Source organism: Peptacetobacter hominis (assembly GCF_006861675.1).
GTDB classification, from domain to species: domain Bacteria; phylum Bacillota; class Clostridia; order Peptostreptococcales; family Peptostreptococcaceae; genus Peptacetobacter; species Peptacetobacter hominis.
Map to the genome: position 1 here is coordinate 1 of NZ_SGJB01000011.1, position 57,671 is coordinate 57,671.

General features: G+C 31.9%; 52 protein-coding genes and 1 pseudogene. 8 read left to right on the forward strand and 45 right to left on the reverse strand.

Annotation, left to right across the window (positions count from 1 at the left end; all coding sequences use genetic code 11):
- Positions 1-81: 81 nt before the first annotated feature.
- Together EXD82_RS06760 and EXD82_RS06765 are read right to left on the reverse strand one after the other, a co-directional pair.
- Positions 82-594, reverse strand: a complete 513-nt coding sequence (locus tag EXD82_RS06760; protein ID WP_142536160.1) for a YcxB family protein — start codon at positions 592-594, stop codon at positions 82-84.
- A gap of 15 nt (positions 595-609) precedes the next feature.
- Positions 610-1,110, reverse strand: a complete 501-nt coding sequence (locus EXD82_RS06765) for a YcxB family protein (protein ID WP_142536161.1) — start codon at positions 1,108-1,110, stop codon at positions 610-612.
- Between the two features lie 153 nt (positions 1,111-1,263).
- Here EXD82_RS06765 and EXD82_RS06770 point away from each other — a divergent pair, with 153 nt between their 5' ends.
- A complete protein-coding gene (locus EXD82_RS06770; RefSeq protein WP_142536162.1) occupies positions 1,264-2,166 on the forward strand; it encodes a DMT family transporter in 903 nt (300 codons plus the stop codon).
- A 69-nt stretch (positions 2,167-2,235) separates the two neighbouring features.
- Here EXD82_RS06770 and EXD82_RS06775 read toward each other — a convergent pair whose 3' ends face one another.
- From EXD82_RS06775 to EXD82_RS06790, 4 genes are all read right to left on the reverse strand, one after another.
- Complete coding sequence (locus EXD82_RS06775) at positions 2,236-3,912, reverse strand: formate--tetrahydrofolate ligase (protein WP_142536163.1); 1,677 nt, start codon at positions 3,910-3,912, stop codon at positions 2,236-2,238.
- 113 nt (positions 3,913-4,025) lie between these two features.
- Entirely contained in the window at positions 4,026-4,940 is a 915-nt protein-coding gene (locus EXD82_RS06780) for a bifunctional enoyl-CoA hydratase/phosphate acetyltransferase (protein WP_142536164.1), read from the reverse strand.
- 77 nt (positions 4,941-5,017) lie between these two features.
- A complete protein-coding gene (locus tag EXD82_RS06785) occupies positions 5,018-6,163 on the reverse strand; it encodes a tetratricopeptide repeat protein (RefSeq protein ID WP_142536165.1) in 1,146 nt (381 codons plus the stop codon).
- Positions 6,164-6,183: 20 nt separating this feature from the next.
- Positions 6,184-7,932, reverse strand: a complete 1,749-nt coding sequence (locus EXD82_RS06790) for a B12-binding domain-containing radical SAM protein (RefSeq protein ID WP_142536166.1) — start codon at positions 7,930-7,932, stop codon at positions 6,184-6,186.
- A gap of 120 nt (positions 7,933-8,052) precedes the next feature.
- On the opposite strand from EXD82_RS06790, the gene EXD82_RS06795 reads away from it, so the two are divergent.
- Positions 8,053-8,262: a hypothetical protein gene (locus EXD82_RS06795; RefSeq protein WP_142536167.1), complete on the forward strand. Its 210-nt coding sequence runs from the start codon at positions 8,053-8,055 to the stop codon at positions 8,260-8,262.
- A gap of 41 nt (positions 8,263-8,303) precedes the next feature.
- Here EXD82_RS06795 and EXD82_RS06800 read toward each other — a convergent pair whose 3' ends face one another.
- From EXD82_RS06800 to EXD82_RS06815, 4 genes are all read right to left on the reverse strand, one after another.
- On the reverse strand, positions 8,304-9,221 hold the full coding sequence (locus EXD82_RS06800; RefSeq protein WP_142536168.1) for a hypothetical protein: 918 nt from the start codon (positions 9,219-9,221) through the stop codon (positions 8,304-8,306).
- A gap of 70 nt (positions 9,222-9,291) precedes the next feature.
- On the reverse strand, positions 9,292-10,989 hold the full coding sequence (gene argS / locus EXD82_RS06805) for an arginine--tRNA ligase (protein ID WP_142536169.1): 1,698 nt from the start codon (positions 10,987-10,989) through the stop codon (positions 9,292-9,294).
- A 150-nt stretch (positions 10,990-11,139) separates the two neighbouring features.
- Positions 11,140-11,583, reverse strand: coding sequence for a DUF523 domain-containing protein (locus tag EXD82_RS06810; RefSeq protein WP_142536170.1), 444 nt, complete (start codon positions 11,581-11,583; stop codon positions 11,140-11,142).
- Between the two features lie 123 nt (positions 11,584-11,706).
- A complete protein-coding gene (locus tag EXD82_RS06815) occupies positions 11,707-14,088 on the reverse strand; it encodes an endonuclease MutS2 (protein ID WP_142536171.1) in 2,382 nt (793 codons plus the stop codon).
- Positions 14,089-14,380: 292 nt separating this feature from the next.
- Here EXD82_RS06815 and EXD82_RS06820 point away from each other — a divergent pair, with 292 nt between their 5' ends.
- Positions 14,381-15,835, forward strand: coding sequence for an aminoacyl-histidine dipeptidase (locus tag EXD82_RS06820; protein ID WP_142536172.1), 1,455 nt, complete (start codon positions 14,381-14,383; stop codon positions 15,833-15,835).
- Between the two features lie 784 nt (positions 15,836-16,619).
- On the opposite strand, the gene EXD82_RS06825 is transcribed toward EXD82_RS06820, so the two are convergent.
- The 5 genes from EXD82_RS06825 to queG all read right to left on the reverse strand — a co-directional run bounded on the left by EXD82_RS06825 (position 16,620) and on the right by queG (position 20,633).
- Entirely contained in the window at positions 16,620-17,594 is a 975-nt protein-coding gene (locus EXD82_RS06825) for a BMP family ABC transporter substrate-binding protein (RefSeq protein WP_142536173.1), read from the reverse strand.
- A gap of 23 nt (positions 17,595-17,617) precedes the next feature.
- The gene (locus EXD82_RS06830; RefSeq protein WP_142536174.1) at positions 17,618-18,466 is read right to left on the reverse strand and encodes a DegV family protein; all 849 of its coding nucleotides are present in this window, start codon (positions 18,464-18,466) and stop codon (positions 17,618-17,620) included.
- Between the two features lie 22 nt (positions 18,467-18,488).
- A complete protein-coding gene (locus EXD82_RS06835; RefSeq protein ID WP_142536175.1) occupies positions 18,489-18,959 on the reverse strand; it encodes a tRNA (cytidine(34)-2'-O)-methyltransferase in 471 nt (156 codons plus the stop codon).
- Between the two features lie 84 nt (positions 18,960-19,043).
- On the reverse strand, positions 19,044-19,685 hold the full coding sequence (gene nth / locus EXD82_RS06840; protein WP_142536176.1) for an endonuclease III: 642 nt from the start codon (positions 19,683-19,685) through the stop codon (positions 19,044-19,046).
- 6 nt (positions 19,686-19,691) lie between these two features.
- Positions 19,692-20,633 carry a tRNA epoxyqueuosine(34) reductase QueG gene (gene queG / locus EXD82_RS06845; RefSeq protein WP_246082022.1) on the reverse strand — a complete coding sequence of 314 codons (942 nt, stop codon included), beginning with the start codon at positions 20,631-20,633 and terminating at the stop codon, positions 19,692-19,694.
- Between the two features lie 88 nt (positions 20,634-20,721).
- Between queG and EXD82_RS06850 the strand changes: the two genes are divergently transcribed.
- Complete coding sequence (locus tag EXD82_RS06850) at positions 20,722-21,132, forward strand: RusA family crossover junction endodeoxyribonuclease (protein WP_142536177.1); 411 nt, start codon at positions 20,722-20,724, stop codon at positions 21,130-21,132.
- A 6-nt stretch (positions 21,133-21,138) separates the two neighbouring features.
- Here EXD82_RS06850 and EXD82_RS06855 read toward each other — a convergent pair whose 3' ends face one another.
- From EXD82_RS06855 to EXD82_RS06895, 9 genes are all read right to left on the reverse strand, one after another.
- Positions 21,139-21,978: a deoxyribonuclease IV gene (locus EXD82_RS06855; RefSeq protein ID WP_142536178.1), complete on the reverse strand. Its 840-nt coding sequence runs from the start codon at positions 21,976-21,978 to the stop codon at positions 21,139-21,141.
- 73 nt (positions 21,979-22,051) lie between these two features.
- Positions 22,052-22,594, reverse strand: a complete 543-nt coding sequence (locus tag EXD82_RS06860) for a helix-turn-helix domain-containing protein (RefSeq protein ID WP_142536179.1) — start codon at positions 22,592-22,594, stop codon at positions 22,052-22,054.
- A 130-nt stretch (positions 22,595-22,724) separates the two neighbouring features.
- Complete coding sequence (locus EXD82_RS06865; protein ID WP_142536180.1) at positions 22,725-24,383, reverse strand: nucleoside kinase; 1,659 nt, start codon at positions 24,381-24,383, stop codon at positions 22,725-22,727.
- Positions 24,384-24,403: 20 nt separating this feature from the next.
- Positions 24,404-25,045, reverse strand: a complete 642-nt coding sequence (gene lepB, locus EXD82_RS06870; RefSeq protein ID WP_174919184.1) for a signal peptidase I — start codon at positions 25,043-25,045, stop codon at positions 24,404-24,406.
- A 44-nt stretch (positions 25,046-25,089) separates the two neighbouring features.
- Positions 25,090-26,406, reverse strand: coding sequence for an RsmF rRNA methyltransferase first C-terminal domain-containing protein (locus tag EXD82_RS06875; RefSeq protein ID WP_142536230.1), 1,317 nt, complete (start codon positions 26,404-26,406; stop codon positions 25,090-25,092).
- Positions 26,407-26,509: 103 nt separating this feature from the next.
- A complete protein-coding gene (locus EXD82_RS06880) occupies positions 26,510-27,493 on the reverse strand; it encodes an ornithine cyclodeaminase family protein (protein WP_142536181.1) in 984 nt (327 codons plus the stop codon).
- Between the two features lie 66 nt (positions 27,494-27,559).
- Positions 27,560-28,555, reverse strand: a complete 996-nt coding sequence (locus tag EXD82_RS06885; RefSeq protein WP_142536182.1) for a DUF4118 domain-containing protein — start codon at positions 28,553-28,555, stop codon at positions 27,560-27,562.
- A gap of 93 nt (positions 28,556-28,648) precedes the next feature.
- Positions 28,649-29,119, reverse strand: coding sequence for a threonine/serine exporter family protein (locus EXD82_RS06890; protein WP_142536183.1), 471 nt, complete (start codon positions 29,117-29,119; stop codon positions 28,649-28,651).
- On the reverse strand, positions 29,119-29,910 hold the full coding sequence (locus EXD82_RS06895) for a threonine/serine exporter family protein (RefSeq protein ID WP_142536184.1): 792 nt from the start codon (positions 29,908-29,910) through the stop codon (positions 29,119-29,121). Before EXD82_RS06895 ends, EXD82_RS06890 begins: the two co-directional genes overlap by 1 nt.
- Before the next feature lie 237 nt (positions 29,911-30,147).
- On the opposite strand from EXD82_RS06895, the gene EXD82_RS06900 reads away from it, so the two are divergent.
- Complete coding sequence (locus EXD82_RS06900; RefSeq protein WP_142536185.1) at positions 30,148-30,972, forward strand: carbon-nitrogen hydrolase family protein; 825 nt, start codon at positions 30,148-30,150, stop codon at positions 30,970-30,972.
- A 62-nt stretch (positions 30,973-31,034) separates the two neighbouring features.
- Here the strand turns inward: EXD82_RS06900 and EXD82_RS06905 are convergent, their stop codons facing one another.
- From EXD82_RS06905 to serC, 10 genes are all read right to left on the reverse strand, one after another.
- Complete coding sequence (locus EXD82_RS06905) at positions 31,035-31,745, reverse strand: phosphatase (RefSeq protein WP_142536186.1); 711 nt, start codon at positions 31,743-31,745, stop codon at positions 31,035-31,037.
- The gene (locus tag EXD82_RS06910) at positions 31,746-32,774 is read right to left on the reverse strand and encodes an ABC transporter ATP-binding protein (protein WP_142536187.1); all 1,029 of its coding nucleotides are present in this window, start codon (positions 32,772-32,774) and stop codon (positions 31,746-31,748) included. It lies immediately after the preceding gene.
- 2 nt (positions 32,775-32,776) lie between these two features.
- Complete coding sequence (locus tag EXD82_RS06915) at positions 32,777-34,447, reverse strand: ABC transporter permease (RefSeq protein WP_206668152.1); 1,671 nt, start codon at positions 34,445-34,447, stop codon at positions 32,777-32,779.
- 2 nt (positions 34,448-34,449) lie between these two features.
- Complete coding sequence (locus EXD82_RS06920; RefSeq protein WP_246082023.1) at positions 34,450-35,481, reverse strand: ABC transporter substrate-binding protein; 1,032 nt, start codon at positions 35,479-35,481, stop codon at positions 34,450-34,452.
- Positions 35,478-36,254 carry a sugar phosphate isomerase/epimerase family protein gene (locus EXD82_RS06925; protein ID WP_142536188.1) on the reverse strand — a complete coding sequence of 259 codons (777 nt, stop codon included), beginning with the start codon at positions 36,252-36,254 and terminating at the stop codon, positions 35,478-35,480. The genes EXD82_RS06920 and EXD82_RS06925 overlap by 4 nt, the downstream gene beginning before the upstream one ends.
- 260 nt (positions 36,255-36,514) lie before the next feature.
- On the reverse strand, positions 36,515-37,006 hold the full coding sequence (locus EXD82_RS06930) for a methylated-DNA--[protein]-cysteine S-methyltransferase (protein ID WP_142536189.1): 492 nt from the start codon (positions 37,004-37,006) through the stop codon (positions 36,515-36,517).
- Positions 36,999-37,658, reverse strand: coding sequence for a B3/B4 domain-containing protein (locus EXD82_RS06935; protein ID WP_246082024.1), 660 nt, complete (start codon positions 37,656-37,658; stop codon positions 36,999-37,001). The genes EXD82_RS06930 and EXD82_RS06935 overlap by 8 nt, the downstream gene beginning before the upstream one ends.
- Before the next feature lies 1 nt (position 37,659).
- Positions 37,660-38,157 (reverse strand): DNA-deoxyinosine glycosylase, encoded by a 498-nt coding sequence (locus EXD82_RS06940; RefSeq protein ID WP_142536191.1) that lies wholly within the window; start codon positions 38,155-38,157, stop codon positions 37,660-37,662.
- Positions 38,158-38,297: 140 nt separating this feature from the next.
- Entirely contained in the window at positions 38,298-39,455 is a 1,158-nt protein-coding gene (locus EXD82_RS06945) for a 3-phosphoglycerate dehydrogenase family protein (protein ID WP_142536192.1), read from the reverse strand.
- A complete protein-coding gene (gene serC / locus EXD82_RS06950) occupies positions 39,448-40,548 on the reverse strand; it encodes a 3-phosphoserine/phosphohydroxythreonine transaminase (RefSeq protein ID WP_142536193.1) in 1,101 nt (366 codons plus the stop codon). The genes EXD82_RS06945 and serC overlap by 8 nt, the downstream gene beginning before the upstream one ends.
- Positions 40,549-40,862: 314 nt before the next feature.
- Between serC and EXD82_RS06955 the strand changes: the two genes are divergently transcribed.
- A complete protein-coding gene (locus tag EXD82_RS06955) occupies positions 40,863-41,642 on the forward strand; it encodes a PHP domain-containing protein (protein WP_142536194.1) in 780 nt (259 codons plus the stop codon).
- 634 nt (positions 41,643-42,276) lie between these two features.
- Here EXD82_RS06955 and EXD82_RS10315 read toward each other — a convergent pair.
- The 5 genes and pseudogenes from EXD82_RS10315 to EXD82_RS06975 all read right to left on the reverse strand — a co-directional run bounded on the left by EXD82_RS10315 (position 42,277) and on the right by EXD82_RS06975 (position 47,673).
- On the reverse strand, positions 42,277-42,441 hold the full coding sequence (locus tag EXD82_RS10315) for a hypothetical protein (protein WP_174919185.1): 165 nt from the start codon (positions 42,439-42,441) through the stop codon (positions 42,277-42,279).
- A gap of 306 nt (positions 42,442-42,747) precedes the next feature.
- Positions 42,748-44,001, reverse strand: coding sequence for a GTPase HflX (hflX, locus tag EXD82_RS06960; protein WP_330573754.1), 1,254 nt, complete (start codon positions 43,999-44,001; stop codon positions 42,748-42,750).
- A gap of 174 nt (positions 44,002-44,175) precedes the next feature.
- Positions 44,176-44,946: a 23S ribosomal RNA methyltransferase Erm gene (gene erm, locus EXD82_RS06965; RefSeq protein ID WP_142536196.1), complete on the reverse strand. Its 771-nt coding sequence runs from the start codon at positions 44,944-44,946 to the stop codon at positions 44,176-44,178.
- A 1,159-nt stretch (positions 44,947-46,105) separates the two neighbouring features.
- Positions 46,106-46,519, reverse strand: a pseudogene (gene tnpA / locus EXD82_RS06970) (IS200/IS605 family transposase).
- Positions 46,520-46,692: 173 nt separating this feature from the next.
- On the reverse strand, positions 46,693-47,673 hold the full coding sequence (locus tag EXD82_RS06975; RefSeq protein ID WP_142536197.1) for a DUF2806 domain-containing protein: 981 nt from the start codon (positions 47,671-47,673) through the stop codon (positions 46,693-46,695).
- 903 nt (positions 47,674-48,576) lie between these two features.
- Between EXD82_RS06975 and EXD82_RS06980 the strand changes: the two genes are divergently transcribed.
- Complete coding sequence (locus EXD82_RS06980) at positions 48,577-49,008, forward strand: SDR family oxidoreductase (protein ID WP_330573755.1); 432 nt, start codon at positions 48,577-48,579, stop codon at positions 49,006-49,008.
- A gap of 66 nt (positions 49,009-49,074) precedes the next feature.
- Here the strand turns inward: EXD82_RS06980 and EXD82_RS06985 are convergent, their stop codons facing one another.
- On the reverse strand, positions 49,075-50,436 hold the full coding sequence (locus tag EXD82_RS06985) for an MATE family efflux transporter (RefSeq protein ID WP_142536198.1): 1,362 nt from the start codon (positions 50,434-50,436) through the stop codon (positions 49,075-49,077).
- Between the two features lie 312 nt (positions 50,437-50,748).
- Here EXD82_RS06985 and EXD82_RS06990 point away from each other — a divergent pair, with 312 nt between their 5' ends.
- A complete protein-coding gene (locus EXD82_RS06990; RefSeq protein ID WP_142536199.1) occupies positions 50,749-51,051 on the forward strand; it encodes a sugar-binding domain-containing protein in 303 nt (100 codons plus the stop codon).
- A 77-nt stretch (positions 51,052-51,128) separates the two neighbouring features.
- Here the strand turns inward: EXD82_RS06990 and EXD82_RS06995 are convergent, their stop codons facing one another.
- From EXD82_RS06995 to EXD82_RS07015, 5 genes are all read right to left on the reverse strand, one after another.
- Positions 51,129-51,923 (reverse strand): PIG-L family deacetylase, encoded by a 795-nt coding sequence (locus tag EXD82_RS06995; RefSeq protein ID WP_142536200.1) that lies wholly within the window; start codon positions 51,921-51,923, stop codon positions 51,129-51,131.
- 286 nt (positions 51,924-52,209) lie between these two features.
- Positions 52,210-52,719: a GNAT family N-acetyltransferase gene (locus EXD82_RS07000; RefSeq protein ID WP_142536201.1), complete on the reverse strand. Its 510-nt coding sequence runs from the start codon at positions 52,717-52,719 to the stop codon at positions 52,210-52,212.
- A gap of 25 nt (positions 52,720-52,744) precedes the next feature.
- Positions 52,745-53,959 carry an amidohydrolase family protein gene (locus EXD82_RS07005; RefSeq protein WP_142536202.1) on the reverse strand — a complete coding sequence of 405 codons (1,215 nt, stop codon included), beginning with the start codon at positions 53,957-53,959 and terminating at the stop codon, positions 52,745-52,747.
- 438 nt (positions 53,960-54,397) lie between these two features.
- Positions 54,398-55,792, reverse strand: a complete 1,395-nt coding sequence (locus EXD82_RS07010) for an aminopeptidase (RefSeq protein ID WP_142536203.1) — start codon at positions 55,790-55,792, stop codon at positions 54,398-54,400.
- Between the two features lie 115 nt (positions 55,793-55,907).
- Positions 55,908-57,302, reverse strand: coding sequence for a peptide MFS transporter (locus EXD82_RS07015; RefSeq protein WP_142536204.1), 1,395 nt, complete (start codon positions 57,300-57,302; stop codon positions 55,908-55,910).
- Positions 57,303-57,671: the final 369 nt, after the last annotated feature.

Genomic DNA, 57,671 nt, shown 5'->3' on the forward strand with positions numbered 1-57,671 from the left:
TAGAAGGTGATTTTTTATTATATTTTTTCAAAAAAATAAGGGCTATCGCACTAATAAAATATTAATGCGACAGCCCCATTTTTATCTTTCTCTCGCTTTTTCTATTACTGCTTCCACATCTTCAAAACTTCCGAAAGTAAATGAATCTTTTTTAAATGTAACCGCAAGTTCATCACTGAATATAAGTATTACAACATTATTTCCTTTTCCCACTCTTTTTATCTTTTTATATTTAAGAGAAGTTTTTCCACTTGCATTTTTCATCTCAAGATGGTCTTTATAGAAATCAACTTTTATAGTTATTTCTTTTCCTCCATTTACTTCAAGAGCCTTTTTATAACTTTTACCCCCTATTACCGGATAAGATATAAAAAGTTCCCATGCTATCATTACAACTCCAAAAGCTGCAAATAACCATCCAAGCATAACTGTATTCGTTACTTCTCCATATATCCCAAGGAAAAGTATTATTATACTTAAAATTACACATCTGTTCTTTTTCTTTCTATCTGTAGAAAGTTTTACTGATTCAATATAATCTTCTTTTGTTATTATGCTAGTATTTCTAGCTTTTATTATTTCTGCTTTTCCCATTGCATTTCTCCTTGCCTATTTATTTTCTACAAAAGGTGTAAGTCTTTCCCATAAGTCATCTAATGTACCCTCGATAAATCCATTTTTCTTTACCATCATGACAACATTTCTTCCAAATATTATTAATACTAAATCCTTTGTTTCTTTTATCATTTTTATATCAGAATACTTTAACTTTATCATCTGAGAATTACTGCTTATAAGTTCCGCATGATTATTAAAGAAATTAAGATTCTGAACCATCGGCTTATCACCTATCATCGCTTTTTTATTAGCGTACTGTTTTTTTCCTGCTTTTTCAGGCATGAATTTGTATCTCCACCGAAGTATAATCGCCGCAATTATTATACCTATTACTCCTGAAGAAATATCACCATTTTTAAGTCCTGATATTCCGAATATAGCACACATGAATGCAAGAAAATCACATACTATTGTATATATCCTTGGTATACCTATTTTCATAGCTTCAATCATATCTTTTTCAGTTATTTCATTTCTTGTCTTAATTGTCATAATTCCACTCCCCTTTAAATATACTAAATATTATAACATGATGTTGAGTATATTTGATATTTATTTTAGAAGATATTCTATTTTTATTTATCGACTCTCTCCTGTAATATATAATATTGATATAAATATAATGCTATATAAGGAGGGAATTCTATGAAATCATTATTCAAAGAAAAATTAAGTATTGAGTCTATTGGAAGAATTGAAATTATAATTGCCATGACTCTATTCGGTACAACAGGTCTGTTTGCAAAAAGAATTTCTCTCCCCTCTGCAGAAATAGCATGTTTCAGAGCTATTCTTGCACTATGTTCAATGTCTGTTGTTATTTTCCTTACAGGACGAAAAAAATATATTAAGCATTCAATCCCTAAACTTCACTGGCTTTTTCTATCAGGTGCAGCTCTTGCATTCAACTGGATTTTCTTCTTTGAGGCATATAAATATACAAGTGTTGCACTTACTACACTCTGTGAATATTTTGCTCCTACACTTGTAGTTGCTGCAAGCAGTATTTTTCTGAAAGAGAAACTTACCATTAAGCATATTATATGTTTTATAGCATCAACTGCAGGACTTCTTATGATTGTAGGTGTAAGTGGAGGACGGAAAAGTTCTGATTTTATAGGAATAATGTTCGGTATTGGAGCTGCATGTTTCTACGCAATAAATGTTATGATAAACAAGATCACAGGTGAAATAGAAAATACAGTAAAAACAGCAATACAATTTTTGTCTGCTGCTGTAGTTCTCATACCATATGTTTCATTTACATGTGGATTCAGCATTTTAACTATAGATAAAACCGGACTTATATCGCTTATGATACTTGGATTTATAAATACAGGAATAACCTATTATTTTCATTTTTCTTCTCTTTCAAAACTAAGAGGTCAACAGGCGGCTATTTTAAGTTATATAGATCCACTTGTTGCAGTTTTGGTTTCTGTATTTGTACTTGGAGAATCGGTTACATTATATCAGCTTATTGGTGGAGGTATTATTCTTATGTTTGCTTTTATAAATGAAATTGATTTTGAAAAAATATTTAATTAGATATACAAAAAGGGACATTACATCAGTTCAATGATATAATATCCCTTTAATTTTATACTTTTGATTTTACTAGAATAATCCTGATATTACTCCATTTTCATCTACATCTATTCTCTCAGCTGCAGGTGCTTTTGGAAGTCCAGGCATCTTCATTATAGCTCCAGTAAGCGCAACTATAAATCCGGCTCCTGCTGAAACAGTAAGATCTCTTACAGTTATTGTGAATCCTTCAGGTCTTCCAAGTATTGTCTGATCATCAGTAAGTGAATACTGAGTTTTTGCCATACATATTGGAAGATTTCCAAATCCAAGTCTTTCAAGTCTTGCTATTTCCTTGTCTGCTTCTTTTGTATAGTTTACTCCATCAGCTCCATATACTTTTGTAGCTATTGCGTTTATTTTTTCTTTTATTGAAAGCTCTTCATCGTAGCAGTATTTGAAGTTATTTTCTTCTTCATCTATAAGTCTAAGAACTTCTTTTGCTACTTCGATTCCACCTTCTCCACCTTTTGCCCATACTTCTGATAATGCTACATTTACACCAAGCTCTTTGCACTTATCTTCAACAAGTTTAAGCTCAGCTTCAGTGTCAAATGGGAATCTGTTTATTGCAACAACTGCAGGTAATCCGAATACCTGAGTTATATTTTCTACATGTTTAAGAAGGTTTGGAAGTCCTTTTTCAAGAGCTTCAAGATTTTCTTCGTTTAATGCGTCTTTTGCAACTCCACCGTTGTATTTAAGCGCTCTTACAGTTGCAACTATTATTACTGCATCTGGTTTTATTCCAGCTTTTCTGCATTTTATATCTATGAATTTTTCTGCTCCAAGGTCAGCTCCGAATCCTGCTTCTGTTATTACATAATCGGCAAAGTGCATTGCCATTTTTGTAGCTATTACAGAGTTACATCCATGAGCTATATTTGCAAATGGTCCACCATGAACAAATGCAGGTGTTCCTTCTAATGTCTGCACAAGGTTTGGTTTTAGAGCATCTTTTAAAAGTGCTGCCATAGCTCCGTTTGCCTTAAGTTCTCTTGCTGTTACAGGATTACCTTCCATGTTATATGCAACAACTATGTCTCCTAATCTTTCCTTAAGATCAGCTATATCATTTGCAAGGCAGAAAGCAGCCATTACTTCTGATGCAACTGTTATATCAAATCCGTCTTCTCTTGTCACACCGTCTACTCTTCTTCCAAGACCGTCTACTATATTTCTAAGCTGTCTGTCGTTCATGTCGACACATCTTCTCCAAGTTATGCTTCTTATGTCTATATTAAGAGCATTTCCCTGATGTATATGGTTGTCAAGCATTGCAGCAAGAAGGTTGTTTGCTGCTCCTATTGCATGGAAATCTCCTGTAAAATGAAGGTTTATATCCTCCATAGGAACAACCTGTGCATATCCTCCACCGGCAGCTCCACCTTTTATACCAAATACAGGTCCAAGTGATGGCTCTCTAAGTGCAACAAGTGCATTTTTACCAAGTCTTGAAAATGCATCTGCAACCCCTATTGTTGTAGTTGTTTTTCCTTCACCTGCTGGTGTAGGGTTTATTGCAGTTGCAAGTATAAGTTTTGCTTTCTTACCTGTATCCTTTTTAAGAAGGTTGTAGTCTACTTTTGCTTTATATTTACCATAAAGCTCTATATCGTCTTCAGATAGACCTGCTTTTTTTGCTACCTCTCTTATATCAAGTGGTTTTGCTTCCTGTGCTATTTCGATATCAGATTTAAATCCCATTACAATCTCCTCCAGACTCTTATTTTTAATATATTAATATAAATTTTTTTATATCCTTAATTAAATTATATCCAAAAACACGAATGATTTCAATATTTTTCGTAAAAACATTCTTATTTGTTCATTTTTGATATAAGCGCTCCATAAGCTATTGAGTAAAGTTTAGATTCATGAGTATCTGCTCTGGATACTAGAACAACTGGTGCTTTAGCTCCCATTATTATACCGGCAGACTTTGCATTTCCCATATATGTAAATGACTTACCGATTCCATTACCTGTTTCTATGTTCGGAACAAGAAGTATATCCGCATCTCCACCTACTTCACTTTTGTAACCCTTTATTCTACATGCATCTTCAGATACTGCAAGGTCAAATGCTATTGGACCTTCTACTATCGCACCTTCACCGAATCCACCCTCTTCAGAGAACTTTTTAAGCATATCCGCATCTACAGTAGCAGGCATTTTTTCATTCACTTTTTCTTTTGCTGCGAGACATGCAACTTTTACTTTTTCTATTCCAAGTGATTTTGCTGCCTCTATACTATTTCTTATTATCTTTTTCTTCTGTTCAAAATCCGGATTTATATTCATACCGCCATCAGTAAGTATAAGAAGTTTTTTATAAGAAGGAAGTTCATAAATCATAACATGACTTAAAAGGCTGTCTGTTCTAAGTCCGTATTCTTTGTTTAACACTTCTTTTAGAATTATAGAAGTATCCAGTATTCCCTTCATTACAAAATCAGCTTTGCCATCAGCTACCATTTTTACAGCTTCCTCAGCTGCATCCTTCAGTTCTGTTTTGTTTATTATTTCGACATTGTCTATACAGAATCCTATATTAGAGGCTATTTTTCTTATTTTTTCCTCATCACCTATAAGAACCGGCTTTATTATATTCTTTTCATAAGCATCTTTTACAGCCGTCATAACTTCTTCATCCTGTGCTGCTGCCACTGTAAGAACAACAGGATTTTCAGATTTTTTAAGCTCTTCAATAATATCGTCAAGTCTTTTTATCAAAGAATCCACCCCCATAAAACATATATATATTCAAAAACAGCAATATATATTATTATACTGCTGTTTTATTTGTGTCTCTATCTGTATTTGTTCACTTCTCTAAGGCATGCATTTGTTATTTCATCCATTGGATCTATTTCGTATGCTCTTTCTATATAATAACCTGCATCATCTATATTGCCATTGTTAAGATATGCCATTCCAAGATTGCATAGTATTTCAGGATCATCTTTTCTTATTTTAGCAGCCTTCTCAAAATACTCTATAGCACCTTCAAGATTAAAGTTTTCTGCTTCAAGAAGTCCCATCTCTACAAGTGTATCAACCTGTGTAGGTCTTATTATAAGTATTTTTTCAAAATACTTTCTTGCGGTTTCATTGTCTGCCATCTGTTTATATCCAAGTGCTATCATAAACAGAAGATTCCACCAGTCAGGGTACTCCTCTTCAAGTGGAAGAAGTTTTTCTACCCCCTGTTCAGCTTTTCCTGAAAGAACAAGAGTATACCCCTCTTCATACTGAACCTTGTAATCCATTTTACCTATATTATCCTGAACTTCAGCCATTATATCCTCATCAAGTCCAAGTTTCATAGCTTCTTCCCATGTAAGTTTTGCCTTTATAAACTGTCCCTGATTGTAGTAATGATATCCCAGCTGATAGTATGCAGGTGCAAAACCTGGATCAAGTTCTACCGCTTTTTCCAGTTTTTCAAGTGCATCAAGCAAAAATTCATTTACACCTTTTGAATCCTCATCCTTTTTATACTGCTCTGCTATCTGCTGACATATTATCGCATAGTGATAAAGTCCATTTACATCATCCGGATATCTACTTATAAGAGCTTTCATATATATAAGAGCATCTGTATATTCACCTATATCAAAATACTTGTTTGACATATATCCCATATATGATTTCAAATCAAGTTTAAGATTTTTAGAAAGTGCATCTATAAATTTATTATATTCTTCTCCATATCTGAATGTAGAATCTATACCGTTTATATAAATCATTGCATCGGCTATAGACATTGAGTTCAGACCATCCTGAGCTGTTTTTTCTTTTATTCCTTTTACAAGAACTTCATTCTTTATAGGTACGTCAAGTCCGCCTTCAGGAATTGTATATCCCTCTATTTTAAATTCTCCATCTGATTTAAGCTTTATAAATGCAAGCTCGTCAGTTTTTTTAAGAAGATATTTTTCTATTCTATATTTCATCTCAAATCTCCTTTCAAAATTTATATCTCAACCTTAAATGAATGAGATTTCTCAAATATCTTTGAAATATTATAATCAAACATATATACACATTCATTTTCAAGAGGTTCTTCATTTAAATTATAATTTTTAACATCATATCTGAATGGTTCAAACCGAACATTTTTTATTATATTTTTGGCAGGTATACCTTCATACTTAGGTATATATTTTTTTACATTTTCATCTTCCTGAAGGAATATATGACATCTGTTTTTGAAGTCATCCGGATAATTTCTCACCATAAAAGAAGGAACATTTGATGTCTTTCCAGTAGATACATAATCAAATTTAAGCATATCTCTGAAAAGTTCTACATTCATTCCAATTTTTTCTTCATAGAATTCAAGAAGTATCCTGTAGTTTTCATTTCTTCCCTGAGATACAGAAAAATATCCTCTGGAATTATAAAACTCAGAGAATTCCTCATAAAATCTGAACGGTGAATCCATATAGAATTTTTCCACCAGATATTTTATTGAAAGTGAAAAATTACCTGAGTTGTAGTATCTCTCCACCATTTCCTCTATATCTTTAAGCTTCAATATTTCATCGTATGATATATATCTATTTGATAGTACTTCATATGGAGGATAATTCTTATATCTAAAGTCATGCATATCTGCTGTTTTTCTTATTCCCGTTCCTTTTATCATCTTCAGAAATCCAAGCTGAAGCTGCTCTATTCCAAGCCTGTACACATCATTGAATGATTTTTCAAATCCTCTATAATTTTCATATGGAAGTCCAGCTATAAGATCCAGATGCTGATGTATATTTTTGTATGATTCTATCTGCTTTACAACATTTGATAGTCTTTCAAAGTTGTCCTTTCTACCACATGCTTCAAGCACAAATGGATCGGTAGACTGAACACCTATTTCAAACTGGAAAAGCCCCGGTTTACAATTTTTCAGGAATTCAAGCATTTCATCATCTATAAGATGGGCTGTAACCTCAAAATGATATGTCGTAAATCCATTGTCATTTTCCATTAGAAAACTCATTATCTCCATAGCAGTTTTTTTCTTTGCGTTGAATGTTCTATCTATGAATTTTATCTGCGCAACTTCTGCTTCAATAAGATTTTTCAAATCTTTTTTTATTCTTTCAATACTGAAATATCTCAGCCCTTTTATAGCTGAAGAAAGACAGTACTGACAGTTAAATGGACATCCTCTTGAAGATTCATAATACACTATTCTATTTTTATATTCTTCAGGATTCATATTATCATATGGACTAGGTATTATATCCAGATTTTCTATAAGAGGTCTTTCATCATTTACATGTATATTTTCGCCGTCTCTATATACTATACCTTTTATATCTTTTATATCTTTTTCATTTCTGAACATCATACACAGTTCTCTGAATGTAATCTCACCTTCACCATACATAATGTAATCTATAAAAGGATATTTTTTCATAAGTTTTTCACTGTCATAACTTACTTCAGGTCCACCAAGACCTATTATCATATCTGGTTTTACTGATTTAAGATTTCTGCATAGTCTTAGGATATCTTCAACATTCCAGATATATACAGAGAAAAATACAGCATCATATCCTCCTCTGTATATTTCCTTTAATATAAAATCCATCTGGTTATTTATTGTATATTCCTTAAGCTCTATATCCCGTATATCTTTTGAACATTCTTTTATGTATCTTATAGCCAGGTTTGTATGTATAAACTTTGAATTAAGAGTTGTTAAAAGTATTTTCAAGTTATCACTCCCCTATGACTTGTATTTTTTGTACTGTTTTATTATTATATTATTGTAAATATAATTTTTTGAAATTTTTAAATTTATCTACAAAATAATGATTTCGGAAAGGACTTATTCATGGAAAGATTCGACTCTGTATCACTCGATTCCCTGTCTGTACAGGATCTTCTTGTTATAATAAAAGCACTTGAGTATACACACGAACATACTCAATTAGATGTTTTTAAAAATCTCAGAAACAATATTGTAAACGAACTATGCTTTTTAGCGGAGGTTTCTGAGGAGGAATTCATTGAATATATAGAATCATATATTGAAAAGCTTTAAAATCTTTACATCCAGCGGCGGACAAATATGTCTGCCGTTTTTTATGCTTTCTTCATAAATCTGAAATTATATTCTCCTGACTTTGATCCAATTTTTATATTAAGTATACTACCATCCATTGTCTTTGAAAGAATTCTTATCCTATTGAGGATAGGATCATTGAATTCCTCTCCTTCACTAAGATTTATAAGTCCCAATGGATTTGCTTCCATTCCATAAAACTTCTTATTCAGTTTATAATTTTTTATTTTTATAAGGTAGTCTCCCATAGACTCAATAAATCCATCATTATTTTCATATTCTTCAGTATCAAGAATGGACATAATAGTATTTTTTATGGATTTCATACCATCATCACAGCATTCTCTTTCTTCTACATATATATCGTAAAGCACATTGAATAAGTCAATAACAGGATCTCTTTTTTCATCGGTTTCGCCTTTTATGTAGTTATCAATAGAAGAAATAATTCCTATTCTATACATCTGAAATTTTACAGTTTCGCTTTTATCCACAGATGGATTGAATTCTATAATTTTACTTTTAATTATAGAAAAAATATCCTCATAACTTATCCCCTTATCCTCAATTATTGCGTGTATAACTTCATTATAAATAACAGCTGCTAATCCATACCGATATGCACCACATTTCATAAAAGATGCATATTTAAACATAAGATTATAAACATTATCTGTACTTTTTTCTATACTGTTATTTGAAAGTATAAGAGGTATTGATGCATTCAAAAAATTTGTGTTTCTGTCCATATTTCCATAATATTTGTAGTATCTTAGTTCATCTCTGAATCTGTTTTCATCTATATATACATATCTCTGTTTTCCGTCATCAACAAGACATTTTGTAGTTATCGTAATAAAGTACTTAAGCATACTGTTTTCTATTTTATATGATTTTATATATGCTTTTTTTATTATCTCATCTTTTAAAGACATCATATCACCCTGTTAATAGATTTTTATCAAAAAAGGAGAGGTGTAAATAAAACCTCTCCTGGAATTACCTGTACTACATCTTCTGTGGAGCGTGCATTCCAAGAAGTCTCAGTCCGTTTTCTATAGACTGTCTTGTAGCTTCAACAAGTGCAAGTCTTGCTTTTCTAAGCTCTGCATCATCTACAAGTATTGGGTTGTCATGATAGAATTTATTGAATGCCTGAGCAAGGTCAAGAACAAATCTTGTAACAATATGTGGCTCGTTCTTTTTCATAGAAGCAAGTATACATTTGTTGAATGATTCTATAACCTTTATAACCTCTGCACTATCCTCATCTGATATAAGGTTGAAATCTATATCTGAAGTAACTTCTTCTCCTGCTTTTCTAAGAACTGCACAACATCTTGCATGAGTGTACTGTACATATGGTCCAGTTTCTCCATCAAAACTTAAAGTCTTGTCCCAAGAGAATGTGTAGTCTTTTATTCTACTGTTTGATAGTTCCTGGAATACTACAGCACCTACTCCAACCTGTTTTGCTATCTCATCTACATTCTGTGCATCAGGATTTTTAGAAAGTATTATTTCTTTTGTTTTTTCTATAGCCTGTCTTAAAACATCCTCAAGGAAGACTACTCTACCTTTTCTTGTAGACATTGTTCCACTTTCAAGTGCAACCATACCAAATGGAACGTGTACAAGATCTTTCGCCCAATCAAATCCCATAAGTTCAAGTACTTTGAACAGCTGCTGGAAGTGAAGTGCCTGCTGTGATCCAACTACATATATACATTTATCAAAATTATATGTTTCTTTTCTGTATATAGCTGCAGCAAGGTCTCTTGTCATATAAAGAGTTGAACCGTCTTTCTTAGTTATAAGGGCAGGTGTAAGGTTGAATTTTTCAAGGTTTACTATATTAGTTCCTTCAGACTCTTCAAGAAGACCTTTTTCTTTTATCATATCTATTACTCTGTCCATCTTATCTGAGTAGAAACTTTCTCCCGCATATGAATCAAATTCTATATCAAGAAGATCGTAAACTCTTGAGAATTCCTTAAGGCTCTCATCTCTGAACCACTGCCATAAAGCCTTTGCTTCTTCGTCTCCGCTTTCAAGTTTTGTAAACCACATTCTTGCTTCATCTTCCATTTCAGGTTTTTCTTCAGCCTCTTCATGGAATCTTACATAAAGTTTAAGAAGTTCCGGTATAGGATTTGCCTCTACAGCTTCCTTGCTTCCCCATAACTTAAATGCAACTATTAATTTCCCGAACTGAGTTCCATAGTCACCAAGGTGGTTTATTCTTACAGTATCATATCCCTGTGAATCGTATATTTTATAAAGAGCATTACCTATAACTGTTGTTCTTATATGTCCTATATGGAATGGTTTTGCTATATTAGGAGAAGAGAAGTCTATTACTACAGTCTTGTCTTTTCCAAGATCGCTTCTTCCGTAATTTTCCTTTTCTTCAAGAACTCTTTTTATTACAACCTCTGCAAACTGAGATTTATTTACAAAAAAGTTTACGTATCCCCCAAGCTGAACAACTTTAGATATAGCTCCTGATGGTTCTATCTGTGATGCTATATCTTCAGCTATCATATTAGGAGCCTTTCTGAACACCTTTGCAAGTTTAAAGCAAGGGAACGCATAATCCCCCATTTCCTTGTTAGGTGGTATTTCTATAAGACCCTGTATTTCTTCAAGCGAAAGGTCTTCAATTTTTTCTTTTAACGCTGATGCAACTTCTAATTTAAAGTCCATTTTTCAGTCCTCCGTTCATAATTTTTTAACTTTAATTTATTTTATGACATAATTCACGATTTTATATCATCTATACTAACACTATCCTTTAATGTTAACCCAAAACGGAGCATTTTTCAAGATATTTAAGGTATTTATGAATTTTTTATTTTATATATCATCTTCGCTTATAACTTTTATTCCATTTTTCCTGAAAAGAGCTGTTGTTACCCCTTCTCCGGATATTTTTACACCAGAAAAAGATCCATCATATATTCTACTGCTTCCACATGATGGGCTTCCATTCTTTAGTATTGCCATATCAACTCCTGATAATTCAGCAAGTTTAAACGATTCTACTGCTCCTTTTACAAAATTCTCCGTTACATCTGAACCTGTATTTGATATTACAGTAGCTTTTTTATCAAGTACATCTTCTCCTCTTCCACCTTTTATCTCAGATGGATTTCTTGGTGTACAAAGACCTCCCATCTGTTCCGGGCATATTGCTATAAACGGTTTATCCTTTACAAATTCAATCACCTTTTCATTTCTGTTATTTCCGCCACTGTATTTACAGTCTATACCAAGTAAACATGCTGATACTGCTATCATATAACTCACTCCTTTTTAATCTATATGTTTTTTATATTATATTCATTTATTCATAATAAAGCGAAGAAGTAAAAACCTCTTCGCCTTAATTTTTCATTTTCTATTTTTAATCGCAGTAGTTTTTTATTTAAGAGTAACTATTGTAACTCCAACTCCACCTTCTCCATATCCTCCTGGACGTTTTTTCTTGACATGTCTGTTTCTTTTTAGAACTTCCTGTATTCCTGCCTTAAGTACGCCGGTACCTATACCATGTATAATAGTGACCTGCTCAAGACCTGCAACAGTTGCATCATCAAGATACTTTTCAACCTCAAGTGTAGCTTCCTCAAGATTCATACCTCTCAGATCCACTTCACTTTTTACTCTTCCTGATTTTGATTTTATTACACTTCTTGTTTTCTTAGTTACAGTACTATGTGTATTTCCTTTTGCCTTCTGAAGTGATTTGAACGGAAGTGTCATTTTCATAATACCAATCTGTACAACTGCTTCTTTTTTTCTGTTATCTGCAGAAACTACAGTCCCTTCCTGATTAAGCGTTATAACTCTTACCTCATCGCCAGGTTTAAGGCTTTTTATTTCTTTTGATGCAACTTTTGGTACAATCATACTTTTTACTGTAGGCTGAAGACTTCCCATAGAATCTGTAAGTTCTTTTCTCAGCTGCTCTATCTGCATGTTCTTTTCTTTTGAAGCTCTCTGAGTTTCAAGTCTTCTAAGCTCTTTTATTATGCTGTCTACTTCCTCTTTTGCCTGTCTTGTTATTGAGAACGCCTCAGATCTTGCTCTTTCAAGCATTTTTTCTCTCTGATTTGTAAGTTTTTCAAGTTTCTCCTGATGTTCTTTTTTAAGTTCTTCTATTTCAGCTCTAAGTTTTTCTGCTTCTTCTCTATCTTCCTGAGCTTTAAGTCTGTTTTTCTCAACATTCTGAAGTACATCTTCAAGCTCTATATTGTCAGTATCTATAAATTCTTTTGCTCTATCAATTATATAATCTGAAAGTCCAAGTTTTCTTGATATTTCAAACGCATTTGATTTTCCCGGAACTCCTATCAGAAGCTTATATGTAGGACTAAGAGTATTTATATCAAACTCAACTGCCGCATTTTCAACTCTATCTTTTGTCAGTGCATAATTTTTAAGCTCACTATAGTGAGTTGTAGCTATACATTTTGCACCTGCCATTTTTATATCTTCAAGTATCGCAATTGCAAGTGCAGCACCTTCTACCGGATCTGTACCAGCTCCAAGTTCGTCAAATATTACAAGAGAGTTTTCCGTTACATCCTTAAGTATAGATACTATTCTCGTCATATGAGATGAGAATGTAGAGAGACTCTGCTCTATACTCTGTTCATCTCCTATATCTGCAAAAATATTATCGTATACACACATACTACTTCCATAATCTGCCGGTATATGAAGACCACTCTGAGTCATAAGTGCAAATAGCCCTACAGTTTTTATTGTAACTGTCTTACCACCAGTATTTGGACCTGTTATTACAAGTGTATCAAATTCATCTCCAAGATATATTGTGTTTGCAACAACAGTTTTTCTGTCAAGAAGTGGATGTCTTCCATTTTTTATGACAAATTTTCTATCCTCATTCAGTTTAGGATCTATTCCTCTCATATCTATTGAAAGTTTTCCTTTTGCAAACGCAAAATCTATCTTTTTAAGTATTTCCTGATTGGAGATAAGTTCTCTTGCAACTTCGCCGACCATTTTTGAAAGTTCTGCAAGTATTCTCTCTATTTCTTCCTGTTCATCAAGCTTAAGTTTTCTAAGTTCATTGTTCATCTCAACTATACTCATAGGCTCTATGAAAAGTGTAGCTCCTGATGACGACTGATCGTGTACTATACCCGATACAACAGATCTGTATTCTGCTTTTACTGGTACTACAAATCTATCACCTCTCATAGATATTATTGCATCCTGAAGATATTTTTGATATGTAGCTGAAGATATTATAGAATTCAGTTTTGATCTTATAGACTGGTTTTTCTGAACAATCCTTCTTCTTATATCTCTAAGAGTCGGCGATGCATTATCTGATATTTCAAGTTCGCTTATTATAGCATTGTATATTGCATCCTCTATATCTCTATAGGTATAAAGAGATGTCGCCAGAGACTGTATTATCGGATAGTTGAAATCCTCCTCTTCTCCATCTCCAGAAAGACTGTTTGAAAGTATTCTCGCTGCTCTTATAGTATCCGCTATCATAATAAGACTTCCGGGATCAAGTGAAGCTCCGATATCCGCTCTTTTGACCTTATCCTCTATGTCGTGTATACCACCCATACTTACAGATCCTCTTTTTATAAGTATTGATTGAGCTTCTGTTGTTTCCTGCAATCTATATTTTACTTCTTCATAATCACCACTTGGTTCAAGTTTTTTTATCATTTCAATCCCAAGAGACGAAGATGCTTTATCTTTTAAAAGTTCTATTATTTTATCAAATTCAAGAACATTAAATGATTTTTTATCCATTATAGTCCTCCTTGTTAATTTATATTATCTTTATTTTCAATTTATTTGCATTTATAAAAAAATACTATTGATTCCTGCATTTATTATAACTGTTGAAACTGCTTATATCCTGGAAAAACCGATTTCTTTTTTATGAATTTTTGCTATTTTTTATAGAATTTGACTGTTTTTTTTTTAATTTTGTATTATACTGTAACTATAGCTATAATTATTATACATAAATATAGATTATTTGTATAATATAGCCGCAATTTTATTTTATCATAATTTATTATTCAGGAGGCGTAATAAAATGTCAAATGTATTAGGACACTTAGAACCAAAAAGAGTCTTCGAATATTTCGAAGCAATGAACCAGATACCAAGAGGATCTTACAACGAGGCTGCTGTAAGTAACTGGCTTAAAGAATGTGGTGAGAAACTTGGGCTTGAAACTATACAGGATAAGGTTGGAAATATAATAATCAAGAAACCTGCAAGCGAAGGTTATGAAGATTGTCCAGCTGTTATACTTCAGGGACATATGGATATGGTTTGTGTTAAAGGTAAAGGTTCTAACCATGACTTTACAAAAGACCCTATCGAAATGAAAATAGTTGACGATATGATATATGCAAACAACACTACTTTAGGGGCAGATGACGGTATAGCAATAGCAATGAGTTTAGCTATATTAGAAGATGATAATTTAAAACACCCTGCTTTAGAGGCTGTTTTCACTATAAATGAAGAAAGTGGAATGGATGGAGCATATGCTCTTGATACTACTTTATTAACTGGTAAATATCTATTAAATATAGACTCTGAAGAAGAAGGTTTCTTCACTATAGGATGCGCAGGAGGAAGAACTCCACTTCTTACTTTAGATAAAGAATATAAAGATGCTTGCAGCTGCAAAAAAGCTCTTAAAGTTGTTGTTACTGACCTTCTTGGAGGGCATTCAGGACAGGAAATACAGCTTCAGAGAGCAAACGCAACTAAAGTTGTTGTAAGAATGCTTAATGCACTTTCTTGTGAATATGACCTTGCTGACTTAACTGGTGGTACAATGCATAATGCTATACCAAACCACGCTGAAGCAGTTATAATGGTTGAAGATGTTGAAGCTGCAAAAGCTGAATTAAATGAAACTTTCGATGCTATAAGAAGAGAATTCTCAGTTTCTGAACCAAACATGAAAGTTTTATTCGAAGATGCATGTGTTGAAAAAGTTTATTCAGACTGCTTCAAAGAAAGATTCCTTACTCTATTAACAGTACTTCCTCACGGAGTAAACTCTTACACAGTGAGAGAAGATGGAAGCCTTGATACTTCTCTTCCAGAAAGCTCTACTAACATGGCAGCTGTTCACAATGATGGAGATCAGGTTAAATTAACATTCTCTATAAGAAGTGCAAGAGAATCTATAAAAGAAGAAATAGCTAAGAGAGTTGAACTTCTTACAAAAGCTCTTGGATTCAAATATGAAGTTATAGCAGGATATCCAGCATGGGAAGTTATACCAAATTCTAGAATAGAACAGATATGTTCTGCTGCATACGAAAAAGTTTCTGGTAAAAAACCTGAAATAATAGCTATACATGCAGGTCTTGAGTGTGGATTACTTCTTGATAAAATGGATGGAGTTGAAGCTATATCAATAGGTCCTGATATGTATGACGTTCACTCTGAAAATGAACATTTAAATATACCATCAACTGAAAGAACTTACAAATTACTTATAGATATACTTGAATCTATGAAGTAATAATTAAACAAAAAATAACAGGGGACGATTTATTCGTCTCCTTTTTTTATACTTTTATATACAAAAAAATTTAAAGGCACCATCTCTACTTTTGTTAGTAATTGAGATGGTGCCTATAGCATATCACCGTTTTTCTTTACCATTTTTTATGGATTCCTTTCTCAGATATCTATATTATTAATCTATTTGAATTAATTTAATTTATAAATCTGTTATTTTGTTATTATATATCATCCTTTTTCTATTTATTTTTATACCCATATTATATAAATTTTAGATGATATAAATCTATATTATTAATTTTTATTAGTATTCTAACGAATCCCTTTCGGATCCACTTGCTTTAACCTTTAGTTTTAACTGCTTTGGAATATTTTTCAGATACACTTGTAATACTGATATTTGGTTTTTATATTTATCGTTTGTTCAGTGGGTATTTGTGGATTATATACTCTTTTGGTATTTTTTAATCTTTTTCTTTTTAGCTATATCTCTATTTAAATCTTACTCTTCTACTTTATTATATGATATATATCCTATTTGATATTATCCGTTTCCCTATATTACTAGTTTTAAATATTTAATATAGCTTTGTTAATTAGTCATTGGACTCACCTCTTTCTGTTTTTATTTATCAGTATCTTTTTTCTTTTATTTTTGTTTTGTATCTTTTATTTAACTTAATTATAGCACCGGTTTTTTTATCTGTCAATAACTTTTCAGAATATTTTTGCACTTTATTTTATAAAAATAGCAGACCGCCATAAGACAGTCCGCTTTAATTTTATTTGTATTCTTCTTTAAGAGCTTTATCAAGCCGCATAATGACATCCGGTGGCACTGTATTTTCTGTTGAAGAAGAAAGTGCTATTCCACCGTCCTTTGCACTATAGAAAATATTTTGTCCACCTTTGAAGTCTTCTTCATTATATGCCATTACAGATACATTATATACAGCTTTTTTATAACTTTTAATTATTGATGCTATTACTTTTTCCTTTGAATATGTATACTGATCTGTATTTACTGCTATAATTTTTGTAGAATTATCTACTCGGTCTATCACTGATTTTGAATCATCCGGTAATGGCGCAAATATAACATCCGCACCGTAATAGGTTACATCATTTGCGGCATTTTTTGATGCCTCCGGATCTGACATAGGATCTGCATTTCTTGTAAGTATTTCTTCTATTTTATCGTTTGCAGTCTTCGCTCCTTTTTCAAAGCCTGAAATATATTCATTTGTGTCTGAGCCTATACATGCAATTTTATTTTTTGATGTCATTTTTCCTGCTATAAATCCAGCCATAAAACCGGCTCTTTCGTCATCAAAAGATATATAAACCACATTTTCATGAGGCTTTGAAGTTTTATCCGCATCTATTACAGCAAATTTCTGTTTCGGATATTTTGCAGCTTCCACTGATATAACTTCTTCAAATCTTTCGCCTGCTCCTATTATAAGATCTGTTTTTCCTGCTTTTACAAGTATATCTATATTACTTTTCATATCTTCTGTATCTGAACATTTGATATTTCTTCCCTCTATTCCGAGTTCCGCCTCTGCATCTTCAAGACCAAGTCTTGCAGTCTCATTCAATTCACTTTCCACACCATTTCCGGCATCAGTCATAAGCGTTACTGACACAGCTGATGTCTCCTCTTCATTGCTTCCAGTTATTTTATCACAGCCTGAAATCATTCCACATACAGAAATTACAATAGCTATTGTTATAAAAATAGATTTTAATTTCATATTATAATTCACCAGCCAAGTTTTTATTTATTTTTTAGACATATTATACCTGCTGCTCCAGGTCCTGAATGTGTTACTATTCCTGTTCCGATTTTGAAGAATTTTATATCTGCAGGTTTAAGACTTTCTCTTACTGCCTCTGCAAGCTTATCTCTGTCTTCTTCTCTATCTGTATATCCTATGTATATTGTCTGATCTGAAAAGTCTGTTCCACACTCAGAATTTACAAGCTCTATCATTTTTGAAACAAGATTTTTCTTTCCTCTAACCTGAGCCAGCTGAGATACAAGACCATCTTTTATATAAAGTATAGGTTTTATATTAAGTATATTTCCTATTGCCGCTTTTGTAGAAGAAATTCTTCCACCTTTCTGAAGGTATTCAAGAGTATCAACATAGAACATTACACTTACTCTATCTTTCATATCTTCCATAGCCTTCATTATTTCATCAACAGATTTTCCTTCTTCTCTCATTTTTGCAGCAAGATGTATAAATGTAGCTATACCATAGCATACCTGCTGAGAATCAAATACATGTATATCACCGTCAACGTCATTTTTTGCCATAACAGCACTCTGGCATGTTCCTGTAGCAGTAGAAGATGCAGCTATATAAAGTATCTGCTTTCCTTCTTTTGCATACTTTTCAAATACCTCTCTAAACTGTCCATATGTAGCCTGAGATGTTTTTGGATATACATCTCCCTCTCTAAGCATACTATAAAAATCATCTTTTGATATGTCTATTCCATCTTTGTATTCTTTGTCATTTATTATAACTGTTATAGGCACTACTTCTAAATCATATTTTTCAACATCTTCAATACCTATATCACATAAACTGTCACATATTATTTTTATATCACTCATAAATTTTCTCCTTTTTGTAATATTATCTCATTTCCGGATATCCAAGCTGGCGAAGAGCCTCATATGTCATTACTGCAACCGCATTTGATAAGTTCAGACATCTTGCTCTCTCAAGATCAAGCATAGGTATTCTCGCACAGTCTTCTATATGTCTTTCTATTATCTCTTTAGAAAGTCCTCTTGTCTCACTTCCGAATACCAGAAAACATCTATCCTTATATTCTACATCTGTATGTGCTCTCTTTACTTTGCTAGTTGCAAGCACATACTGTGCATCCGGATACATTTCCTCAAGTTCTTCAAAGTTTTCATATATCTTTACATCTGCAATATCCCAGTAATCAAGTCCACATCTTTTCAGATGCTTGTCTGAAAGCTCAAAACCAAGAGGTTTTATAAGATGAAGCTTTGCACCTGTTACTGCACATGTTCTTATTATATTTCCTGTATTATGTGGTATTTCAGGTTCTACCAGAACTATATTAAGTGCCATGTTATACCTCCTCAATTTATTATCCATAATTATATAAGAGGATAGACATATCTATCCTCCTTTTTTTAAACTCTTCTCAGTCTTCTATTTTACTATTTCTGAATAGTAATTACAATGTTTTTCGACCGGGCAGCCGGTACATTCCGGTTTTCTTGCGTTACATCTTCTTCTTCCGTGGAATATAAAAAGATGATGTGCCTTTGACCATCTCTCTTTTGGAAGAACCTTCATAAGTTCAAATTCCGTTTTTTCAGGAGTAGATGTGTTTACTATTCCAAGTCTATTCACTATTCTGAACACATGTGTATCCACAGGTATTGCAGGCCACCCAAAAGCATTGCTCAAAACAACGCCTGCAGTTTTTCTGCCGACACCCGGAAGCTTTATAAGTTCTTCAAGACTCTCAGGAACTTCTCCACCAAACTCTGACACAAGTATTTCTGACGTCTCTTTTATCTTCTTTGCCTTGCTTTTAAAAAGTCCACATGTTCTTATCATTTCCTCTATTTCTGCTATATCCAAATTTGCAAACTGCTCTGGAGTATTGTATTTTTTGAACATCTCTCCTGTAACTTTATTCACCCTTATATCTGTGCACTGAGCTGAAAGTATAGTGGCTACAAGTAATTCAAAAGGAGTTGTATAATTAAGTTCACACTCCGCATCAGGATATGTTTCTTCAAGTATATCAAGTATTTCCTTTATTTCAGCGCTGCTTTTTCCCATTAAATATCACACACCTTTTTCGTTATTTTCTTCTATTAAATCCAGGTTTCTTTTTATTATCCCTTTACCTCTCCAGCTGAATGCTCTATCTCCATATTTTCTTTTGAACTCCCTGTTTGAAAGATTATCTATGTCATTTTTTTCAAGATTATATATTTTGTCCTCCATAAACTCTTTTATATCCGTATATTCTATATTTTCATTGTGAGGACATACTTTCTGACATACATCACATCCGAATACAGTTTTTTCTTTTATTATGAGTTCTTTTTCCTGCTCAGAAAACTCTCCTTTTTTCTGGGTTATATATGAAAGGCATCTTTTCGCGTCCATTTTATAATCTTCTTTAAGAGCTTTTCCGGGGCACATTTCTATACATTTTCCACATTTTATACATTCTCTGTCCATCGGCTCACTTTTCTCTATATTTAAATTGGTAATTATATACCCTATAAATACATAGGATCCGTATTTTTCAGTTATTATATTGTTATTAAGCCCAAAAAATCCTATGCCGGACATATATGCTATATATCTATCTACAAGAGGAGATGTATCAACACATATTTCAAACCTGAAATTTTCTTTTTCATTATCATTTAAACTGTCTCTTATATCACTGCATACTTTATTTAATATACCCTCTATTACTGTATGATAATCTTTGCCGCTGCAATAAATTGAAATATTTGAATCTGTATTATATCCTGTATAGTATGGAAAAGCCGCTGTTATTATACTATTTGCATCCTCCATAACACTATATACATCGGTCCTTTTTGATATATCTGATTCCTCCATACCGCTTAGGCCTTTTTCTTTTTCTCTTTTGTATAAATATTTTTTTAGATTTTCATCCATATCTGAAGAACATACTCCCGATACATCTATCCCGTGTCTTTTTAATATTTTTTTTATTTCTGTCAGGGACATTACTCTATTTTTCAAAATAAAATCCTCCTGAATGAATATTTGCCATAATTGCTTTTAATAAGTATAATCAATAATATCATAACACTATGAAAGGAATATATAAATGATAAAACTCACTATACCAGGAAGACCAATAAGTAAATCTAATTTTAAACTTCATAACGTTCATGGACAGGCATGGATGCCTTCAAAAGGGAAATATTCAAAATATATAGCCTATGAAAATATGATTGCCGGCTATGTCAATAAACAGTACTTTGGTGAACAGCTTACCTGTGACCTCATAACTGTTATGAAACTTTATTTTCCTGACAAAAGAATGGGCGATCTTCACAATTATCCTAAAAGTATATGCGATGGGCTCGAAAAAAGCGGTATTATAAAAAATGACCGCCAGCTTAAACCTGTTCTTTTATTTGATTTTATAGACAAAGAAAATCCAAGAGTTGAAATAGAACTTTATCCATCTGATGAATATTCTCTTTCATATTTAATAGAAAAAATCTCTGAGTAGAATTTTCTACTCAGATATAACCAATTTTTTTATTTCTTTTATCTCTCTTGCATGCCCATTGTCGTCATAAGGTGTTTCCAGAAAAAGTGGTATTCCTTTGATTTCAGGTCTGTTTATAAATTCCGTCAAGGCTGCCATTCCTATTTCACCTTCACCGAATCCTGCATGTCTATCCTTGTTCGCTCCAAATGGCATCATACTGTCGTTAAGATGTATTGTTTTCAGTCTTTCAAGACCTATTACACTATCAAACTCCTTCAAAACATCTTCCGGTGAATTAACTATATCATACCCTGCAGAAAATATATGACATGTATCAAGACATACTCCTATTCTTTCACTGTGTTTTACACCGTCGATTATTCTTTTTATTTCCTCAAAGCTTCTCCCTATCTCAGTTCCTTTTCCCGACATTGTCTCAAGAAGCACTGTAATATTTTCATTTCCTGTTATAGCTTCGTTTAACCCTTCAATTATTTTTTCTATACCTGAATCCACTCCGCCGCCTACATGACTTCCCGGATGAAAACATATATATTCTATACCTATACTATCCATTCTTTTTACGTCTTCTTTTATAACTTTTTTTGCAAATTCATAGGTATCATCTTTTGCCGCAGCAAGATTCATAGTATATGGTGCATGTGCAAGTAATGCACCAAAATTGTTTTCTTTTCTTATCCTCTGAAATTCTGCTATATCTTTTTCATCAAATTCCTTTGCATTTCCGCCTCTTGGATTTCTACTGAAAAACTGAAATGTATTTGCATCCATCTCCACTGTTGTCTGAGCAGCTTTTTTAAATCCTTTTGCTATTGATATATGTGATCCTATAGTCAGTCCCATAACTTTTCTCCTCTCTTACTCTGATTTTATATATTAAAAAGAAGGATGAAAAATCCATCCTTCTGAATCGGTTTTATTCCGGTATAGATACCAGTGCGACCTCGTAGTATACACCTGTATCTTCTCTATTTTCTCTTGAAGCTATTTCCTCTATTTTTTTCTGAAGAGTCTCCTTCAGTTCCTCAGCCTCCCGCTCTGAAAGCCTTATATTGTGATAATCTTCAACACTTGAACTACTTAGTCTTCCTGCTTCTGCAGCATTAAAAAATGCCTCACTCATATCCTCAAATATAGAAACATATTCTCCATTTGCATCACTTTCTATTCCAAGTGAAAAATCAAGAACACTTTTTGCAACTTCTATATTTTTAGCTGTAGGATAATAGTATTTTTCAACTATACCCGATTTTATTTTTTCCTCTACAAGTTCGAGAATCCCCGCCTTATAAAGCATTTTTATATGATAGTTTATTTTCGCATGAGGCTCTCCAAGCAGCTCGGAAAGCTGTTTTGCAGACAAAGGTTGTTCTTTGAACTGTTTAAGTATATCTATTCTCTTTGGATGCGCTACTGCCTTGATGCATTCCAGACTTCTTAATACCAGTACCTCTTTCATTATTTATATCTCTCCTAAAAATTCAATATAATTGCTATTCCTATTATATATTAATAAATAAGATATTGTCAAAAAATATTAATATGTATCTAAAAAATTTATACAAATAAATTATGGAATACTGCAATTATTACAAAATCCTGCTTCCACCTATAAATTCTCTTATTATAGCTGTCGGTGGAATGTCAGCTGTATCCTCAAGCGAATCAAAATACTGCATAAAACTTATAAGTCTTACCGCCTCTATATGCTCATCAGTATCCTCTCCAACAGCTTTTAGAAGTGGATATGCATATTTTTTCAAAACCGAAAGCTCGTATACACAGGCTGAATTGAACATTACATCCGCCTCCTCCTGGTATGGGAATATATTTTTCTTTTCTCCTCTTCTTACACTCTTCCAGTTTTTTATTGTATCAGAGGCACTATAACCTCTGAAATTGCTGTCTCTTACGATTCTTCTTATCAGTCTTAGATCTGTTGTAGGAATTCTATTCAGTGAATCAAGATTTATCTGAGTAAGAGCACTTATATATATTCTGAATTTCTTTTCCCGATCTATATATTTTGTAAGTTCCGGGTTAAGACCATGTATTCCCTCTATTATTAGAACCTGATCTTTTTTAAGAGATATTTTCTCTCCTGTATATACTCTTTTTCCTGTTAAAAAGTCAAATTTTATACCTTCTATTTCCTCTCCATTTAAGAGCATATTTATATCTTTATTGAATTTTACTATATCAACCGCATTTACTGATTCATAATCGTGTTTTCCATCCTCATCTAGTGGTGTATGTTCTCTGTCAACAAAGTAGTCATCTATACCTATAGCCTTTGATGTAAGACCACTTACTTTAAGCTGTATTGACAGTCTATGTGCGAAACTTGTTTTTCCTGAAGATGATGGAGCCGCTATAAGTACAACCCTGCTTCCTCTCTCTTTTATAATATCCGCTATCTGAGATATTTTCTTTTCCTGAAGAGCTTCAACTGTCCTTATAAGTTCTCCATACTCACCATCGTTTATTATATTATTAAGGTCATTTACATTTTTTACACCGAGTGTATCTGACCATGATTCATATTCATTGTATATCTGTGAAAGTTTAGGCTGGTCACTGAACTGCTCTGCTGTCTCTCTATTATCATCTGATGGTCCCATAAGGACAACACCCTCTTTATACCCGATAACATCAAAAGTCTTAATATATCCTGTTGATGGAAGCATCATTCCATAAAAATGACTTATATATCCATCACATTCGTATATTTTGGCTTTATCAGAGTCCCTTTTTTCTATTATCTCTGCCTTTTCTTCCTGACCAAGCACTCTGAATAAAGACCGGGCCTCACCTTTTGAAAGTTCTTTTTCCTTTATTTCACAGTTTTTTTCAATTATTTTTGACATTTTTGTCTTTATGGCCTTTATGTCATTTTTATTTAGTTTTCTGCCTATATCTATTGTGTAATATATGCCGTCTGAAAGTGAATGCTGTGCAGAAAGAACAACATTTTCATAAAGTTTTCTACAGGCTATTACGAATACAAATGAAAGTACTCTCGAATATATCCTTTTTCCATCTTCAGTACATGTATCTATAAATTCTACTTTGTCGTCTTCTTTTACAGTCTCATTTAAAGACATAAGTTTGTTTCCAACTTTAGCTGCCATAGGATAGCCTTTATATATGTCTTCTGAATTTCTAAGAACATCCTCCAGTCTGACTTCTTCATTTTCTGACATAATTTCCCTTATTTTTCCCTCTACACTAACTTTTATCAGAGTCATATATTTTCACTCCTTTGTTTCTATTTTACAGTACCGATAGAAGATACAGGAAGTAATCTGAACATCACTTCTCCCATTATCTTATCTTTGCTTATAAATCCTACCTCTGCATATCTACTGTCAAGACTTACAGTTCTATTATCTCCCATTACAAAGAATGTATTTTCAGGAACTATTACATCTATTTCTCCCTCTGTAGTCATACCCGGATCCAGATAAGGCTCTTCTATAAGCTCTTCATTTACCCATACTTTTCCATCGGATATCTGCACTCTGTCTCCGCCTTCAGCTATAACTCTTTTTACAAGGTCCTTTGTTCTGCTGTCATCACCTAGAACAAAATCAATACCTTTCTTTAATATATTTCTACTGTCTGTTGACATATCCATAGCCGGATCAAGAGGCGTATCTGTATCGAATATTATTATATCTCCTTTTTCAGGCTCACTGAATCTGTATTTCATAGTATTTATTATAAGATAGTCGTTATTTTCAAGAGTTGAATACATTGAATCCCCGTCAACTCTTGTAGGTCTTATAAACTGTACCACCACAGCTGCTATTATAACTGCAGTAACAATAACGCCAATCCATTCTTTTATACTTTGTGCAGTAGTTTTTTCCGTATCCTCATGTTTTCTGTTTCTATCTTTTTTATTCAAGTCAATCTCTCCTTTTATAAATGATAATTTGTCTTATCTTTTTATTATAACATATTGCCTGGTAAATAAACCCTTCTCAAACCTTTTGGATAGTGATTTTTTATTATTCCACCATTTTCTTTTCCCCATCCAAGAGGAACACCATTTACAGAAACTATTATCCATCCTCTGCTTTTACCTGTATTTATAGTATCACCTTTTAGATACGATGCTATTTCTTCAGATTTTGAATCAAAGTCCTCATAGCCTTTTACATCCTCTATTTTCAGATAATGTGAAAGTGCATGTGAAGGCTCAAATCTGTTTTTCTTCATTACACCAAGATGAAGACCATATCTAAGAAGTTTTATTTTTCCGGTATCCGGAGCATTTTCCGGCATAAGGTACAGATTTTCTCCTCTTAGTACAAAATTTCCTTCCAGAGATATATTCATAAATTTCTTTTCGAAATCTCTATAGAATTTAATCTCCTTTGGTTCTTTTACACGGGATAAATCCTTTGTTTTGCATTTTTCTGTTTCATTTTTTATTATCTTTGCCGCAAAATGACCTTCTCCCTCTATCTTATGAGGCCATAATCTATGCATCTGTATAAGTTCTGCTCCATCACATTCTTCTACAAATCCATTTATTATATCCTCATTTTCCTCTTTTGAAAAAGTACATGTCGAATATACAAGTACTCCACCTTCTTTTAACATATCATATCCATCTTTTATTATCTCTTTCTGTATAGAGCTGCATTCAAGAACTTTTGCATAACTCCAGTCCTCTATTGCAACCTCATCTTTTCTGAACATTCCTTCTCCTGAACATGGAGCATCTATTACAACCCTATCAAAATATCCTTTAAATACCTTTTTTAAAGATGCCGAGTCTGTATTGGTTATTATACAGTTTGAGGCTCCAAATCTCTCCATATTTTCTCCCAGAGCCTTTATTCTCTGCTTATTTATTTCATTTGACACAAGTATACCTGTGTTTTCAAGTTTTGATAATATATATGTAGATTTTCCACCTGGGGCAGCACACATATCAAGTACTTTCTGACCCGGTTTTATATCTGCAAGAGGTATAACACTCATGGCTGACGGTTCCTGAAGATAATATGCTCCTGCATCGTGAAGAGGATTTCTTCCCGGCCTTATTTCTTCTTCATTATAATAAAAACCTTCTTTGGCCCATTCAACTTCCCTGAATGAATACTCAAGCTCCTTTGATATTTCTGTTATATCAGATTTCATTGTATTTACTCTTAGAGCCGTAGTCTTTGGCATATCATAACTTTTTATAAATTCATCATACTCATCCTTTAGTATCTCTTTTACATCATTCAAAAAACGTTCTGGTAATTTCAATATTTTTCTCCTTCCGCATGATAACATTTAATCCTATTATACAAAAAAAACGGGCTGTTCTAAAGTAGTTTTTACTAACTCAAACCAGCCCGATATATTTATTTTATTATTTCCATTCTGTTCCTATATTTTTTTCAACAGCTTTGTCGTATATTCTCTTGGCTGTCACAACATCCTGAACACCTATTCCAACACTTTTGAAAACTATTATTTCATCGTCTGATTCTCTTCCAGCTTTTGTCCCCATGACAACTTCTCCTATATCTCCGCTGAAATCAGATTCTGAAATAACTCCTTTTTTAAGTGGCGTTATTATACATCCTGCCTCTGCCAGAACTGCATCCTTTGAATCAAAGAATATTTTTGATGCTTTTTTTAGAGTTTTTTCATCTATTTCATGCATATTAGGCATATATGAACCAACACCGCTTACTAAAGCTCCTTTTTTGACAAGATCTCCGTTTATTACCGGAGTCTCTGATGTAGTCGCAAGAAGTATAACATCCGCATCTGTTATGGCTTCATCAGATGATTCTACAGCTTTTATTACTGCTCCATATGATTTAAGCTCTTCATTCATCTCCTGAGCAAATTTTTCTCTTTTTTCTTTGTTTCTGCTATAAACTCTCACTTCTTTAAGTTTTCTTGCTGCAAGCATAGCCTCAAGCTGAGCCGGTGCCTGTCCGCCAGTTCCTATAAGAGCTCCTATTTCAGCATTTTCAACTGCAAGAAGATCAACTGCTGCTCCTGATGCAGCTCCTGTTCTTACCCGTGTTATATACGTACCATCAAGTATAGATACAACTTCCCCTGTAGAATCATCCATAAGAAGTACTGTAGCAGGTGTAACAGGTTTGCCTATTTTTGCATTATCAGGAAATACTGATACTATTTTCATTCCTGCACATCCAAGCTCAGATACATATCCTGGCATGAAAAGCATGCTTCCATTTTTTTCTGAAGCCATATTTGTTCTAAGAGGAACTTCCGCTTTTCCTTCGCTGAATATTCTATATGCTTCCTTGTCCGCTTCTATAGCATCCTTCATTGTAAATACTTTTTTTATATCATCTTTATTTAACAGTAACATAGAAAAACCTCCATAACTTTTATTCTATACTTCTATTATATTGCGGTTTCTATATTATTTCACTAATTATTTACCGCTGTTTACAGGACTGTTATCGTAAAGAAAATCGTCAAGAGTAACGTAATCTCCACCTGTAACTCTTCTTATTTTCTCTACTAATCTTTCCTCTTCTCCTTCTATATTTGCAAGGTGTCTTCTTTCAAATATATTCTCTCTTTCTATTGCTACAGACACCTGCTCTGCAACAACTTTAAGAATTTTCACTTCATCTTCTGAAAGTATTTCCTTTTTAAAGCATGCAACCCCTATAACTCCAAGTGTAGAATAGTTTCCTTTTATCGGCTCATAGTGTGCATTACTACTTCCATAAAATTTTGTTCCCACTCCAACAGAACAGCCTCTTCTGAAACACTCTTTTATAATTTCTCTTTCTGTTATAGTTCTGAATATATTTTCGCTTCCATTACTGTTACATATATATACATGAGGTTCCATAAGATTTCTATTCTCATCAAGAAGTGTTATAAGAATTGTTTTTCCAAGTATATTAACAAGATTTTCTCCGGAACTTTCCATTATCTGTTCCTTATTTCTGGCTCTTAGAAGCATCTTGTCTGTTTTATAAAGCATTTCCATTTTTCTTGCTTTAAGTTTCTGAGACTCTATCTCAAGCTTAAGCTTTGATACTATTGCAGTAGATATACAGGAAAAAATAAACATTCCGATAAACATTATAGTATAATTTCTATCCCATCCTGAAAATCCATAAAGCGGCTCCATAAATATAAAATCAAATAAAAATACAGATGCGACCGCTGATACAACGCCAAAAATAACACCGTCTGTCATAGTTGCTGTCATTATAGGTATCATCATAAATATAAGTATTATTACACTTATATCGACATTCATACTATTTATAAAAACTGATAACCCACATAAAACAGCTGTTATAATCATCAGTTTGATACTGTTGTCTATAAAGTATGCTTTTGGCTGTATCGAGTCCATATTATTATAAAGCTTGGTTCTCTCATCTTTATAAAAAGTTCTCTCCTTCATAAAACCCTCTCCTTTCTATCCTCGGATATATATCATTATCCTATCGAACTTTTCAATAACCCTATTGTATATTCTATTGTACTATTTATTATCTTATTTTACATCATTTTTCTCAAACTTTGATGATATGATTCTTCTTATATTTACGTTTCTGAAAATAGAGGTTACAAATATTACAGAAAGTGCCAGTGCACCTGCTGCAGCAAGTGTTTCTGTAAACAGATTTCCTGCTGTTATATATTTTTCCATTATGAACTCATATATAGTTTTGTATACTCCAAATCCAGGTACCAAAACTATCAGCGCACACGCACTAAGTATTGTTGTGGGAAGAAGAAATATTCTGGCACACATTTCACAATATACACTGAATGAAACACCTGCTAGGAAAAGAGCCGCAGGATCTGCTATTGATGTGTATGTTATTAGAACCTTATATACAAACCATCCTATAGCCCCACCTATTCCTGCTATTTTTAAAGTATCTCCTTTTATATTGAAAACAAGTCCAAATCCATATGCGGCATAGAAAGCTGCTATAGTTTCAATTATTATTCTTATCATTAAAAAATGCCTCCTTTCAGATACCAGTTAAGTACTATATACATCCCGACAGCTATAGATGTTCCTATAAACAGAACCTCTGACAGTTTTGCAGTACCTGCAACAAGCTGCCCATCAAGTATATCTCTTATTGCATTTGTAAGTGCAAATCCTGGTACAAGAAGCATTATTACCCCCGCAGTTATATAATCCATTGTATTTACAAATCCTAATTCATATGAAAATATCGACACTCCCGCTATAAATGCGGCACCGATTATATTTACGAAAAATTCATTAAGACTTTTTTCCTCCAGAAAATCCACAAGTATTTTAGTGAACATTCCTGCTATAAACGATATAATAAGATCAATTGCTCCACCACCAAAAAGTATAGAAAAAGCTCCTGCAATTATTCCACCTGATGCTATCCTCTTAAGTTTTGAATACTCATCCTTTGAAGATATATCATCAAGAATTTTTTCGCATTCCTCTATACTTCTTTTCTTGTATGAAAGACTTCTTGAAAGTCCATTTATTTTTTTCATCATATCAAGATCCGTACTTCTGTTGTTTATTCTTTTTACTACAGAATATATTTTCCCATTTCTATATACAGATGCTAAAAGTGCTGTAGGTGTAGCAAACACTTCAACATCATCAATCCCGAAAGATATGCATATTCTTTCTATGGTTTCCTCAACTCTGTATATTTCTCCACCGCATCTAAGCATCACTCTTCCCGCTTCAGCAGCAAAATTAAGTATTCTATCTATTTCAGTTTCATTTTTTATATCAGATTCATTTAACATATTTTATATCATCATCTCCTTATTCTGTGCATAGCATCTCTATTTTAGTACATCACCAGGAAAAATAAAACATATTTTTTGTAAATAAATCGATTGTTTTTTTATATACAAAGTATAGATTTCTATATATATTGTAAAAGTTTTTAAGTAAAGGTATATTTTTACTTCATATTATTATCTGAATATTCCATACATTATGGTATAATATCTTATATACGATATGGAGGAGGATTTTATATGAATAGCTATAAACTTGCACTTTGTCAAATGAACGTATCTGAAGATAAGAATAAAAATATAGAACATGCATGTGAAATGATAAAAAAAGCAGCATCTGAAAATGCTGATATCATTGTTCTTCCGGAAATGTTCAACTGCCCTTATCAAAATGACTGTTTTCCTGTATATGCTGAAGAATATCCGGGAAAAACAACCACTGCATTAAGTCAGGTTGCAAAAGAAAACAATGTCTATATAATCGGCGGAAGTATTCCTGAACTTTTTGACGGAAATATTTTTAACACTTCATATGCTTTTGATAGAGAGGGTAACCTTATTGCAAAACATCAGAAGATGCATCTTTTTGATATAAATGTAGAAGGTGGAGTATATTTTATGGAATCAGATACGCTAAGTCCCGGAAATCAGGTTACTGTTTTTGATACAGAGTTTGGAAAAATAGGACTTGCAATATGTTATGATATAAGATTCCCTGAGCTTTCAAGACTTATGTCTCTTGAGGGAGCAGAACTTATAATACTTCCCGCAGCATTCAATATGACTACAGGACCTGCTCACTGGGAACTTTCCATAAGAATGAGAGCTCTCGACAACCAGGTTTATTTCGCTGCAGCTGCACCTGCCAGAAATACTGATGCTTCATATGTTGCCTATGGACATTCTATGGTTTCCGATCCATGGGGAAAAATAGTCGCTTCTACGGATGAAAAGGAAAGTATCATTTATGCTGATATAGATAAAGATGTCATAAAATCTGTAAGAGAACAGCTCCCTCTTCTTAAGCACAGACGTACTGATATATATGATATTAATAAATTCTAATTTTCTATTACCAAAAATAAGATATGGCATTTGCCATATCTTATTTTCGTATATAGTATTTATTATTTTTCAAGAATGTATGAAATTCTGTCTGTATCAAAGTTTATTATCTGTTCTTCAGGAAAATCAACTTTTTCAAGCAATTTTAAAGATGCTTCAAAATCTCCTACTTCATAACATATATGGCTATCAGTTCCCATTATTACCATTGTTCCATATTTTTTACATGCTTCAAGCATTTTTTCTATGTTTGCCGCTCCATTTTTTCTTGTCGATTTAGGGTTTAGAGAACCATTATTCATTTCAAGTGCTGTTTTGTTTTCATATGCAGCTTTTGCCACTTTATCTATATCAAGAGGATATCTGTCATCATCTGGATGCCCTATTATTTTTACATTAGGATTTTTTATTGCATTTATTACTGCCTCTGTATTTTTTTCTATACCCTGATCCTCAAAAGTTGTAGAATGAAGACTTGCTATTATATAATCAAGTTTCTGATATAGTTTTTCGTCTACATCTATATCCCCATTTATATTATATATATTAGCCTCTATACCGTTTAGTATTCTCACTCCATCAATTTCATCTGGAACAACCTTGAAGTTTGTAAAGTATATCTCATGAGTTGTACCAGGCATCATTTTTGCATGTTCACTAGAACCGTATATAAGTATTCCTCTTTTTTTTGCCATTTCTATATTTTCTTTAAGTGTACTATATGCATGTCCACTTACTATTGTATGCGTATGTAAATCTATTAAAGGTTTCATTTATATTGCCTCCCTATATTTTAAGTATACTTTATCTCCAGTATGATATTCTGTATCTGATGAGTATATTTTATAGTCTACATCCCCAGCTTTTACTGTATAATGATTTTCTCTTCCATTATACTGTCTGTTAACAACTACTCCCTCTGTACCATCAGTATCTTTTGTAATAATTATCTCATCAGGTCTTACAGGGCATATATTTCTATTTTTAAAGTATTCATCTACTTTTTTGTTTTCTACAATAAATTTGCCATCTTTACTGTGGAATATATCATTCTCCCACTCACCTTCCATAAGATTAGACTTACTTACAAATGTGGCAACAAACTCTGTCTTAGGATTCTGATATATCTCCTCTGGAGTTCCCATCTGCTCTATTTCTCCGTCTTTCATTATTATAATTTTGTCGGCTAAAGCCAATGCTTCACTCTGATCATGAGTTATATATACAATTGTAGCATTTGTAAGTCTATGTATATCCTGTATTTCTCTTCTCATACTCATTTTAAGTTCTGCATCAAGAGCACTCAAAGGCTCGTCCATAAGAAGAATCTGTGGTTTTTCAACTATTGCTCTTGCAAGTGCCACACGCTGTCTTTGTCCACCTGAAAGCTGTCCTGGATATCTATCCTGCATAGATGTTAATCTCATTGCCTCTATAGCTTCATCTGCTGCCTTTTTCTTTTCTTCTTGATTCATTTTACATCTTTTGCTTTTCAGCGGAAATTCCACATGCTCACGGACAGTCATATGTGGCCATAATGCAAATGACTGAAATACCATTCCAAGACTTCTTTTTTCTACAGGAACTGTATTATCTTTTGATGTAAGAACCTGATTATCATACGATACTGTACCATCTGTAGTCTTTTCAAATCCTGCTATTATTCTAAGCATTGTTGTTTTTCCACATCCACTAGGACCAAGTATCGCAAGAAATTCCCCTTTGTTTATAGAGAAATTTATATTATTTATCGCTGTAAAATCGCCGAATTTTTTAGTTAAATTTTCTATTTTTAAACCCATAGCTATACCTTTTTCACCTTTCTTTCCATTTTTAAAAAGTTTGATGCAGCATACGCAACTATTACAAATATAACTATGACAGATGACATAGCTGCCGCAAGATTGTAGTCTCCACTCTGCTTCAGATTGAATATAGTAAGACCTATTGTCTTTGTTCCCGCAGATGCAAGTATAGACGATAGTGTAAGCTCACTACATGAAGATACAAATATAAGGAAAGAACTCGCAAGAACGGGCTTTGCTATAAGCGGTACTATTACCCTTCTCCATGTATTAAACATATTACTTCCACTTATCTGGGCTGCCTCTTCAAGTGAAGATTCAACTGATAAAAGTGCTGTGCTGCTTCCCTTTATCTGAAGCACCATATATCTTGTAATATATGCAATTACAAGTATTTTCACACTTCCATATACTCCATTGAATTTACCCCAGTGGAATATCATTGCAAGTGCAAGTACTATTCCTGGTAGAGCATATGTAAGCGCTGCCGATGACTCAAAGAAAGATGCAAGTTTTGAATTTTTTCTTACTTTCATATATGCTATTGCTGTACCTACAATTATACATATCACGCATGTTATAAGAGCCAAGAATACACTATTTGATGCAGCTTTTGCCACTCCACTATTTGTTAATACAAACTGATAATTCTCAAGTGTAAGGTTTGAAAGATCAAATATGCTTCCATAGTTTCCATAAAATGATGATATTATCATACATAAAAGAGGAACTATATTTACAATTACAAGTACTCCCATAAGCACTACATTGATTATCTTTACATTTCTTTCTGAGAAAAATACTCTTACAGAGTAATCTTCTTTTACACTTTCCATCTGCGATCCTTTTGCAACAAATTTTATCTGTACAAAAGATCCAGCAAGGGCTATTATCGATAAAATAACTGATAATGCAGCTGCTATATTAAAAGAAGAAGGCCCAAAACTTATTGCCTTTTCATATATATATGTACTCAGAACCGATATTCCCGATGATATTCCTAGAAACGCTGGAATACTAAAATTATCTATTGCTGCAAGAAATGCAAGTATACCTCCACTTGCAATTGCTGGTGATACCTGTTTAATAGTTATTTTTCTAAGAACATCTACAATCCCGTATCCAGATGTTCTGGCCGCAAGTTCCATATCCTTAGGTATTTTTCTAAGCATATTTACTACCATAAGATATACAACTGGTATATTACAGATTCCCATAACTATAACTATTCCTCCTACAGAATATATATTTATTATAGGAAGTCCCATTTTTTCTATTATACCGTTTATAAAACCTTTCTCTGAAAGTATATTACTCCATGAAAGTGTTATTATATATGAAGGTATAATATATGGAGACAGTACTAGTATCTCAACAATTTTTTTGTTTGATATATTTGTATATGCTACAAGAAAAGCTATAAGACTTCCAAATACAATCGCTATTATAGTTGATAAAACCGATATTACAATTGTGTTTACTATCGCCTTATTAGTTCTTGGATCAGCAAAAATTGTAGCATAGTTCGCAAGTGTAATTCCTTCTTCTCCAGTTATACTCATTTTTAAAAGAGTAAGTACTGGAATTATAAAAACAAACCCTACAACCAAAATGAATATAGCGAATTTCGCTATATCCATTGGTTTAAATCTATTCAGAAAGCTATTCATTTCTATTCCCCAAATATTGTTGCAAATTTTACTTTATCGTCTTCTTTTGTTGACATTAGCTGATCCATTGGTACTGAAAGATTTGTTATTTCAGATGCTGCTTTAAATCCTTCTGGTGCAGCTATTCCATCTTTTATAGGAGTATATCCTATTTCTGCTGTTTTTTCCTGTCCATCTTCTGATAATATGTAATCTATGAATGCTTTTGCAAGCTCTTCTGAGTCAGTTCCTTTTACCATTCCTATTGGTTCAGTTATTACAAGTGATCCTTCTTCAGGATATATGAAATCTACATTAGCTCCTTCATCTTTTGCACGTAATGCCATGTAGTCTACTATCATACCAAACCCTTTTTCTCCTGCTGTTACAGCCTCAAGTACTGTTCCATTACCCTGATCAACTTTTATGTTGTTGGCTTTTAGAGCCTCATAGAACTCCCATCCTATTCCATCTGTATTTGTTAGAACACTTAGGTTGTATGAAGCTGCTCCTGAATAAAGTGGACTTGGCATAACAGCGTTATCTTTTGCTGTTTCTGATGTTAAATCAGCAAATCCTTTTACTTCATCTTTTACAACGTCTCTATTTACTACTATTCCTGTAGTTATTATTTTTGTTCCTGTATAAGTATGTTCTTCATCATAGTATCCTGAATCTATTCCTTCAAGTTCTGGCGATTCATAAGATTCTAGAAGATCTTCTTTTTTTAATGATTCAAATGTTGTTGCATCTGATACAAGAAGTACATCTGCCTGTACATTACCTATTTCATTTTCTGCAAGAACTTTACTTACAACCTCTTCTGTACCACTTCTGAATATCTCAACATTTATATCCGGGTATACCGTATTGAAATCTTCAACTAAAGCCTGTATATCTTCTTCAGGCTGAGATGTATATATCGTAAGATCTCCTGATAAATCTGAAGTAGATCCCTCATCTGTAGTTGAACCACCATTTGAACAACCTGTTGTTGCAAGCATGAACCCAACAACCACTAAACTTATCGCTTTTTTCATTTTGCTAAATTTCATATTGCCTCCACTTTCTTAAGATACTCTGTCTCTGCTTTGATTCGTTCATAATATCTTCCCGATTCAAATCCTTCGACAACCATCTTAACACCATTAACCATTAATTTTTTTATTATTTTTTCTATATCAAAATCGCCTTTTTCACTTATCGGTGTGTGCAATTTTGTACCCCTTTTATTAGTTATATGTATCTTTGAAACATTATCAAGTGAGTTTATATTGTTCCAGAACTCATCTTCATTTAGACAGTGAGCCAAATCAACTGTATACGATACATTATCGAAATCCATATTTAATCTGAATAGATTAAGTGATTCAATATCAGTTACAATTTCCTTTTTTATATGCTCCATTATCTCAAATGATATTCCTATTCCTTTTTTGTCTGCATAATTCTTTATCTCCGAGAAACTCTCCTGACCTATTTTTAGATTTTCATCACTGGCCATTAGAGTATACCTCGGTGGATGTATTGTAACTTCTTCAGCTCCACACATATAAGCAGTGTCTATAGATGATTTAATCTCTTTTATAGATGCTTCTCTGATACCTCTGTTTAGCGATGCGAAATTAAGATCCCAGCTTTTGGCATGCACAACTGTTTTTACCCCGTATGTCGTACATAATTCTCTGTATCTTTCTATATCATAATTTCTAAATTCCGCATGTTGTGCCCAGAGTTCTATTCCATCATAACCATTCTCCGACGCATATTTTACAATTTCTTCTTCACTCGCATCCCACATTAGTGTTGATGAAAAATATACTTCCATTTTTTCCACCCCCTTGCTACAGAAATTATTATAATTTAGCAATGTAAAGTTTATATTTTGTAAATGTTAACTTTTTTAAATTTTTTTGTAAATAAATTTGATTTAAATATGTTTTCCTTTAAAAATGTTAAATTAGTATAAATGTTGTTTTACATATTTTTAATATTTTTTTACTAATTCCCTCTATTTTTATTTAATTTTCCATTGTTTTCGTAGTTATTTTATAAAAAAAAGGCTGCAGAAAATTTCTGCAGCTTTTTTTATAAGCATCTCTTTTTTATGTTTATTTTCTCTATCTCAAGAAGTTTTTTCTTTTTATCAAGTCCACCCGCATATCCTACAAGTTTTCCATCTTTGCTAATCACCCTATGACATGGAATCAGTATCATTATTCTGTTTTTATTATTTGCATTTCCCACAGCTCTAGATGCATTTGGATTTCCTATTTTTTCCGCTATATATTTGTATGATACGGCCTTTCCATATGGAATTTCCATAAGTGCATTCCATACTTTTTTCTGAAATTCTGTGCCTCTTATAAGTATTTTAATATCAAATTCCTGTCTTTTACCCTCGAAATACTCTTCAAGCTGCAAAAATACATTTTCTATAGTTTCTGTATTCTTTTTCAGATATATTTCATCTGATATCTCTGAAAAATCTCCAAAATATATACCGCTTATATATTCATCTATTTCCTCTACAGTTATTTTCCCAATAGAAGTATCTTTTGTAAAATAATAATTATTCATATATTCCTACCTTTATATTTTTAGCTGATGCATATTTTTCAAGAAGATTGCACGCTTCGTCAGATGCCTCTTTAAGTCCCTCAGTTCCACTGAACGAATATATACACATAATTATATTTTCAGCATCATCGTCTATAAGCGCTCTTTTTGAATCACTTGTAGGACTTCCGAATTTTCCATCATCATCCATAAGTACAGGCATATTTTCTATGTTTATATCTCCTTTTCCGATTCCCTGATAACATTCGCCTTCTTTTCCTACTGTAAGTACAATATCTCCATGTATTTTATCGGTATTGTATGATCCTATCGAAAATCCCGATTTCATAGAAACAACATTATTTATATCCACTATATTGTTAACAAAGTATATACCCTTGCCCTGCACAATTCTTCTCAGAAGTGCTTCTGATGATGTTCTGTATCTTGATGGATTTTTTCCACATGCTTTATATGCAGTTCTGTTTGCTTTTATCACATCGTTACTGGCTATGTCTTCCGTAGTCATTTCTTTTTCTATTTTTTCGCATTCAGCTTTTATATATTCAATAAGTTCTTCTGAACTTTCTTCAACCTTTATAGATGCCTCTATACAACATACTGATGCATTTTGAACTTTTTCTTTTATCATATTGTCTATTTTTATTTCCACTTTAAACATCCCTTTCTGATACTATTTTTTCTTTCCATATTTCAATAAGCCTATCCAGTGAAAAAACTGCATTTGCAGGGCTAGTCGAAGGAAGCTTTTCATCTTCTATTCCTGTATTTTCAAGGCAGTATTTTACATATAGTCTATGAGCCTTATCTCCATTTGTATAGACCTTCTTTATATTGCTGTCGTTTATTATTTTTTCAATTTCATTTGGAATTACATCCTTTATACTGCTGTCACTCGATCCCTTTATAGTACATGATTTTATTACATCCCATATTGCTATATTGTTTTCAAGTAACATCCTTCTTTTTTCTTCTATACTCTCTGGAACAGGATAATCTGTTATCGAAGCTATTACCTTCCAGAATCTGTTCTGCTTATGACCGTAGTAAAAATTCAACTCCCTTGATTTTACAGATGGAAAACTTCCAAGTATAAGTATCTCTGAATTTTTATCGTACACTGGTTCAAAAGTATGCTCTTCTCTTTTCATATATACACCTCTGTTTCTGTCACTACATTAATTATACCACCTGATTATGTATTTTCTTTCATATTTATATTATATAACTTACATAAAAATATCCCACAGTTTTACCGCGGGATACTTTTAGGATGGTTTTGGTGTGTGTTTTATAAATAAACCTGCACTCTTATCATTTCGTCGATTTCCTTGAGCTCCTCTACTGCTCCATTTAATCCGTCACTGTCAAGGTCAATAAGAGTATAGGCATATTCTCCTCTTGATTTATTTATAAGGTTTGTTATATTGAGTTTTCTCTTTGTAAGTATGTCAGATATTTTTGATATCATACCTACGACATTTTTATGGAAACATCCTATTCTTATCTTCCCACTTCTCTCCATGTATGCATTCGGCATATTTACAGAGTTTATTATATTTCCATTTTCAAGATATTCCATGAGTTCCTTTGCTGCCATAACAGCACATTTTTCTTCTGATTCAAAAGTAGATGCTCCAAGATGAGGTATATTATACACCCTGTTGACACCCGCAAGCTTCTTGTTTGGAAAATCTGTAACATAACTTCCGACTTTTCCACCGACATTTTCTATTATTGCATCGTCGTCTACAAGTCCACCTCTTGCAAAATTGAGTATATGAACTCCATCTTTCATCTGTGATATCGTATCGTTATTTATTATATGCTTTGTATTTTCGTTTAGTGGAAGGTGAAGAGTTATATAGTCGCTGTTTTTCAGAAGTTCATTTATATCTGTAGCTCTTTTTATATTTCTTGAAAGATTCCATGCTGCATCCACTGATATAAATGGATCGTATCCATATACGTTCATTCCAAATTCAAGTGCAAGGTTTGCAACCTTTATTCCTATAGCTCCAAGCCCTATTACACCTATATTTCTTCCTTCTAGCTCATGACCTTTGAATTTCTTCTTTTCTCTTTCGACAACTTCTTCTATATCGTCTCTTCCATCAAGTGTAGATGTCCATTTAAGTGCTTCATATAGTGGTCTTGCACTCATCAGAAGTCCGACCATTACAAGCTCTTTTACTGCATTTGCATTTGCACCTGGAGTGTTAAATACAGCTATTCCTTTTTCAGTGCATTTTTCTATTGGAATATTATTTGTACCCGCTCCAGCCCTTGCAATTGCCTTTAGATTGTCTTCTAGAACCATACTGTGAAGATTTGAACTTCTAACAAGTATCGCATCTTCCTCTGTTTCATCCTCAACTATATTATATTTTTCACTGAACTGTTTTATTCCGTTCTTTGCTATACTGTTATAAAGTCTTATATTATACATTGCCTAATACCCCTTTCTCAAATTCCTTCATACATTCAACAAGTTTTTCAACCGCTTCATACGGCATGGCATTGTATATGGAAGCCCTCATCCCTCCTACAGAACGGTGTCCTTTTATATTTACAAATCCTTTTTTCTTTGCAAAATCTATAAACTCGGCGTCAAGATTCTTATCTCCTGTAACAAATGGAACATTCATAAGTGATCTGTCCTCTTTTGCTGCTGTTCCTTTGAATACCTTTGAGTTATCCAGATAATCGTATAGAAGATCTGCTTTTTTTCTGTTTATCTCGCCAAGTTTTTCAAGTGTTCCAAATTCTTTTTCTATCCATTCAAGTACAAGTCCCATTACATATATAGAAAATGTCGGCGGTGTATTGTACATAGATTCCTTGTCTGCATGGACATAATAACTCAGCATTGCAGGTATTCTATCGTCTTTTTTGATAAGGTCTTCTCTTATTATTACAACTGTAAGTCCTGCAATTCCCATATTTTTCTGTGCCCCTGCAAATATAAGAGCATAATCTGAAACATTTACCGGTTCACTCAGTATACAAGAAGATAAATCCGCAACCAGTTTTACTCCCTTTGTATCCGGAAGTTTTTTGTATTTTGTTCCGTATATTGTATTATTTTCACATATATACAGATAGTCTATTCCTTCAGGTATATCGAAATCCTTTGGTATATAGCTGAAATTATCCTCCTCACTTGATGCTGCTATTACACATGTTTCATGTCCATAAATCCACTCAAGCCTTTTCAGTTCTGCTGCAGCTTTTTTACTCCAAGCTCCAGTATTTACAACAGCAGCTTTTTTATTCTCTCCAAAGAGGTTTACAGGTATCATTGTAAACTGAAGAGATCCTCCCCCCTGAAGAAATAATACCTTGTAGTTATCAGGTATATTCATAAGCTTTCTAAGTCTTTTTTCTGTTTTCTCGATGATTCCTTTGAATTCCTGCGAGCGATGACTCATCTCCATTACTGACTGCCCGCATTTTTCGTAATCCATCATCTGGTCTTTAATTTTTTCCAATACATACTCAGGTAGCTGAGATGGTCCTGCACTAAAGTTTAAAACTCGCATATTCAAATCATCCTTTCTTAAATATTTACCGACTATCTTATCACAGAGAATTTTCTTTTGCAATATACAAATTTTTAAATTCATTTTTCTCAGTTTTTTGAATTCAGATATATTGGTATATTAGTAAATATTATTATTACTATACCTTTATTGAATATTTATTTTTGCATGTTATATCTATTTTTATGTTTATTATTTATTTTTTTGTATACACAATTTTCTGTACAATTCCTATAATTTTCAAAATAATGCTTGATTGTATATTTTCTCTGTTATATAATCTTGATTAAAACTTTTATACAGGAGGTAGCCGTATGATAGATGCTCATATACACATCGAAAAAAGTCCATATACAATAGATTGGATAAATGAATACGTCAGGTATGCACAGGAGAGAGGTCTTTCGGAAATAAATCTGCTTGAACATACACACAGATTTACGGAATGGATGCCTCTTTATGAAGCTTCGAGAAAAAAGGATCCTCTTGCTGCAAAGTGGGTAGATGATCATATAACAATCCCTATACAGGATTATTACGACTTTATACAGAAGGCCAGAGAATATAATTTTCCAATAAAGGTTAATTTCGGTCTTGAAGTATGCTATTTTCCAGATAAGAATGAATTTATAAAAGATATGCTCAATGAATTTGATTTCGATTTTGTAGTCGGAAGTGTTCATTATGCATTTGATGTTCCATATGATATAAAAGGATTGTCTGAAAAAATTCTATGGGATAAATATCCCGTAGATGATATATATGAGGATTATTTTGATAGATGCATGAAATGTGTAGAGTCAGGTCTTTTCTGCCAGCTTGGCCATCCTGATACAATCAAGATGTTTGACAGTTACAAACCTTCTATAGACACAGCACCTCTATACGAAAAACTTGCTGACTCTCTGCACAGAAACAATGTAATGGCTGAAAACAATGTTGGATGCTATTATAGGTATGGTCATCCGGATATGGGGCTTTCTGATGATGTTTTTAATATTTTCAGGGATAAGGGAGTTAAAATAATCACTGCTTCTGATGCTCATAAACCGGAACATGTAGGAATGTATATAAAAGAAATAACAAATAAATAATTACCCAAAAATAAAAATCAGCGTTTATATTTCATATTTACGCTGATTTTTATTTAACTATCTTTTGTAATATTTTTATATTATGGTCATTAATATATACATAAATACATTAATTTTATCATTAGTAATGAATATATTTTTTCTACAGAATCATTAACTTGTAAATTTCTTAATATCTCATGTAATGATTTTCCTAACTGTTTAGTATTACATGGTATATTATGTCCTTTAAATAATACTTCTTTTTTTAATCTATTCTATAGGGACATATATTACCATTCCAAATTTTTTGTATATTCATAAAATCCTCTTGTTACAATAACACCTATAATTTCTTTAAAAGTTCCAATATATTTATCACCCGAAACCCTTCCACCAGATACTTTTATACTAGAATCTGATTTCATTCTTTAACAAAAAATTAAAATATCTCCCTTTTTTATCTGCATAAACTTAGATAGTCCTCTAATTCTTCTCCTATTCTTCTCTAGTGATCCATATCTCATTATCCAATACTATATCAAAATTACTTTTAGTTGTAATATAAAATAAATATATTTGATATTCATTAGATTTCTTTACTGATTTATCAATTCCTTGAGGATTTTCTAGAGATAATTTCTCTGAATTTTGCTTAAATCATCCTACTTAAACCCTCTTTTTTTACTTCTATTTGTTCAACAAGAAATCCTAAATTTTGCTTATATACAACTAAAAATCCTTCATTATTTCTTAATTCCTTTATATCATGTCTATATTTATCAAAGTTTTTTGTAAGCCACTCTATTTCTATTGGCACTACTCTTCCATTACTTAAGAATTTTGACTAGTATCCGTATATCCACCAAATCTAGGATTTCTTTTTTCTGAATCTATCTCAGTTCTATCCTTTAATTTATATGTTACATCTATCTTTCCAATATTTAATTAATATTATTTCATTAACTATTTTTCGATTTTTATTCATTTGATATTAATCTATTTAGCTTGCTTCCTATAATTTTATCTTTAAAATCTTTATCAGATTTAATCCCATCTTTCTAAGTATTATAAAATAGTCTATCACTTGAATGATTTTTAATTGATATGTGATATCATCTTTCATTTAATCATTGTTTATTATATATGGTTGGTATTTAACATAATCTTCTTTACTACATTCTATACTAAATAAAGTTCCTTCATTAGTATATTCAATTTCTAGAACAGTCGAACTATTCATTATATAAGATATCATTTTCCCATCTTCATAAGGAACCATCACCTTACATTTTATATAATCTATAAATATATTTTTACATATAGAGTTCAATAATTTTTCTATACCTATATGTTTTTTAGCTGAAACCATTATCCCTTCTATATTGAATGTATCTAATTCCACTAAATCAACTTTATTATATACATAAATCACAGGAATATTATCCGCCCCTATTTGATTTAATGTTTCATTTGTTACATTTATATGATTTTCATAATTAGGATTAGATATATCAATCACATGAAGTAATAAGTCCGCATCACAAACTTCTTCTAGAGTAGACCTAAAAGCTTTTACTAAACTATGAGGTAAATCCCCAACAAATCCCACTGTATCTGATAATAAAAAAGATTTATTATTATCTAATTTTATATTTCTAACATAAGTTTCTAAAGTTGCAAATAGCATATTTTTTTCAAATACTTTTTTATCTTCATCATTTATAAACTTCTCTACTAAAGCATTCATAACAGATGACTTACCAGCATTTGTATATCCTACTAAAGCTACATTAGGAATATTAGATTTTTTCCTTTTACTTTTTTGTACTTCTCTTTGATTTTTTAATACTTCAAGCTCTTTATTTAAATTAGCAATTTTATCTTCTATTCTTCTACGGTCTAATTCTAATTTTGTTTCTCCTGCGCCTCTGTTTTTAGTCCCTACTCCACCACTTTGACGACCTAAATCTTCATTTGAACCAACTAATCTTGGTAATTCATATTGGAGCTTCGCAACCTCTACTTGTAATTTAGATTCTCTTGTTTTTGCTCTATTTGCAAAGATATCTAATATTAACGCAGTTCTATCTATGACATTACAATTTATTTCTTCTTCAATATTTTTAACTTGTGACGCTGATAATTCATTATTAAATATAACTATATCTGCATTGTTTTCTTCTACTAAATTTTTTAATTCATCTATCTTCCCACTACCCATATAAAAAGTAGAGTTAACTTTCTTTGAATTCTGCTTAATTTGACCAACAGTTTCTATTTTGCAAGCTAAGCATAAATTTTTTAATTCTTCCATAGATTCATCAAAATTATTTTTATTATTTATATTAATTCCTACAATTATTCCTTTTTTTATCATCTTCATAATCTCCTGTAATTTTATATTTAAATATTAACTTTAAATATCACGGGATTATGACTCTTTATTAAATTAAGATAATAGCCACAACCCGTGACTTATCCTCTTAATCTTATTGACGCTATTCCACCATTCATAATCATTTTAACACCTCCTAATTTAAATCTACTATTACTAATCTATCTTTTGTTTATATCTAAATAACTGTATCCAATCATTATAAGAAACTTCACTAATATTATTAAGATTTATACCTAGGTATTTAATTACTGCATGAATTTGATTTTTTGTAAATACATCTCTTAAGTTATTAATAGACTTAGATATAAAACTTGTATATTCATTCCATTCATCTTTAGATATATCATATTTATATTTTCTTTTAAAATATACTAAGACGCAATCTACACTAGGCATTGGATGGAAGTCTTCTCTTTTAAAATAGTGTACTATCTTAATATCAAATTTAGTTTTTAAAAGTAATGATAATTTATTCTCTCTAGGTATTCCCATGAATCTTTTAGCTGCACCTTTCTCCATAACTAACCACATCTCAGTTGGTGGGTTTAACTCTTCTAAAAATCTCTTAATGATCTTTGTTGTTATATAAAAAGGAATATTAGAGAATACCTTATATTCTCTTTTTTTAGGTAATTTACAATTTAAAAAATCTTTATTAATAAGAGTAACATTATTTTTGCTTTTAAATTTATTTACTAAATTTTCATATAAATTTCTATCTAATTCTATAGCTGTAACCCAATAACTTTTTTCACATAAAACTTCTGTTATATGACCTTTTCCTGGTCCAATTTCAATAATAAAATCATTTTTGGATATATTTGTTTTTTTTATTAATTTATATATAGTATTTTTACTAGTAATAAAATTTTGCGATACACTAATATCAACTTTTCCTCTATAATTATTACTTTTAGCTTTCATTCATAATCTCCTTAATTCACTATTTTTACTCTTTAAATAGCACGGAGTTATGACATTATATTAAATTTGTTTAACGATAGCCACAACTCGTGCGCTATCTTCTTAATCTCATTGACGCTATTCCACCATTCATAATCATTTTATTTCCTCCTATTTTTCATATAATAAGCTTTAAATATTTGTTTATAATTTTTGCATCTTTATTAAGTAGTTATTTTCAACTGAAGATATTTTTAAATTATTTCATTATTATTTCTATCCTAACTATTAATATTAAATAGCGTAGAACTATAACATTATAAAAATCCCCTAGAATATAAATCACTATTCCAGGGGATTTGTATATTAAACACATGCTATCTAATTTATAATATACCCAGGAGTAATATATATTTTTTTTAATTTACTAAGCATTATACATAAATTTTTCATAAATACAACTCCTTTCATATTTTTTACATATCAATAATACCATAAACTATATTTGCAGTAAAGCGCTAGATTTACTTCTATAAAAATCATACTTTATAGACAAAATAAAGAATAATAGCTATACTCCTATTCTTTTACTTCATAAGATATAATAATTCTTCTTATCATAATAATATTGATCCAACTTAATTTGCAAATTTTATTTAAATTTTTATTTTTTACTTTTTTAAATGTATTGTAATCACTTTAATATATATACGTATATCATTAAATCACCTTTATACTTATATGCAAAGTAATATTATTCTCACTTTCTAACTTTTACTATTTTTCCATCATAAGTTAGTATACATCTATGTCTATTCCTATTTAGTTATATTCAATTTCCCTATAATTTAGTTGAAAATATAAAATTTATTTTCTTACTAGTTACTCTACTTTTTCATAACTTATTCTTTTGATATGTTTTTAAGAAAGATTATCCTCATTATTTTTAATACTACTTTATTTTCTGTTTATAATTTAAATTCTTCCTAAGAAATTTTTTATGATTTCTACTGAGAACTTGTATAATGGACATAAAAAGGACTCCCTCAGTAAAACTGGGGGTTCTTCATTTGACGCCTATAAGACTCATCTTACAGCTACGCTTCAAAGCGTATGTCGGTCCGCCACTTGCTAACTATTTCTGGTTACCCGTAAACGGGTCTACAACGTCAAGCGTTAGCTATTCACTTATCATATCTTCTCTCAGTTGATTTTCTATATATTCCTCTATTCTTTTTATATCTTTTCCTGTTGTATCAACATAATATCCTCTACACCAGAACTATCTGTTTCTATATTTATACTTCATGTTCCCCCATCTTTCATATATCATTAAACTGCTTTTTCCCTCCAGAAATCCCATAAATCCTGATACCGACATTTTAGGTAGTATTTCTACAAGTATATGTATATGATCTGGACAGGCTTCTGCACTAAGCAAATTTACACCTTTCCATCGACATAATTCTCTCAGTATTCCTCCTATTTCCATTCTTTTTTCTCCGTAGAATACTTTTCTTCTATATTTTGGTGCAAAAACTATATGATATTTGCAGTTCCATTTTGCATGTGATAAACTATGTATGTCGTTCATTTTACGACCTATTTTTGATAATTTTTTGCAGTTGGCTGACCGCAATTATATATTATCAAAAGGAGTTTCTTTTGTTAAAGACTCAAAACTAAAAGCTTTACTGGACCCCCAGTATAACTGGGGGTTTTCTATATACAAAAAGACTAGTAATTAAACTAGTCTTTTTTATTGAATTATAACTTTATTTTCTTCTCTACATAAGAATTAATATCATCCCTCCATATAACATCTACATATTCTACATTAACATCATTTCTGTTAGTAGTACATTTTGATTTTATTACTTTTCCTATATTTTCAAGAATAGAAGTTTTATAATCCTTTTCAATCAAATTATATATTTCAGATCCTATTCTTGTTAAGGTTATTATATTAAATGATAACTTATTTTGACTTCTATTATTTATAAACATCACTTTATCAGCATAAGGGATTTCTATTTTTCCACCTGAAAAAATAGAATAATTTAAATCTGTATTTATTAAATTTAATTCCTTTAACAAATTTATATCATGTAAAGATATACCATTTTCATTTAAATATTCTTTGTCGTTTACAACCATAAAAGTTCCACTTAATTTAATCGATAGGTTAACAAATTTACTAAATAATTTAGCCTCATTAGAAGATATATTTCTTAGAGTTTCTAGTGTCCTAATAGAATAAGAATTAGGCTTTACAACTTCGTCCGATAGTATTTTAGACCATAAAATTTGCATTTCTTCATTAGATACATCTTGAGATATATTAATAAATCTTGTCATCCAGTCAGTATCAACAGTTTCTTCTGTTACAGTTGAATTTTTTTCAATAAACTCGATTGATTTACTTATTATACTGTCTAAATTTATTTGCTTTTGAATCTCTCTCTGTATCATAGTTTCTATAGCCCTTGTTTCAATAGAATTTCCTTTTATTTTCATTTCAAAATCTTCATTTGTAATAAGCAATTCATTTTGTCCATCCATTAAATTCTCTTGTAACGTTTTAATTGTATAAGAACTGGTCCCTGATATTTGTTTCATTCTATATGATTCCGCTTTTGCATTAAGTACTACTCCTAGTGGTCTATATAAACCACCGATTCCCTTAGATACTTCTTCTATTAACTTTGTTACAGGTTGAGAAAAACCTGTCAAATCTTTTAATTCCAAGACATATCCCTCCTTTATAACATATTATAACAATTTTTAATACTATAATCAAAAAATATATCTATTTTGAAATTTTATCTAAATAATTCTATTTTTAACACTTAATTATATCAAATACAATAAATCATGTATTTTTAATTTTATCATATTTAAAATTTTATTTTTGTCAATTGTTTTAAGTTTATATTCTACTATTGCTTCGTTTTGTTTTTTAATTAGAATTATATACTAGTCACTTATCAATCTATTTATATCTAAATAATTTTTTATTTATGATATAATTTTTAATTTCTAAATAATAATAAAGCTTCCTATTTCTAAGGTAGTTTTCACTAACTTATTTATACACCCTAAGATTGTTTTAAATATATAAAATTGTCTCTTCTTATTATTACCATATCCTTACTTTATTGTAAAATAATTTATAATAGTAAAATCATACTCATTATCTACATAAAAAGTTTCTCTATTCACAAATTATATCCATCTTAATACTAATTTGCTGTATCCACCATACTTACTACAATATTTACATGTATAGTTTCCACTCTAAAACAGTAATCTTGTACACTTCGTATTTTGTATGATTTTTTATCTTTTGAGCATTTTTCTCTTATCTTATTAGTATTCCTATTGGTATTATCCTATCAACTTAGTTTTTTCTACTCCATAAATAGATTTATTCTCCCAGGAAAAATATTATTTATATGGAAAAAAGATAGTAATAATGAAAGATGTCGTTATTTTAAGTGATGCTAGTCAAATAAGCATTGCTATTACAAGAAGAATCGGATATGGCAAAAGAATTTGTAATTGGAGACATAGATACGGATAATACACACAAAACCGAAAATATTTTTAAATAAATCATATGTTGCAATATCAAGCCAATCAGGTCATCGAATGAAACAACTTTCTGCTTATGAAGATAAATTGCTGGCATGTACTCCAACAGAATATCTTCTAAAACTTGATTTACTTAATCCGAAAAATATAAAAGACACACTTCACGCATATCAGATTACAAAACGATGCAATGAAAAACGTGTACTGTCAGAATCAGTTAAATGGGGTAAAAATGGTGCAAGAATAAATTCCATTTCTCCAGGAATTATTGTAACTTCCCTGGCAATCGATGAATTCAATGGCCCAAGAGGAGATTTTTATAAAAATATGTTCGCTAAATGTCCTGCTGGTAGACCTGGTACTTCTGATGAGGTCGCAAATGTTGCTGAGCTTCTTCTCTCTGAAAGAGGAAACTTTATCACAGGATCTGATTTTCTTATAGACGGCGGTGCAACTGCATCTTATTTCTATGGAGATATTGATATATAATTATATATTTTTTATTATCATAAAAATATGGCGGGACTAAATAAATTTCCCGCCATATTTTATTTATTAACTTATTTTCTCTTTAAAATCTATTTTTCTGAAAAGATATGCTCCAACAAACAGTATCAAAAGATTGCTTATATTCATTGCATGCCATATAGCCTCACTTCCAAATCCTGTAGCCATTTTGAAAAACATTATAACTGGAAGTCTTATTGCCCATAATCTGGCTGTTTCCATTATAAAAGAAAATTTTGTTTTTCCACAGCCATTGAATACTCCAACATAATTCTGGAAAAGCGCCATAAGAGGCATAGTTACAAGTACCCAGATTATATAGGACATAGCTTCCTTTTGCGTATTTACATCATTGGTAAGCATTGTTATTACTGTCTCTCTTATAGGAAAGACTATTGCACATCCTACAAATGCCATTATCAGACTCAGATTTCTGCTTACAACGTATGATTTTTCCGCTCTTTCTGTATTTCCTGCTCCTATATTCTGTCCTACATATGCAGCAAGTACAGATCCTATAGCTATTACCGGAAGAAGCATCATACTCGAAATTTTGTTACCTACAGTAAATGCTGCCGTAGTCACTTCACCATAATCAAGAACTATGGTATTCAGTATAAGAAATCCGAATGAACTAAGAGCCTGACTAAGCGCTGACGGCATCGCTATATATGTAAGTCTTTTTACTTTTTTCATATCCTTTATCTTCAGATCTTTTCTTCCAAGTTTCAATGGCTCCTTTACTACAAACAGGAACCATATACAGGCCGGTGCAATCAGAACCTGACCTATCATTGTTGCAAGACCTGCTCCAAATACTCCCATTCCAAATCCCTGTACAAACGTAGCTGTCAGTACAATATTCACAAGAACCGCACTTATCTGAAGTATTACCGGAGTTACTGTATCACCCTGAGATTGACGTACCGCCTGAAATGCAGCAAATATCATTGCAAATACCATTTCCATAGATCTTATTCTGACATACTGCACCGAGTAGTCAAATACAAGGCCCTCAGCTCCCATAGCCTTAAGAACAAACGGACATACAAAATATAAAGATACGTTTATTATAAGTCCAAGTATAACCGCAAGTACAAACAGTATTCCCGCATATTCCTTTGCTTCCTTTAATTTATCGGCTCCCAAAAACTGGCTTATTACAGCTACACCAGCTATGGAAAGCCCTATTCCAAATGATACAAATATATTTATAAGTGGCCACGTTATGGAAATACTCGCCTGTGCTGCCACTGAATTTTGCATCTGTCCTATGAAATATGTGTCTACAAGTTCATTGAAGGCCTTCATAAAGTTAGCTGCAAAAACTGGAAGAGCCAGTATTATAAACGATTTGTATATATTAGGTTCGTACAGAAGAAGATCTGTATTATCTCTTTTTTTTCTCAAATATATCCCCCTTACTATATAATTATTTTATTCGCAAACATTATCCTTATATAGAATATCATATGGTTATAAATTTTTAAATCCTAAAAATATTAATGTATTATTTTCAAAAAAACATCCCCTCTGTAATAATTTCATTTACAGAAGGGACATTATCTATTAATATATTAAATTTATAATATATCCATTTTTATTTACACTCCATAAGTTCAAGACATACTCCATCTTTCATGACAAACGCTATTGTAAGATGTTCATCTACAACTATCTTGTTGTGAAAAACTTTTCACATCTTGGAATTACCTCATCACTGTGATACAGATAAGGAATTTCCCATCTGTTCCCGATTTGGCAACTGAAGCAAGATTTGAGAAAAAACTTCAGAAAAAGAATGCAGTAGGTATGATACTCGGATATTATTACGATATAAATGGTAATTTTATACAATCAGATTCCGATTATGCTATTCAAATTCCTATAGAATCCATAAGAAAGACAAAAAATGTAATAGGTATAATAAACGCAAGAGTCAATAAAAATGCGGCTATTGGCGCTTTAAATACAGGTCTTTTTTCTCATATAATAATAAGTGAGGCCGTATCATCTGAAATATAAAAATAAAGGTGCTGAAAATCAGCACCTTTTTAAGTTTATATACCTTTTAATATTTATATTTAGTTTCAATATACATTCTAGTACACACTAAGTATAGATGTATAATTAGAATCTCTGTATAGATGGTCAAAATATGAATGTGCAGAAACATACCCTATTCCCAGTTTTTGATTTTTTTCATCAACTATCTTGTACTGATCAAGGGATTTTCTTGCTCTTTCTCTATCCATATCTGTTTCTGATTTGTAATACTCTCTCTTATCTTCAGGAATATTTTTCACATATGCAGGTTTCATAAAATATCTGGCGTCATTAACTTTATGTTCATCACTAAGTTTCTTTAGAGTTTCTCCATTTTTTCTGTGCATTATATGGTCATCGTATTTGTAGTGATGAGCTATGTGAGTAACACTTCCAAGTTCTTTTTCAAATTTAAGTATTGTCTCTTCCATAAGTTCATAATGAGTTCCCTCTTTTTTATCTTTATCTGCAAGTATCAATATATTTTTATCTTTTATTCCTAATTCATATAAAGCAGCTTTGAATTCATTATTTCTAAGCTCTTCTTTTTCCTTTCTGCTCAATCCCCAGAATCTAGGATTCTTCATAAATACATTAACTCCTGAACCATCAGATACAAGCACAATATACACATTGTCCGCTCCACATTCTTTAATTGCGTTTGTAATTGCACTTACTCCCCAAAGTACCTCATCATCCTGATGCTGAGGATAGAATACTACATGGTCCCTGAATCTTTTTCCATCACTATACTCGACAACATTGAATTGAGCGGTTAACGATTTATCCGCCAATCCCAGAAAAAGTATCAGCATTATAACTATAAATATATTTCTTCTCTTATGTTTCATAATTATCACCTCGTTATCATAACAAATAAAATTTACTTATGTATCACTTATAAAAATACTTTTACAATAGTATTTATCGTTACTGTATTTTTCAATAAATTTTTTATGTATATAATATTAGAGGTTCTTTCTTAAATAGTTCTGAATTTTTTCACAAGAATAATTAATTATTGTAAACTATTTCTTAGCAATTATCACAAACATAAAAAAGCTATCACATTAATTCTAAATTATTGCGATAGCTTTCTAATCTAAACTATTTATTTTGTTGTATAAATTCTGATATTTATCTGATTTTCTGATAATAGTAATTCAGTATATGACCAAAGAATTCTCTCTGGTCTATATATTCAAATCCTATTTTTTCTATAACTCTTTTTGAACCGATGTTTTCAGGATATGCAAGTGCTATGAGTTCTGAAAGCTCAGTGTTTTCTTTTGCATACTTCATAACTTTTTCCGCTGCTTCAGTTGCAAATCCTTTGCCCCAGAATTCATCATCAAAAGCATACATTATCTCAGTCTTTCCTGCTTCTTCAAGAAATCTGAGACCTGAATATCCCATGAGTTTTCCACTTTCTTTTTCCTCAACGGCAAATACACCGTATCCTTTTTCAGTCCAGTGCTTTTCAAAAGAATTCAGAATCCTTTGGACATCTTCACATGTCTTACCTTCTCCTGAGCCAAGATATTTTGTTACAATCGGCTTTTTCATTATGTCGTAAAAAGGCTCAGTATCTTCATCTTTGAATCTTCTAAGAATCAATCTTTCTGTGAATATGCTTTTATTATCCATACATATCACCTCATAAATAAATTATCTATATATATCTTACGCCATTAGAGTATACTTTTTTACCGTTTAAGAATACTGTATCTATATTGTGGACACAGCTTATGTCCTCGCTTAAGTCTCCTTTTACAACTGTTATATCAGCTATAAGACCTTCTTTTATCATTCCTAGTTCTTCCTCTCTTCCAAGAACTTTTGCAGGGTTTGCAGTTGCAGTCTGTATAGCCTGAACAGGTGTTATTCCATATTTAACCATAAGCTCCATTTCTTCAGCTATTGGAAGTACTGGTGCTCCATACATTACCATATCACTTCCTGTACATACAGTTACTCCTGTATCGTAAAGTTTTTTGAAGTTATCTCTGTATGCTTCATACGCCGGCTCATAGAAAGCAAAATCTCTCTGTTCTTTTGCCGCAACAGGGTCATTAAACACATCCGCACCTTTTGCAAGATTTTCACTGCATACCTCATAAAGATAAGTATATGCAAACATTGTAGGAGTCCATGCTATTCCTTTTTCTTTCATCTGTTTTGCCTGTTCAACTGTAAGGAATGTACCGTGCTCTATTGTATCAAAACCTGCATCTATACACATCTGTATTGACGGATGAGTTCCTGCATGAACAACGCATTTTATTCCTCTTCTCTTGCATTCATCAGCTGCTACATCAAGTTCCTCCTGAGTATATTCAGGTATATGTGATCTGTGGCTTGTAAGAACTTTAACCCATTCAGCGCCATCTCTTACCTGAGTTCTTATTTCTTTTCTTATAGCCCATGGTCCGTCGACCTGTATAACTTCATCCCAGCAGTGTCCTCCTGTCATACACATTCCCGCATCGACATGAGTTATTCTAGGTATAGTTATAAATCCTTTATCTTCAGCCATTTTTAGAGTTTTACATACTCCTTTTGGAGAATAACAGTCTCTTATACTTGTGATACCTTTTGTAAATGCAGCCTGTGCATGCTGAAGTGCATACATCATTATCATCTGATCGTTGTAGTTGAAACTGTCAGGCTGGCTGTACCAGTATCCAAGATGTGCGTGCATATCACACATACCAGGAATTATTGTAGCATCTCCGTAGTCTTCACATTTTTCATCAGGATATGCTTTTAGTATATCCTCTTTTTTACCTACTGCTTCTATGATTCCTCTTTCATTAACATAAACAGCAGAATCTTCAAGAACCGTTTTCCCATCACCTGTTATAATTCTCTTTGAACTTAATATCATCTATGCCACCTCTGTTTTTTAGTAAATTTTAAATTTTACAAAAATAATTATATCACAAATTTAACAATCTATGGGTGTATTCAATTAATCTATATAAAAAAGCTATTGAATATATAAAATATATAACAGTTTGTTATCGTTGAATTTTTCAATAAATGAAAAAGCGCGCCCCGCGGCGCGCTTTCCCTAATTTAAGTTTACCAGACTTAAACCATAAAGTTAAAAAACTAAAAAAAGGAGTTGTTTCTATGAAAAAAACAACAGCAACTTAATTTTATCATATATGGATAAAGTCTTCAAGTATTGTCACTTCAAAATAAAAACTTATTTCCTCTAAATAGCATCAAAATATTTTATAATATAACAGACTTCCTATTTTTATAATCAAAAAGGAAGTCTGTCATTATTTATTTAATATATATTCTGTTTAAATCTTTATTATGCGTTTTTAAGAAATGCTCTATAAGCTCTTACTGCTTCATATATATCAGCTTTGCTTCCTATTTCATATGGAGCATGCATACTAAGTACAGCAACACCGCAGTCTATAACCTGCATTCCGTAGTTTGCCATTATGTAGGCGATTGTTCCGCCTCCACCTGCATCTACTTTACCCATTTCAACAAACTGATATCCTATATCATCTGCATCCATTATTTTTCTAAGTTCAGCTATATATTCAGCATTTGCATCATTTGATCCATTTTTTCCTCTTGCTCCTGTAAACTTGTTGAAAGTTATACCGCATCCAAGACCTGCTGAACTTCTCTTTTCAAATACTTCAGCAAATAAAGGATCATATGCAGCACTTACGTCTGAAGAAAGCATTTTTGAGTTCTGAAGAGCTCTTCTTACTTTTATGTTTGAATCACCTTCTGTTAATGCAACTAATTCAGCAACCATATTTTCAAAGTATCTTGACTGCATTCCAGTTGCTCCCATACTTCCTATTTCCTCTTTATCTACAAGAAGACAGCATGCTGTACGTTTTGGTATTTCAGTTTCAAGCATTGCATATAATGATGGGAATGCACATATTCTGTCGTCATGTCCATATGAAAGTATCATACTTCTATCTATACCACAGTCTCTCGCTTTTCCTGCTGGAACTATTTCAAGTTCAGCTGACTGGAAGTCATCTTCTTCAACTCCGTACTTATCTTTCAGCATTTTTAAAACATTCCGTTTTACTGCCTCTTTTTCGTCTTCTTCAAGACCTTCAGCCTTGCTAAGCGGTTTATTTGCTATAAGAAGATCAAGATTTTCTCCTTCTATCACTTTAGCTGCTTTTTTCTCAAGCTGTGCTGCAGATAGATGTATTAATAGGTCTGTTATAACAAATACAGGATCCTTTTCATCTTCACCTATATTTACATTTATAACTGTTCCGTCTTTTTTGGCTATTACACCGTGAAGTGATAGTGGTATAGTTACCCACTGATATTTTTTAACTCCACCGTAGTAATGAGTGTCAAGATATGCCATTCCAGAATTTTCATAAAGTGGATTCTGTTTTACATCAAGACGTGGAGAATCTATATGAGCCCCTAGTATGTTCATACCATTTGATATAGGTTCTTCACCTATGTTAAATAAAGCTATTGATTTTTTCATGCATACCGCATATACTTTGTCTCCAGCCTTAAGAGTTTTTCCCTCTTTTATTACTTCCTCTATATTTCTATATCCTGCTTTTTCAGCCATAGCTACAGAAATTTCTACACATTCTCTTTCTGTTTTTCCATTATCAAGAAATTTTTTATATTCTTCATTGATTTCATCAAGCTCTTTAAGCTGACATTCGTCGTATTTTTCCCATAAACTTTTTGCCATTTTAATTCCTCTTTTCTCAATCAATATAGGATGCAGATATACTGCATCCATATAATATTTTATCTCAATTTTTTTATAATTTAAAGATATTTATAGATATAAAATTTTCACTAATTTACTTTTTAAATTCATCAAGAGCCATTAATCCAACAAGTTTTTTTCTAAGTATGAATAATAATACTGCAAATACAAGAAGTACTCCTGATATTGTTGCAAATACTTCCCCGTATCCCATACTTTCAGTTAAACCTGCAAGTTTTCCTGATATAAGATTTGCAAAGAAGTTGCTTAGATACCATGCACCCATTGCAAGAGAACCATATCTTACAGGAGCAAGTTTATTAAACATAGCCATACCTATTGGAGATATACAAAGCTCTCCTACTGTTAATAATAGATATGCTATAAGTACAAATAATATACTCATTTTGGCACTTCCATCAAGAACTCCACCAAGAGTATTTAATCCTATTATTAGTACAACAAATGCTGAAGCTGTAAGAAGCATTCCAAGAGCCATTTTTGTAGGTATTGAAAGATCTCCTTTTCCATCTCTTTCAAGTTTAAGCCATAGATTTGCAAGTACTGGTGATAAAGTTACACAAAGTATTGCATTGAATGATACAAGCCATGGTACTGGAACTATAAATCCTCCAACATTTCTGTTTACAAGATCATTCATAAGTATTGAGAATGAAGTCTGAGTCTGGAACCATGCTGCCCAGAATAATACAACGAATACAAATAGAACACCCATTGCAACTATTCTGTTTTTCTCTATTTTTGTTAAAGGCTGATGTTCAGATTTAGCTTTTTTACCTTCTGATTTAGATGCTTTATTCATTCTGTTTGCTGGATATTTTCCTACTTCACCAAGCCATTTTGGTGACATAAATGCTATGAATAGACCAACTATTACCATTACTATAGCAGACATAAGGAATATATATCTGTATCCATATGATAATATTTCCCCTGAAGCAGATACTTCAGCAAACCACTTATCAGCTATAAGACCTGAGAATATTGGTCCAAAGAAAGAACCTATATTTATAGCCATATAGAAAAGTGCATATGCAGCATCTTTTCTTGTAAGGTCATCCTGATGATATAAAGATCCAACAAGATTACTTATCTGACCCTTAAAGAACATACCTGCTACTATAAGAACACAAAGACCAGTCCATATTCCGGCAACTGAAGGATTTACAAAGAATAAAGTAAGGTACCCTGCTGCTGTAAGGAACGAACCTAATATTAACGATTTCTGAATTCCAAGGTAGTTATCTGTTATCCATCCACCTATTATTGAGCCCATATAGTTTACACCTGTATAAAGACCAATAATTGCTGATGCTTTTGCTACACTTAGGCCAAGACCATTTGCACTTACATCTGCTGTAAGGAATAATATAAATACAGATGAGAATGCATATCCACAATAACTCTGAAGTGCTATAGAAATATTAACAAGCCAAAGTCCTATTGGATGTTTAGTTTTTTCTGACATGTGATTGTCCTCCATAATAATTTATTTATAAACCTGAATACAGGGTTTATACATACTGATATCGTTTTCCTAATCCTTATACAAACATTATCATTCTAAATCAGCGTATATTATTTTATTTTTTATTTTCTATGGATATTAGTTTTTCTTTTGACAAAGTCATTCTAACATCATTTTTTTATTTTTTCAACTATTTTATTTTTGTTTTTTAGTTTTTGTTTCTTTTTTATTTAATTTTAATTACTACAAAAACTTTTTTGTTTTTGTATTTAAAGTTGGCTTGAAAGAGTATTTGTTATCTCTTGCATTTTTTTGTCTTATATACATAAATCCAGCATAGCAAAATTTCTTTCATAATTATAAAAATTA

Bases quoted from the DNA above. Each gene is read 5' to 3' on its own strand.
- EXD82_RS06760 (WP_142536160.1), bottom strand. From the start codon at position 594: ATGGGAAAAGCAGAAATAATAAAAGCTAGAAATACTAGCATAATAACA.
- EXD82_RS06765 (WP_142536161.1), bottom strand. From the start codon at position 1,110: ATGACAATTAAGACAAGAAATGAAATAACTGAAAAAGATATGATTGAA.
- EXD82_RS06770 (WP_142536162.1), top strand. From the start codon at position 1,264: ATGAAATCATTATTCAAAGAAAAATTAAGTATTGAGTCTATTGGAAGA.
- EXD82_RS06775 (WP_142536163.1), bottom strand. From the start codon at position 3,912: ATGGGATTTAAATCTGATATCGAAATAGCACAGGAAGCAAAACCACTT.
- EXD82_RS06785 (WP_142536165.1), bottom strand. From the start codon at position 6,163: ATGAAATATAGAATAGAAAAATATCTTCTTAAAAAAACTGACGAGCTT.
- EXD82_RS06795 (WP_142536167.1), top strand. From the start codon at position 8,053: ATGGAAAGATTCGACTCTGTATCACTCGATTCCCTGTCTGTACAGGAT.
- EXD82_RS06800 (WP_142536168.1), bottom strand. From the start codon at position 9,221: ATGATGTCTTTAAAAGATGAGATAATAAAAAAAGCATATATAAAATCA.
- argS (WP_142536169.1), bottom strand. From the start codon at position 10,989: ATGGACTTTAAATTAGAAGTTGCATCAGCGTTAAAAGAAAAAATTGAA.
- EXD82_RS06810 (WP_142536170.1), bottom strand. From the start codon at position 11,583: ATGATAGCAGTATCAGCATGTTTACTTGGTATAGACTGTAAATACAGT.
- EXD82_RS06815 (WP_142536171.1), bottom strand. From the start codon at position 14,088: ATGGATAAAAAATCATTTAATGTTCTTGAATTTGATAAAATAATAGAA.
- EXD82_RS06820 (WP_142536172.1), top strand. From the start codon at position 14,381: ATGTCAAATGTATTAGGACACTTAGAACCAAAAAGAGTCTTCGAATAT.
- EXD82_RS06825 (WP_142536173.1), bottom strand. From the start codon at position 17,594: ATGAAATTAAAATCTATTTTTATAACAATAGCTATTGTAATTTCTGTA.
- EXD82_RS06830 (WP_142536174.1), bottom strand. From the start codon at position 18,466: ATGAGTGATATAAAAATAATATGTGACAGTTTATGTGATATAGGTATT.
- EXD82_RS06835 (WP_142536175.1), bottom strand. From the start codon at position 18,959: ATGGCACTTAATATAGTTCTGGTAGAACCTGAAATACCACATAATACA.
- nth (WP_142536176.1), bottom strand. From the start codon at position 19,685: ATGGGAAAAAGCAGCGCTGAAATAAAGGAAATACTTGATATACTTGAA.
- EXD82_RS06850 (WP_142536177.1), top strand. From the start codon at position 20,722: ATGATAAAACTCACTATACCAGGAAGACCAATAAGTAAATCTAATTTT.
- EXD82_RS06855 (WP_142536178.1), bottom strand. From the start codon at position 21,978: ATGGGACTGACTATAGGATCACATATATCAATAGCAAAAGGATTTAAA.
- EXD82_RS06860 (WP_142536179.1), bottom strand. From the start codon at position 22,594: ATGAAAGAGGTACTGGTATTAAGAAGTCTGGAATGCATCAAGGCAGTA.
- EXD82_RS06865 (WP_142536180.1), bottom strand. From the start codon at position 24,383: ATGACTCTGATAAAAGTTAGTGTAGAGGGAAAAATAAGGGAAATTATG.
- EXD82_RS06880 (WP_142536181.1), bottom strand. From the start codon at position 27,493: ATGTTACTGTTAAATAAAGATGATATAAAAAAAGTATTTACAATGAAG.
- EXD82_RS06885 (WP_142536182.1), bottom strand. From the start codon at position 28,555: ATGAAGGAGAGAACTTTTTATAAAGATGAGAGAACCAAGCTTTATAAT.
- EXD82_RS06890 (WP_142536183.1), bottom strand. From the start codon at position 29,119: ATGATAAGAATAATAATTGAAACTATAGCAGCTTTCTATGCCGCATAT.
- EXD82_RS06895 (WP_142536184.1), bottom strand. From the start codon at position 29,910: ATGTTAAATGAATCTGATATAAAAAATGAAACTGAAATAGATAGAATA.
- EXD82_RS06900 (WP_142536185.1), top strand. From the start codon at position 30,148: ATGAATAGCTATAAACTTGCACTTTGTCAAATGAACGTATCTGAAGAT.
- EXD82_RS06905 (WP_142536186.1), bottom strand. From the start codon at position 31,745: ATGAAACCTTTAATAGATTTACATACGCATACAATAGTAAGTGGACAT.
- EXD82_RS06910 (WP_142536187.1), bottom strand. From the start codon at position 32,774: ATGGGTTTAAAAATAGAAAATTTAACTAAAAAATTCGGCGATTTTACA.
- EXD82_RS06915 (WP_206668152.1), bottom strand. From the start codon at position 34,447: ATGAATAGCTTTCTGAATAGATTTAAACCAATGGATATAGCGAAATTC.
- EXD82_RS06920 (WP_246082023.1), bottom strand. From the start codon at position 35,481: ATGAAATTTAGCAAAATGAAAAAAGCGATAAGTTTAGTGGTTGTTGGG.
- EXD82_RS06925 (WP_142536188.1), bottom strand. From the start codon at position 36,254: ATGGAAGTATATTTTTCATCAACACTAATGTGGGATGCGAGTGAAGAA.
- EXD82_RS06930 (WP_142536189.1), bottom strand. From the start codon at position 37,006: ATGAATAATTATTATTTTACAAAAGATACTTCTATTGGGAAAATAACT.
- EXD82_RS06940 (WP_142536191.1), bottom strand. From the start codon at position 38,157: ATGAAAAGAGAAGAGCATACTTTTGAACCAGTGTACGATAAAAATTCA.
- EXD82_RS06945 (WP_142536192.1), bottom strand. From the start codon at position 39,455: ATGTATAATATAAGACTTTATAACAGTATAGCAAAGAACGGAATAAAA.
- serC (WP_142536193.1), bottom strand. From the start codon at position 40,548: ATGCGAGTTTTAAACTTTAGTGCAGGACCATCTCAGCTACCTGAGTAT.
- EXD82_RS06955 (WP_142536194.1), top strand. From the start codon at position 40,863: ATGATAGATGCTCATATACACATCGAAAAAAGTCCATATACAATAGAT.
- hflX (WP_330573754.1), bottom strand. From the start codon at position 44,001: ATGATAAAAAAAGGAATAATTGTAGGAATTAATATAAATAATAAAAAT.
- erm (WP_142536196.1), bottom strand. From the start codon at position 44,946: ATGAAAGCTAAAAGTAATAATTATAGAGGAAAAGTTGATATTAGTGTA.
- EXD82_RS06980 (WP_330573755.1), top strand. From the start codon at position 48,577: ATGAAACAACTTTCTGCTTATGAAGATAAATTGCTGGCATGTACTCCA.
- EXD82_RS06995 (WP_142536200.1), bottom strand. From the start codon at position 51,923: ATGAAACATAAGAGAAGAAATATATTTATAGTTATAATGCTGATACTT.
- EXD82_RS07000 (WP_142536201.1), bottom strand. From the start codon at position 52,719: ATGGATAATAAAAGCATATTCACAGAAAGATTGATTCTTAGAAGATTC.
- EXD82_RS07005 (WP_142536202.1), bottom strand. From the start codon at position 53,959: ATGATATTAAGTTCAAAGAGAATTATAACAGGTGATGGGAAAACGGTT.
- EXD82_RS07010 (WP_142536203.1), bottom strand. From the start codon at position 55,792: ATGGCAAAAAGTTTATGGGAAAAATACGACGAATGTCAGCTTAAAGAG.
- EXD82_RS07015 (WP_142536204.1), bottom strand. From the start codon at position 57,302: ATGTCAGAAAAAACTAAACATCCAATAGGACTTTGGCTTGTTAATATT.